Genomic DNA, 49610 nt, shown 5'->3' on the forward strand with positions numbered 1-49610 from the left:
AACTAAACTCACTTAATTGTTAAGCTGCCCTTCGTTGTTATCGGGAACGGGTTCTGTAACGATATAGGTCGATTCTACTTGGCGATCGCTTTTGGGAGTGGCGATAAATCTGCCTTCATCGACTAAATAAGTTAGAGTTTCGGCTCGCATACTATTACCCTGCTGCAAAACATAAACATTACCAGTCAGCACTAAACGCCGTTCGCGGGTAAAATATTGAGCTTGTGCGGCCGTTGCTTGAAGCTGTTTGACAGGATAGTCTATTTTGACATTACCCCTAGCAGTAATTACTCCCGTCTCAGAATTAGATTCTTGAACGTCAGAACGAAGGGTAATCGCCCCTCCTGTTGATGGATTCTGTGCTAATAAAACTCGCTCGGGGAAGTAAACGGCAACCGCGCTAACGACACTTACCGCAACAAATTTTATTATTTGGTTACGAAACGATAAAAAACTAGCAGACATAATTCTTAATCATAAGTCTTACCACGAAATAATGTGTTGGTTGCTTATCCCGACCGACTAGTTAGACGGCCACCTCGAACCATAAGTTGCACTCCCCACGAGTTTGGCTATCTCAGTTTACTTTCACAATCTGAGGAAATTGACAACCATCAGTCAGATCTAATTCTTGATGATTGTCTGACTGCGGTATGCTTGGGGATGTAGCAGTCAGTTCGTCATTGTCCTGGATGATTTTTTGCTTGACCTGTAGCTGCTGGAAAAACACCTCTACCTGTTCTGGTTCTATTTGCTGCAGCCTTTGAAGCAATTGGATGCTCTGCTGTAGTAATAGTTCCACATTTATCCCATGATAGGAGGGCTGGTAGTCTCGCAATCTTCTGACAGCTTCTCCCAACAACATTATCGCACCTCGCCAATTGTAGTTGCTGAGATGGTAACAGGCAACAGCAACCTGTAAGACTCCTTGATAGAATCTCTTATCTAATTCAGGAGCTTCTATCCAAATAGCTTCGAGAGTATCGTGACAGGCGTAAAATTGTTGTTGGTTAAACTCTTCTACACCTTGCCAAAATTCTGGAGAGGACATCTGCTATGATTTCATACTGTCGCGGACTTCTTTAATCATCTCCAGGTCAATTTCCTGTTGGTCGCCCGCAAATTCATTGTCGGGAGTGATAAACAACATACAATGGCATTCTTTTCTTTCCCGCATGGGAACGCAGGGACAGTTCCAAAAAGAATTTTTTACTTCGGCTTCCTTATCTTCATAATGACGACAAGGACATAGAGGTGCGCCTAATTCGTCTTTGTGTCTTGCCAGCCCTTCGACCACTACAGCAGTGACAGACAAGTCGCTACAAAAATAAGTATCGGTTCTCTTAGCATACTGTTCGGAAAACTTTTTCATCGCCAGTAAAGTTTTGTCGGGATTTTTGGCGGGAGATTTAGAAGTCATAAAAATTATCGAGATTTTAAAGTTAACGAGTTTTAGTTTATTTATTTGTATTGTAGAGCAATAAGCTGCCCGACTTTGGCAATATGATTGTATTATTACAATAACACTGCAAATATACTAATGCTAATCTTCATTTAATGTCTAATGGCTAAAATATTGGTTATATTCGAATTAAGTTGAGAGATTATTTTGACGATCTGGGCAAAATAATACCGACCAATAATACCAATGATGTTTTTATTAGGTGATTTTTCGTAAGGATATACAGAGTAGCAGAATCGAGAAAAACTATTAAAAAAGTTAGATGATTTAAAAAGTTAGATGATTTAATTTTTGTCCGCTCCGTAGAGTAAACCACCAAAACAGTTCTTTGAAATGTGACTCGCTCTAGCTTTGATAAAAATTATCAATGTAAAAATTGTTGATTTTATCAATGTAAAAATTGTTGATTTTTTACTAGGATATGACAATTGTCCAACTTCTTTAAATATTGCAAAATTTTTTAATAATTAATTGATGATGAACTTAACTGATAATAACGGCGATCGCGCAAATTTACCAAACGAAATTATTAAGATTTTGATCGTAGACGATCAAAAAATGATTCGCGAGGGTTTAAAAGCTCTAATCCATGCAGAAAAAAACTTAGAAATTGTTGATGTAGCCAGTAATGGAGAAGAAGCGATAAACAAAACCGAAACTCTCCAACCAGATGTCGTGCTTATGGATGTAGAAATGCCTGGCATGGACGGAATGGAGGCTACCAAAATAATTTGTCAAAGATTCCCCAATGTTAAAGTTTTAATTTTAAGTACCTACGACGATCGAGAATATGTCTCGCGCTCTCTTAGTTCGGGCGCGATGGGTTATTTGCTCAAGGGAACTCCAGCCAAAGAACTTACCGATGCGATCGAGGCGGTACATCGAGGTTACGCTCAGATTGGACCTGGAGTCTATCGTAATTTAGACATGTTACCTAAAAAGTCTAGCACAGCCGAAACTGCCACTCTATCTTCAGTAGCAGCGCGAACTCCAGAAAGCGAGCGTCCGACGACAACTCCTACTCAAAGTCAATTAGTTCCTACAGATAGCAAGAGCGATTCTGCTGCTCTTGCCAATCGTTTTGACTCAACTCCTTCACGGGAATTCGAGCAAACAGTTATGTTGCGACAGTCCCCCAAATGGTCGCGAGCCACAATCTGGGGAGTAATTGGAGTAACGGTATTTACTATCGTGTGGTCGGCTGTTGCCAAAATCGAACAGGTCGTTCCCGCCCAAGGACAAATTAAACCAATAGGCAAACTCAAAGAAATTCAGGTACCAACCAATGGGGTAGTAGAAGAAGTTGCCGTAGAAGAAGGAGAACGGGTGGCAAAAGGGGATTTATTATTGGTTTTAGACTCGACCACTTCTCAAGCTCAGTTAGATTCCTATAAACAAGTCCGCCAATCTCTCCAACAAGAAAACAAATTTTATCGCTCGATAGTGAAAGGAGAAATTCAGCCAGAGCGAATCGATGAGGTAGTTGCCAAACTCGATCTTCCTAGCGAAATTACCTCTCTAACTCGCAACCGCGCCGAACTACAGGCGGAAAATCAGTTGTTCCTCGCTCAGTTAGAAGGAGGTGGAGATAACCTTTCTCCGGAACAGCAAATTAGACTCAGAACTTCTCAAGCCGAAGTACGTTCCCGCGTTGCCGCAGCTCGATTAGAAGTAGAACAATTAGAAAGACAGTTAAATCAAAACCAACTACAACTAGCCGATAATCGGGAACAATTAGCTACTGCGAAACAGGTTCTAGCTGAAATCGAGCGTCGCAATCAAGAATCAATCGCTCAAGCCGAAGAAAGTTTACAAATCGAACGAGATACCCTGGCTTCGATCGAACCACTAGTAGAAGCAGGAGCTCTATCGAGAATTCAGCGAGACAGACAGCGGCAGGAAGTAAACGACCGGCGTGCTACCATGATGGAGCAACGAGCAGAAGGAACGATCGAACGCGATCGCCAGCAGCAAGAGGTAGTTACTCTCCAAGCCGAAATTCAACGCTTACTAGAAGAAGAACAGAGATTGCGACTAGATATCGCTCAAGCACGAGAAGAACTAACCAACACGACGACTCTCTCTGACAAAGACCTTTTAGACAGAATTGCTGAAAACCGCAAGCGACTTGCCGAAATTGACAGTCAGTTAAACAAAACGATCGTCGAGAATGATAAGCAAATTGCCGAACTCAATAGTCAAATTAGCGGTGCCCAGCAAACTTTAAAGTATCAAAGAATAGTTGCTCCCGTCGATGGAGAAATCTTCGATCTCAGAGCCTATCCCGGTTATGTACCTCCTGCGGGTCAAGCTGCAGAACCAGTATTACAAATCGTTCCCGAAGACGAACTAATAGCAGAAGTGTTTATCACTCCTGAAGACATTGGTTTCGTACAAGAGGGCATGGCGACGGATGTGCGGATTTCTGCTTTTCCCTATAGCGAGTATGGCGATGTTAAGGGAGAAGTAATGTTTATCAGTAGAGATGCTCTACCACCAGAACCTCCATACGACTTCTTTCGCTATACCGCTAAAATTAAGCTAGATCGACCATACCTCACGATCCGCGGCGAACAAACTCCGCTGCAGTCGGGAATGGGAGTTCAGGCAAATATTAGAGTTAGGGAAAATCGTACGGTCTTAAGTTTGTTTAGCGAAAAATTCTTTACCGGACTCGATAAGTTTAAAGAAGTTAAGTAAAATCGGCTTATTTTTCTCTATGGGTCGATCGAACCACAGTACTTTAATCAGGCTTTGGTCTTGGAGGATCGAGGGAGGCAGAAAGAACTACCAAGAATAAGCAACCAAAAAATAAATTTAAAATATCGATTTAGAATGAAACTAGGGGAAAAGTACGTCTATCTTCTCTCTGTTTGCAGAAAGCGCAAGCTTGGTTAGTCGATCGCGAAAAAGGCAGGTATGCACCTGCCAGTAATTTTAACTTTTAACTATTTGTAGGATTGCTATTAGAGCCGAAGCTTTAAATTGTGAGCGAGACTTTTTAAATTAACTTGCTGACTTTGGCGATCGCTCATATGCTGATTGCTAATTTCTCAGCTGTGTTGGTTTGAGCTCGATCGATAGTCGAGTGAAATAAGTCGGGCGAATCCGCGCCTTGGCTGGATGCAAAACTTCTGCATGACCGGTTTCCTTTAGCAGATTGGGTTGCCACCATTTGGCAAGAACTGTGTGAATAATTCACCCCAAAACAACGGTTTCCTCGATAAGACTTTGATTCAAAACGATTGATGTGTCGAGGATAGGGATAGGGGCGATTTTTTAGTCGGTGCTGTTGAATAATTTCAAATTCACCTATTTCTAAAGTTGATGGTTTGTCTTCTCCATCTAGACAAAAATAGTGCATGATTGACTTTCAAGCGATCGCATATTGTCACTAACAATAAAATACCAATAAATTAAACTGAAATAATTCTTAAAAGACGCTCGAATTGAATAGGTTTAGGTTTAGATCTTCGAACGCCTTAGATGAGTTTTAGTCTTTAATTTAGATGAGTTTTAGTCTTTAATATAGTCAACGCCCCGATAGGTTAGCTTATTTCGGTCGTGGTGATGGCGATGTTCTTCTTGGCAATAATGGACTTTCCAAGGTTTGCCGCGATACAAACCACCAACTTTACCTTCAGTAACATTCCAGTCGCTGGGTGATTTTTCGTAGTTTTTACCCCTAAATTGTAATTTCATAATTTCCTCCAATTGCTTATCACCTCAAATAGTTTTGAGGTATTCATTTCCTTTGAATACGATTGCTTGCTAATTAATATGCCAGACGAGATCGTCTCGCAGGCGATCGCTCTGGATATTTCCCTAATCAATAATAAACTATTTTTTCTGTATCTTATTTTACAGTTTGCTAATAAATTGGTAATTTAAACAAAAATTTATAATTTCAGTTGCTAGATCTTACCGCCTCGTCTATCTGTCGCAACAGTGCCTGCTCATCAGAGTTATTATCCAATACTACATCTGCTCGCTTGACTTTAACTGCTAGAGGAAGTTGGTTGTTAATGCGAGTTTGAGCTTGTGCGACAGTCAAACCATCGCGCTGTTGCAATCTAGAAATCTGAATCGCGCGATCGCAACACACTACCCAAATTTCAGTTACTAAATCGGTCAAATTAGCTTCAAATAACAAAGGTATTGCATAAACTAGGGTACGAGACTTTAACTGTTGGGACTGACTGTTAAAGCACTCTCTTACGTAGGGATGAATTTGGCTTTCCAACCAGCGTTTTTCTTCGGCATGATTAAAAATAATCTCACCCAAAGCAGAACGATTTAAGCTACCGTCGGGTAATCTCAGGCGATCGCCATATCGAGTAAAAATAGCTGTTAAAATTGGCGAACCTACTGCTACTGCCTCTCTGGCATACACGTCCGCATCTAGCACGGGAAATTGGTACTTAGCGGCTAAATAATTAGATACCGTAGTCTTGCCCGTTCCAATCCCGCCAGTCAAGCCAATGATTCTTCTTGACGGATTCTTCATCATCAATCTCAGTTAATTCCGATAAGCTAGGAGATAAAGTGCGATCCCTTTAACTACAATTGATGAATGATAAATTCTCTTGACTGTCCTAAGTGTAGCGGAAATTTAAAGACAGTTATCTATCGTGATATAGAAGTAGATCGTTGCGAACGATGTCATGGAATTTGGTTTGATTCTTTAGAAGCAGAAACTCTAGGAAAAATTACCGGTTCAGAGATAATAGATTTAGGAACTATCGAACCTAATGGCGAACTCTTAGAGCACAGTAACAGAGATATTCGTTGTCCTCGATGTCAACAACCAATGTTACAGATGATTGACATAGACAAATATCAAATTTGGTACGAAAAATGCCCTATCTGTCAAGGTATTTGGTTGGACGCAGGGGAGTTCAAACAATTCAAACGTAATTTTCAATCGCAAAATATTTGGAATTTAGTTAGGCGTAAGCTCGATAATTTATTAAACTTTTGGCGAAAATAGATTTTCTTACCAGCGGCGATCGCGCTAATCTAAAATCAGATCGCATCTTAAGCTAGGAAGGCAAAAGCCTTGAAAATTTCATCACTCTTTCTATTTCTTTTATACTTAAAGAGAGCGAGGCTCGCGCGGTGCGTGCTAACTTCGCTAATCACCTCAGGTATTGGAATAGCAAGAGTATTTGGGAGCTAAAAATTATGAGTTTTCCCGATTTAGTAACTTTTCTACGAGAGAGAACGGCACTAAGTAGTTTATCGTCAGAATTTTTAACAGAAATAGCACAACTTCTTGAAATAAAAACTATAGCTGCAAAGCATACTTTAATAACTGAAAATGAAGCACCAGATGGCTTATATATTCTTCAACAAGGACATTTAGAAAGTAACAGTCAAAGTTCCAACCGAAATCTAAGTTTTTTACCAGGGTCTGCGTTGAATTTATCTGCTTTATTATTCGACAAAGCTACCGAATATACGGTAAAGACATTGACCGAAAGCCAACTGTGGTTTGTAGAAGCCAGTAAATTTAAGAAACTAGTCACTCGCCACCCAGAAGTAACCCAAAACTTTTCTCAACAATTAGCCACAGAAGTTAAAGAATTATCCCAACAGCTAGTATTCGAGCAAGAGCGTCAGCAAATCTTAAGACCTTATTTAGTCAGTCGCGCTAAACGGGGAATTATCGGAAAAAGCCGTTATGCTGTCCGCTTGCGATCGCAAATCAAACAGACTTCTGCCAATCGAGATTCGGTATTGATCTTTGGCGAACCCGGATTAGAAAAGGATAATATTGCCGCACTGATTCATTTTGGTTCTAGCTATCGCCGCGAGCCAATTATTCAATTAGACTGCGGTAAAATTCAAGCCAGCGGTGCCGAACTATTTGGTAGAAGCGGTGGCAAACTAGGGCTGATTGAAGCAGTAGGAACGGGCACTTTGGTATTAAATAATATCGAAGAGTTACCACCAGAGTTGCTACCCGCGATCGTTAAATTAATTGAGACTAAAAGCTATACTCCCATTAATCGTTCTGCAAATAAAGATGAGGTAGTAAAACAATCTGATGCTCGCATAATTCTAATTTCAGAAAAAATCGTTCCGGAAATTAATTCCCAAGTAGATACCTTAATTAAAGTACCGCCTTTGCGAGTAAGAAAAGCCGACCTAGACGAACAAATTAAGTACTATATTAATTTATTGAGTAGAGAAAAATTACCGAAAAAACCGCTGGTAACACCGGAGGCGTTAAGAAAGCTGCAGGGGTATGATTTTCCTAATAATTTAAGAGAATTAGAAAACATCGTCGAACGTGCTATTACTCAGTTGCAAGGCTGCGAAGATATTACCGAAGAAATCGTCTGGCAGTCTCAAGCTAAGAAAAAACAATATCGTCTCAATCTATTAGATAAATATCCCAAACTACGCCATTTCTTGCGGAGCGATTGGTATCCAGACAGAATTAACTATGGGTTTACTGCCGCCTTTTTTGCTTTTATCGTTGCAGTTTTATTTCTCGCTCCCCAAAATCGACAGGAAAACTTTGCTCTGAATATATTTTGGGCTTGGTGGTGGCCTCTAGTTTTAATCGGATTTCCTTTTGTCGGTAGAATTTGGTGTGCCTTTTGTCCGTTTATGATCTACGGAGAAATCACCCAAAAGCTTTCTTTGTATCTATTCCCCCGTCAGCTAAAAAAATGGCCCCGACAAACTGCCGAAAAATGGGGAGGTTGGTTTTTATTTGGTTTGTTCGCCCTAATTTTACTCTGGGAAGAACTTTGGGATTTACCAAATACTGCCTATCTCTCAGCTTGGCTGCTACTAATAATTACTGCAGGAGCGATGATTTGTTCGGCAATTTTCGAACGCCGCTTGTGGTGTCGCTATTTATGTCCCATTGGCGGCATGAACGGCATGTTCGCCAAACTGTCGATGACCGAATTGAGAGCACAGCAAGGAACTTGTTCGGCAGAATGTACTACCTATCAATGTTATAAGGGTGGTCCGCAAAAAGGTGAGGGCATGGCGACGGGCGGCTGTCCCTTATATTCTCATCCCGCCCAGATGGAAGATAACCGAGACTGTGTTCTATGCATGACCTGCTTAAAAGCCTGTCCCCATCGTTCGGTAGAATTTAATCTGCGTCCCCCGGGGATCGAACTTTGGACGAGCCACAGACCCCGTAGTTATGAAGTCGCGCTGCTGTTTTTACTGCTGAACGTAGTCTTTTTACATCATTTGCCAGAAATAGAAAGCCGACTGAACTTGGATTTACATTTAACTCAATTTACCAGTCATGGAATTGTGGCGATCGCCGTATTATTTTTACCCGTTCTCCTACCTTTATTGGCTCACGGTTCGATGAAAGCGCTCGCGATGGCGAAGAATAATTTTAAAGCTCATCCTTTTATCCAACTTGCCTATGGTTATTTACCTCTAGTCTTGGCAGGTAATTTAGCTCACTATTTGCGCTTGGGTTTGAGTGAAGGGGGCAAAATTTTGCCAGTAACTATGGCTACTTTTGGCTTGAATGGGGGAAATTTACCTATTTTAGTAGCGCATCCGGCGGTGATTGCTTTTTTACAGGGAACCAGCCTGATTTTTGGCGCACTGTTATCAATTTTGCTAACTCAACAAATATCTCGTCAGCCCTTTAAGTTTTTATTTCCGCAGCATCTAGTAACTGTAGTGCTAGCAGTTGCTATGTGGCAAGTTGTCGTCGGATTTTGAGCTAACCCGCTCCACTGAAGTTTAGACTTAAAAAGAGCAACCGACGATCTAACCAAAGTAGAGTTCGCGCCAAGACCGAAGCTTGGTAAACTAATCGTCAAAACTAAATCGCAATCATATTATTTAGGAGTAAGACTTTTGCTAGACGAAAAAGCTAAAAAAACCATGTTACGCAAGATTCCTCACGGTCTTTACATCTGCGGCGTAAAAGACGGGGAAGAAATGAACGGGTTTACCGTCAGCTGGCTGATGCAATCTTCTTTCAAACCACCTCTAGTAGTCAATTGTGTTAAAAAAGGAACTGGTTCTCACGAGATGGTTAAAAATACTGGGGTATTTGCCATCAGTTTTCTCGACGAAGGACAAAAAGATATCGCTGCAGCCTTTTTCAAACCCAAAGCCCGCGTAGGCAATAAATTTGAAGATGTCGAATTTTACCAAGGCGAAGCAACAGGCTGTCCGATTATCAAAGATTCTTTAGGCTACATCGAATGTCGAGTTGTGGGTACGGTAGAAGAAGGCGACCATACCGTTTACGTAGCTGAAGTAATCGCTTCGGGCGTACACCGCGAAGGTAAGCAGCTGTTACTCGAAACCACTGGTTGGGAATACGGCGGCTAGTGTCAATAACCTGCTCTTGACGCAAAGCGTACAAGAGGGGGATGAAACTAATCAGAATTTCTGAGAATTGTACTACTACACTGAGCCTAGATAAAGTAAGCACTTCCGAATACTTCTCTCGTTCGGACACATTGCTAGACTACTGATTTAGTTGCTGTCAGACAGGACATATTTATCTAGGTGTAGGAAGAGACAAACATACTAATTCTATTAGGGGTTATACCCATGACAGACAAGATTAGAGTGCCAGTTTTATCACCATCGGGTGAACCGCTTATGCCCACAACCAGCGCGAGAGCGAGGAGATGGATAGCTGTGGGTAAAGCTAAACCTGTATGGAACGACCTCAAGATTTTCTGCGTACAGTTATTACAAGAGCCATCTGAAACTAAAACCCAGAAGATTGTGGCTTCGATCGACCCTGGAAAACTCTGGAGCGGATGTGCTTGTATTTCACAGAAAGCAGTTTTATTTACCGCTAACTTAATCTTGCCGTTCAAACGAGTAGTGGCTAGAAAGCAAGCGCAAAAGATTCTTCGTCGCGCTCGTCGTGGTCGAAGAATTAATCGCAATCTGCCGTTCGAGTTTCGCGCCCACAGGCAGAAGCGATTTGATAACCGCAGAGGGAGTAAACTACCTCCTTCGGTACGCTCGAACAAGCTTTTAGAACTCAGAATTATTAAAGAGCTAACTCGAATTTTTCCTGTTTCCGAGATAGTCTACGAGTATGTTAAAGCGGATGTAGATTTAACCTCTGGTAGAAAGAAAGCTCGTTCGGGTAAAGGTTTTTCGCCAGTTATGGTCGGTCAAAAGTATATGCTGCAATGGCTAGAAGAAATTGCACCTACTTACAAACTAGAAGGCTGGCACACTTCAATCATTCGCAAACAATTAGGACTGCCCAAAAATAAGGATAAAAGCTCTCAGGATGTCTCGGCACACGCTAACTGTGCTATTGCCGCAGCAGCCAGCAGATTTATGGAGTATAAGTCTTTCTATAGCGTCAAGAATCGAGGACATCATTGGGTGGGTTCGGTTGAGTTAACCAATTCCCCATTCAAAGTAATTTCTCGCCCCCAACTTTATAGAAGACAGCTTCACTTTGAGAACCTAAGCAAAGGCAGTATCCGCAAACGTAAAGTTGGAACAGTTCACGCTTCATCTTACGATAGAAGCAGAGAATCTTTGCCGTTGAATGTTGAACTAATTAATCGTGATATCAATTTGATAGACAATCTATTGGCATCTTGGTACCAACATGGCGTAATCTAGTTGTGTGGCACTTAGCGTAATTTAGTTGCTTTAGACAATATAATTAAAATAACTCAAATTCTTATTACTGCCAAAAAGTTCTAATGAGTCATACTTTCTTTTGAACTTAAATTGCCAGATTCTATCCATAAATTGCTGATAAAAAAAGCCAAAAGTTCTGGGTGTCGCCGGAGGCATTTATTACGGAAGGAGTATCATAAGCTTGCCGCGTCAATCTACCGCAAAGCAAGAGACCAAGGCGACAAGCTTATTACAACAAACTACGTTTTGTCAGAACTTTTTGCTCTGTTCATTAGTCCACTCAATATTCCTAGATATAAAGCCATTGCATTCATCGATAGCGTAAAAAATCGACCTATGTTGAAATCATTCATAATTAATATCAAAATGGATTTTGAAGCATGGCAATTGTTATCGCAGCGTCAAGATAAAAACTGGAGCTTAGTTGATTGCTCTGGTTTTGTCATCATGAATCATCGTCAAGTCACTGAAGCTTTGACAACCGATCGCCATTTTGAGCAGGCCGGGTTTGTCAGGCTATTAAAGAACTGACAATTATATTTGGTTTTAAGATGACGTTTTTTTAGTCTTGGTAGTTTTCTTTTTAGCAGTAGTTTTTCTTTTAGTAGTTTTGCGAGTTTTTTTGGTAGCGGATTTTTCGGCTAACAGTTCCAAAGCTTTTTCTAACGTAATACTTTCTACGGTTTCGCCTTCTGGTAGACCGGCGTTAATTTTGCCGTGTTTGACATAGTTACCGTAGGGTCCTTTGTAGACGTTTACTGGTTCTTTGTCCTCCGGATGTTCTCCCAATTCTCTGAGAGGCTTTTTAGTGCCGCCACGACGCGATCGCTTGGGCTGAGACAATAATTCCATCGCGCGATCGTAGCTTACCGTCAGCACGTCATCTTCAGCTTTTAACGAGCGATAGTCGCGTTTCTGCTTTTTCTCTTCTGAATCTTTATATTCATGAACTACATAAGGACCAAAACGACCGATACTTGCTTTTATTTTACCTCCCGTACCTGGATGTTCTCCCAACAAAAGGGGTAGAGATAACAAACCTACCGCCATATCTAAAGTTACATCTTCTTTTTTAACGTTTTTAGGAATAGACACTTGTTTGGGTTTGGGGCGATCGTCGGTTTTATCTCCTAGCTGGACGTAATCCCCATAGGGTCCTGTTTTGAGGTATATTGGTTCGCCAGTTTCGGGATGCAGTCCGACTTTTTCGGGTCCCGCCACTTTCTGACGTACCAGAGTCTCTACCTGTTCGGGATTGAGATCGGCTGGAGTCAAGTCAACGGGAATCGAAACTTTAAGCTCTTCTTCGCCATTAGTAATTTCAATGTAGGGTCCATAACGACCGATGCGAACTTGGGCATCTAAATTGTCTAGTGCGATCGTTTTTGCCGTAGCAGGATCGATTTGTTCGGTCTTGAGATCGATCTGATGGCGCAAACCCGTATCGCCTTGATAGAAACGCCGTAGATAGGGCAGCCATTCCGCTCCACCTCGGGCAATCTCATCGAGCGTTGCTTCCATTTTGGAAGTAAATTCCGTATCTACTAAATCGGGAAAGTGCTCTTCTAGCAGACTGGTAACGGCAAAGGCAGTAAAGGTAGGAATTAATGCCTTACCGCGCATCTGAACGTAACCGCGATCGATAATCGTTCCCATAACACTGGCGTAGGTACTGGGTCTGCCGATGCCTTCTTTTTCTAGAGTTTTGACTAGAGATGCTTCGGTGTACCTTGCTGGAGGTTGGGTTTCGTGTCCGATCGCCTCGATTTCTTTACAGTCTGGTTTGTCTCCTACTTTCAAAGGTGGTAAGGGTGATTCGCGATTTTCTAATGCCTCATCGGGATCGTCAGAACCTTCGACATAGGCGCGGAAAAACCCAGGAAAATCGATTAATTGACCGTTGGCACGAAATACCGCATTTTCCACTTCCAGATCGACGGCAATTTGTGTCAGTCTGGCATCTGCCATCTGACAGGCAATGGTGCGCTTCCAAATCAGATCGTAGAGTTTAAATTCGCGATCGCTCAAACCAGTTTCTTTGGGAGTGCGAAAGGTGTTACCCGCAGGACGAATTGCTTCGTGAGCTTCTTGTGCTCCTTTACTTTTAGTGCTGTACTGACGGGCTTTGGGACTGAGATAGTCTTTGCCGTACATTTGTTCGACACAACTCCGGGCTGCGGCGAGCGCCTGTTTAGACAGATGAACCGAATCCGTCCGCATATAGGTAATGTAGCCCTGTTCGTAGAGCTTTTGGGCGATCCGCATCGTTTCCCTAGCAGAGATGCCCAGCTTGCGGTTGGATTCCTGTTGCAGGGTTGAAGTAGTAAAGGGTGGAGAGGGGCGGCGCTTGGCGGCTTTTTCTTCGCGGTTGCTCACCGTCCAAGTTTTAGTAATCAGTCTGTCTTTAAGCTTTTTTGCTTCGCTTTCATCGAGCAAGACCACGTCTCTACCCTCGGCAATTTTACCCGTGTCGGGATCGAAGTCGCTACCCGTAGCTATTTTTTTGCCGTCGAGAGTAATTAATTTAGCCTCGAAAGGATCTTGCTGTTGTTCTAATAGTGCCTTTAAATCCCAATAGCCCCCAGACTGGAAAGCCCGACGTTCTCTTTCTCTCTCTACTAATAGGCGTACCGCTACCGATTGTACTCTCCCTGCCGACAAACCCTTAGAAATTTTTTTCCACAGCAGGGGCGAAACGGTGTATCCTACCAGGCGGTCTAAAATCCGGCGAGTTTCTTGAGCGTGAACTAAGTTCTCATCTACATCGCGACACTCTTGTAGAGCTCGTTCGATAGCGTCGCGGGTAATTTCGTGAAATACCATGCGCTTGACGGGAACTTTAGGCTTGAGTATTTCTAACAGATGCCAGCTAATGCTTTCGCCCTCGCGGTCTTCATCTGTAGCCAGAATTAGTTCGTCTGCGGCTTTGAGGGCAGTTTTTAATTCTTGAACTACTTTCTTTTTGGATTTGGGAACTACATAAATCGGTTGAAATTTATCTTCCACATTTACCCCTAAATTTTTCCATTCCTTGTCTTTATAAGCAGGGGGAATTTCATCCGCCGAAGGAGGTAAATCGCGAACGTGACCCATCGACGCTTCTACCTGATAGTTAGAAGGTAAATAGTTACGAATAGTTCGAGCTTTAGTAGGAGATTCGACAATAACCAGAGTTGACATAGAAAATCAAGCTAACGCAGTAAAATAACAGAGGTGAATTTTTTATAGAGGTTTATTTTCAAATTTAAATTTATCGTCTCTAAATAAAAATCGACAATCGCTTTTCAGCCCCAACTGGGGAGCGCGAGCAGGAGGTCTTTGACCAAGTTAGAGGAGACCCCGCCGTAAGAAGACGGGGTATCTCTAACCTCAGTTTAATTTCAACATAACCAATATCGCTTTAGAGTTTCTATTTTTTTTCGAATCGCAAGCAAATTTATTCCTTTCAGGAATTAAACTGCTTGCAAGTTACAATCCTTTGTAAAGCTTTTCGATCTTAATTGTCCAATCCTATCTATTTTTCTCTATCCCAACAATATGGATTTTTCTAGTAATATTGCTTCTCAGCTTAATGCCGGGGTAATTTTGCCTGAAGGCATCGTCACGATTACCCTAGTGATTATTTTAGTTGGCGATTTAATTTCGGGGCGCAGTTCCTATCGCTGGTTGCCCTATGCGGCGATCGCCGGATTACTGGCTTCAATCGTAGCTTTGGCTTTTCAGTGGGATACTCCCGAGCCGATCGCTTTTTTGGGTTCGTTTAGCGGGGATAATTTCAGTATCGTGTTTCGCGGCATAGTCGCTCTGTCTGCTGCTGTTACCATCCCCATGTCAATTCGCTATATTCAGCAGTCGGGAACTTCCCTAGCCGAATTTATCGGCATCCTGTTGTCGGCAACCATTGGCGGTATGTTTCTCTCGGGAGCTAACGAACTGACGATGGTGTTTATTTCTTTAGAAATGTTAAGTATCTCTTCTTACCTAATGACGGGATACATGAAACGGGATCCTCGTTCCAATGAAGCAGCGTTGAAGTACTTGTTAATTGGGGCTTCTAGTTCGGCAATTTTTCTCTACGGCATTTCCCTACTGTATGGACTATCTGGCGGTAAAACCAATCTCAATGCGATCGCGGCAGCAATTACCGATATTAGTGGCGGTCGCGCTTTGGGTTTGGCAATTGCTCTCGTATTTGTTATTGCCGGTATCGCCTTCAAAATTTCCGCCGTACCCTTTCACCAATGGACACCGGACGTTTATGAAGGTTCTCCTACCCCCGTGGTAGCATTTCTATCTGTCGGTTCGAAAGCCGCAGGCTTTGCTTTAGCAATTCGTTTGTTAGTTACCGCTTTTGCTGCGGTTACCGAACAGTGGCACTTTATCTTTACCGCCTTGGCAATACTTAGTCTGGTACTGGGTAACGTCGTCGCCCTAGCGCAAACCAGTATCAAACGAATGCTAGCTTATTCTTCCATCGCCCAAGCTGGATTTATCATGATCGGTTTAATTGCTGGTACGGATACTGGCTATTCGGCAATGGTATTTTATCTGCTGGTGTATCTATTCATGAACCTGGGTGCATTTACCTGTATCATTCTCTTTTCTCTCCGTACTGGTACCGACCAAATTAGTGAATACGCCGGTTTGTATCAAAAAGACCCCTTACTTACTCTCTGTTTGAGTATTTGCTTGCTCTCTTTAGGAGGAATTCCCCCCTTAGCTGGCTTCTTCGGTAAAATTTACCTGTTCTGGGCTGGTTGGCAAGCAGGACTGTATACTTTGGTGCTGTTGGGCTTAATTGCCAGCGTCGTCTCAATTTACTACTACATTCGCGTGGTCAAAATGATGGTAGTCAAAGAACCCCAGGAAATGTCCGAGTCGGTCAAAAATTATCCTGAGATTCGCTGGAATCTTCCGGGAATGCGACCTCTTCAGGTGGGTATAGTTCTTTCAACGGTCGTAACTTCACTAGCGGGAATTCTCTCCAATCCTTTATTTACCCTCGCCAGCGACTCGGTTACCAGCACCCCAATCTTACAGGCAGCGGTCGTCCAACAGGAATTATCCCAAGAGCAAATTACAGTTTCGACTACAGCGGTAGAACCATCTCAGACAAATTTAGTTAATTACGATCGCTCTGAATAAAACTCTACTCAGGCGATCGCTACTGGGGACGTTGTAAGTAAACGTCCCTTTTTTGTTGAAAATCAACTTCCCAGACGACTTTTTTAAGAAGCAACTGCCACATTAAGCATTTCTTCCGGACTGAGATGAGAGTAAGTTACCCGACCATCTTTAAACCAAATAATTCTCTCAGTCAAGCGAGCCACATCTGGTTCGTGAGTCACCATGACTACGGTAATTCCTGTACTGTGAAGTTCGCCAAAAATACTTAACACTTCTTTAGTAGTCTGAGAATCTAAGGCTCCAGTCGGTTCGTCAGCTAACAGCAATAAAGGTTGGTTAACAATCGCCCGAGCGATCGCCACCCGCTGCTGCTGTCCCCCAGAAAGCTGATTGGGACGATTATGAAGTCGATTACCCAAACCAACCTTAGTTAGAGCTTCAACAGCGCGATCGCGCCTTTCTTGATAGGGTACGCCAGCATATACCATAGGCAGCATGACATTTTCTAGGGCACTAACTTGAGGCAGCAGATGAAACTGCTGAAAGACAAAGCCGATTTTACGATTGCGAATCGTTGCTAGTTCTTCGTCTGAAAGCCCTGCCACTGCTACGTTATCTAAATAGTAATTGCCGCTAGTAGGGCGATCCAAACAACCGATAATGTTCATCACTGTAGACTTACCCGAACCAGAGGCACCCATAATCGAGCAGTATTCGCCTGGTGAGATAGTTAGGTTGACTTTGTCTAAAGCATGAACTGCAGTATTGCCGCTGCCATAGATTTTATCGATTTCTTCGAGACGGATCAGTGTCGAAGAAGATTTATTAGAATGGGTCGAAGTTTCCATAGTATGTTGCGATCGCACTGTTTAAAAATAATCGTTAAATAAATAGTTTTAGTTCTATTGTGGCAATTCTTTTTGCACAAAGAAAAAATCTTCTAATTATACGGTTGTCAACAGCAAGATATGCTTTGAGTTGTTTGTGGGTACGATGCTATATGCCTGTTGACCGTAAATCAGATTAGACAAAAATGAAAATAGCATACGTAACAACTTACGATTCTTCAAATATAAAGAATTGGTCGGGTTTAGGGTATTATATTCACTCAGCACTACGGAGTCATGATATTCAAACTGAAACTATTGATAATTTGATAGACAAAAACCATGTAACATTTGGGTTAAAGCAGAAATTATATTCAAAGATATTCTCTAAGCGGTATCTGAAAACTCGCGAACCGATGTTTTTGAAAGATTATGCCGCTCAAGTAGACTCTGCTCTAGCAAATATCAATTACGATGTCGTGTTTAGTCCTGGAACAATTCCGATCGCGTATTTACAAACTAATAAGCCTATAGTCTTTTGGGCAGATGCAACTTTTGCTGGTATGGTGAATTTTTATCCAGGCTATAGCAATTTATGTGCTGAAACCATTGCTAAAGGCAACAAAATGGAGCAGTTAGCTCTATCCAAATGTCGGCTTGCTATATATAGTTCGGAATGGGCGGCCAACACAGCCATAGAGAATTATGATGTCGATTCAAACAAAGTTAAAGTGGTACCGTTTGGCGCAAATATAAACTGCAAGCGAAATTTTCATGATATAAATTTGCTCGTAGAGAACAAGCAATTCGACATCTGCAAACTATTGTTTGTGGGAGTAGATTGGACTAGAAAAGGTGGAGATACTGCTCTTAGAGTTGCCGAGTTGCTAAACAAGCGGGGGATAAAAACCGAACTACACGTAGTTGGCTGTAAACCACAAGTCGAGTTTATACCTAGCTTTGTAAAATTACATGGGTTTGTTTCTAAGGCAACAGATAAAGGAAGGGAAATTTTAGACCGCTTATATTCTGAATCCCATTTTTTCATTTTACCTTCACGAGCAGAATGCTATGGAGTCGTATTTGCTGAGGCAAGTTCATTTGGTCTTCCATCTCTTGCTACAAAAGTAGGTGGTATTACCACAGCAGTGAAAGAGCGCAAAAATGGATATACTTTTTCGTTAGATGAAAGCCCTGAAAAATACTGCGTTTTTATTGAAGAGTTTATGTCATCAAAACAAAAATATGCCGAACTAGCTGCATCTTCATTTACTGAATACTCAAAAAATCTCAATTGGTCTTGCTCTGGTAAAAAAGTATATGAACTATTACAAGAATTTTGCCACTAAAAGAGAAATTGTGTAAATAGATAGGATAACTTCAAACTATTTTTTAGAGTTAACCATGGTAACGTTATAAATCGGCTAATCTATCTACTTCTTAAACCTGAAAAATAATAAAGCAGTAGGTAATTTTACCCTACCTACTTAACTTTTAAATATTGGATTAGAGTCATCTTAGCTCGACTTTATCCAATCAAGCAGCATAAATAGCAAGATCTCTCAAACGGTTGAATAAAGAACGAGGGACTTTTACGATGTCAGCAGGATTAGATGACATGGAAAAACTGCTAGCCCAGAGAAATCGACGCACCAGAGCTAAGGCATCAGAAAAAGTAGGCAGAGATTTGACATACCAACTTTTTTGTCTAGTAGTCCAAGTAAAATCGGTTTGTAAATGATGAGCTAAAAGAGTAACCAGAGAAAATAGCCCCAAAATAAGAGGAGTAGTGCGTGCAATGGCTAAATTTGACCATTGGCGTTGAGTTTCTAGACCCAAATGTCTTCTAGCTTCTTCAAAGGTTACTTCCATTTGCCAACGACGTGTAAACCATTCTAAGATTTGCTGGGGTTGATATTTGGAATTAGTACACAGCAAAGCCTGAGTCTTAAATTTGCCCAAAGGATCGCGGACTAAAATCCAGCGAATCGGAACAACAGGCAGTCCAGTATGATACCAAACAGCTAATCCTGTAGTAATTTCTACTTGACGCTCAGTTTCTCCATACCAACGCAAAAGCGTCATGCTTGTCCAGTGTGTACAGCAATTCTCATTTTAAGATTTCATGACATTGAAACCCAGTCCAGAATCGTTACAAGCAGAAGAATTGGGAATTAGTTCTCTATTCAACATAGAGAACTAAAACAAGAAGGGGCAATTAGCTTAAAGTAAAAGGCATTAACCTTCGCTGGAGTGGCAACATGGGTTTAGCAATAGGGATGCCTGAATTATTATCGATGCTAACCGACGAGTTAGATGAGCTGCCCGATGAAAGAAAACAGGGCAATAACACCAAATATAGGGTTGAAGAAGCGATAAAAAGTGCTTTTTCGGTCTTTTTCATGCAATCGAGGTCATTTTTAGACCATCAACGCTTGATGAAAACCCAGAAAGGGAGAGATAATGCGGCTAGTCTGTTTGGGATCGAGCGCATCCCCTGTGATAATCAGATTCGTACCCTGCTCGACCCGGTGCCAGCTTCAACGGTGTTTGGGGTCTTTCGCTCCGTCTATGACGGTTTGTCAAAAACGGGAAATCTCAAGCCCTATCAGTGCTTTGGTGGAGAATTTTTACTGACTCTCGATGGCACTGAATATTTCTCGTCCAAGAAGATTCACTGCTGTCACTGTTGCCATCAGACACATAAAAACGGCAGCACCACCTATTTTCACGCTGCTGTAACACCAGTATTAGTGGCTCCAGGACGACCACAGGTCATCAGTTTAGAACCTGAATTCATCACTCCCCAAGATGGTCACGACAAACAAGATTGTGAAAACGCTGCTGCCAAGCGTTGGATTGCTGCCCATGCCTGTGAGCCACAAGACCCGCCTGTAACTTTACTTGGGGATGACCTCTACTGTAACCAACCCATCTGTGAAAAGGCTTTGAACCATGGCTATCATTTTATCTTCGTCTGTAAGCGAAGCTCCCATCCAGAAGTTTATGACTGGGTGGATTACCTCGAACGAGTCGGTGAAGTGCAAACTCTGACCGAGATTGAGTTCCATGGACGAAAGCGTTTGTCTGATCACTATCGTTTTGTGAATAAAATTCCCCTCAGAGCCACCCAACCAGCCCTGGACGTAAACTGGTGTGAGGTGACGGTAACAGATACCAGCAACCAGAAAACTCTATACTACAATGCCTTTGCTACTTGCCATGAAATTCATGCCCAGAATGTGTCCGAGATTGTCACTGCTGCTCGTGCACGCTGGAAGGTAGAAAATGAAGGGAATAATATTCTCAAAACTAAGGTTTATCATCTCGAACATAATTTTGGTCACGGTCAAAACCACCAGGCAGAACTTCTATTTTGCCTTAATTTATTAGCCTATCTCTTCCACACCACTCTGGATTTAATCCACATCACTTATCGTGCCGTTCGCTCCATGTTGGTTACTCGCCAAACCTTCTTCAACGAGCTTCGGGCACTGACCAGATATTTATGGTTTGAGAGTTGGCAGACTTTGTTCGAGTTTATGCTGAGGGAGGGAAAAGCACCTGACGGGGTTAACTCTAGCTAAATTTCGCGACTGTTGAACCTGAACCAATTCGCGCCCCTTATAGCTCTACAAAGTAATAGCTGGTTGTTCCAAGTATTACTTGGCTTTTTCATGGCTCAAAACGAACTTGCTCAGGGATGATAGCTGCTCCGGAGCTTACTTTGACTCACAATCAATTAACTCTTCGACTTTGTTCGCGAAAAAGTTTCGCGAACAAGTTCCCAATTTTTATCTTTTACCCTCTATTTTCTTCCGTTCAGGTTTCAAAATGAGAATTGCTGGGAGCGATCGTTTCTGGTTTATCTAAATCTAAAATTACGCTACTAATACCTTTGTCTTTAAATGCTTGAGCTTTTTCAGGAGAACGAGTAGCAGCAATAACATTAATATTTTCATTGTCTGAAAGTTGGTTTACTACTTCACCACCAACTTTACCCGTAGCACCGAGAACTAGAATATTTGGTTTGTCAGTCATGATTATTAATTTTTGAGTTTAAAGATTACTAATTTTTCGTCCTCCTAGACGTTGTGTTTGTGCAGCAGGAAGAATTTGCAGAGATAGTATTGCCAAAGAACCAAGATTTTGACCAATAATCATATAACGAATAAAATCTGCCATTTTTTCTAGCATTCTGGCGTTGCGAAGCTGTCCTGAATCAATTGGCGTAAATCCAATTTCTTCAGCTAACTGCATTACTTTCTGACAAGCTGCTTTATTGTCCCCTGCTACAAAACAGGAAACATTAAGATCTTTAAGTGGAGAAGGAGCTAGTTCAAATACTTCTTGAGCAAAAGTGTTAAATGCTTTGACTATATGAGCTTGAGGAACTTCTGAAGCTAGCTTTTCTGCTAATGAATATTCAATCGGCTGATAATCAAAGTCTTCAGGAATGTCGTAATTATTACAATCGATAATAATTTTATCTGCCAAGACATCTAAGGAGGTCAAAACTTCGGCTGGATTTATACCGCGAATAGTGTAGAGTAAAATCTGACTGCCTGACACAAGTAACTAAAAGTACTGATATACGGTAACTGAAAAGAAAAGGGAGAGAATTCATGGTTAGCTAAAAATAGATGTTTTTAAGCTTTGTATTCCATGTCTACCTCTACCCCACTTTATAATCAACTGTTCAGATTGCTAAGTCAACATAGTAACTATCGCGATCTACGGCATTTAAAAGCCTTAGTGTGGATGATTATCGGTTTAATCCATAGCGGTAAAATCTGCTTGAGCGAATGGGAATGCTACATCCCCAGTCGTGCTAGAAAAGCCCAAAGTTTTGAAAGAAAGTGGCAAAGATTTGTCAGTAATCAGCGAATTCGAGTTAGAAGCTTGTATGTCCCGTTAGTTCTGGGAGCAATCAAAAACTGGCATTCTCAACGCCTTTATTTAGCACTAGACACAACTATGCTCTGGAATCGGTTTTGCATCATTCACCTTTCAATTGTTTGCGGTGGAAGGGCAAGACCATTCTTGTGGAAAGTATTAGAACACAAAAGTTCGACAGTCGCTTTTACCGAATACAAACTAATGTTGAGATTAGCCGCAAAATTACTATCTGATTATTCCAATATCATGCTCTTAGCTGACCGTGGTTTCGCTAATCATGAATTAGTCAATTGGCTGCAAGATAGTAAGTGGCATTACTGTCTGCGATTACCCTGCGATGTCATTCTACACGGAGTCAGAAAGCATCCAATTGAATTAAAGTATCTCTGTCCGCCAAAAGCTCAAGCAGTTCTGTGTCATGACGTTGGTTTATGGCTCGATGGTAAATACCGTTGCAACGTTGTCCTGGCAAACGTTAAAGGAGTCAAAGAGCCTTGGGCTATGATTACCGATGAAAATCCATCCTTACAGACTCTTTGGCAATACGGACTGCGTTTCCGTGTTGAAGAATTATTTTTAGATTCTCAATCAGGAGTATTTCAGTTGGAAGACTCGAAAATCCGCCATGCTAAAGCTTTAGAACGTCTATATTTAATTGTCGCACTGGCTCTTCTTTTTGCCACTTGTCATGGTATAACGCTTCAATTAAAAGGACTTAGAACTCAGGTAGACCCTCACTGGAAAAGAGGCCTAAGCTATCTCAAAATTGGTTGGCGATGGCTCAAGGGCGTTTTGCATAAAGGTCGCGATTTGTTCTTTCCTAGTGCTTTGTTATCTCAAGATGTTCAACCTTGTTTTGCTTCTCTAAAAGCTAAGAAACACCAATATGATGCTATCTGGTTCAGTCGTATTCAGGAAATCAAATGTTATTCCAATTGACTTTTCCTAAGATGTGTCAGGCAGTCAGGAGTAAAATTTCTCCAAAAGATGCAGCTGCATCTTTTGTTCCACCTCGTGTATTATTTTGAGCGAGTTTAGCTACGGCTTGGTCTTTTTCTATAGTACGCCCGCCAAAAAACACTTGATGTCCTTGTTCTGCCTACAATATACCTAGCGATCGCCTTTTCTACTCCAGCCTTAACTCGTGTTGAATTGGTAATATCCATTTCTATTGCCACTGCACGTCCTGGGGCGAGTGCTTCAAACTCCGCCATCTGTGACTGGTTTCGCAGAGTACCAGCGACATAACCACCCCGCTCTAAAATTTTCTCTGCCAAAGCACGACCTAAACCCGAAGAAACACCAGTAATCAAAACTTTCTTGTCTTTAATATTTGTCATGACTATAAAATATCCATCCTTTGTTTGTTTTAAATTGTGTAGAGAAATTACAGTTAGATTAAAAATTCGCCATTAAAATTGTCTTCTCAAATCTTGCTAATTATTGTCTTTTCTTGCCTTTTTAAGATGAGCGATCGCTTGTAAATTAGTTAGATAGTCAGGACTTACGCACTTCAGCACTCTAAACTTGATTTACCGTTACTGACTCGCTGCTCAAACAACGAAATTTCATTCAACTGCGTAAGTCCTGATAGTTACAAAATTGACAATCATGCTGCCTTTTGCATCCATTCAAGACACTTTGTTAATTCTTGCTGCATTTTTTGAGCATTTGCATGATAGCGTCTGCCATGTCCTGGTAACACCCATTCAAAATTATATTTAGTTAGTTTCGCCATCGATTTGGTTAACTCCGTCCACGAATACCAACAAGCACGACGAAAAGCGATTAGCTGATGATAATTATCAGACCACGCCAAATGGTCGCCAGTAAATAAGAACTTGTCGTCGTACAGTAAAACCGTATGTCCTTCAGTATGACCAGGAACAGTAATAATTAGCAGATCATCAGCTAACTGATAATTGTCCGTACCAGTTAAAACAATTTCCACATCTTTTGTATTCTGAGAAATCTCGTCCTGATGTAAAATGCGATCGCAACCAAAATGGGCATTAAATTTACGATGGTCAGCAACATCATCGCGATGGGTAAGATACATATATTTAATTCCTCCCATTTGTTCGATTTGTTTGACCAATGGGGGTGCGAAACGGGGAGAATCTACTAAGATATTTCCTTCAGGGCGTTGAATTAAGTAACTTGCAGCACCAAAGGAAGATTCAGAATGATAGCCACAATGATAGATATTCTCTGCTATTAAAAGCGGAAATCTTGATTGTACTGACTTGATTTCCTGGGGTTTCTCTACCGTCCCAATCGAAGCTGTCGGACAAGCCAGCAATGCTTCAAGTGCTTGAATGCGTTCTTCAGGATTACTGGGTTGATGGTAGACAGCAGATTTAGAGCCTTCTTGACGGTAAATATTGGGAGCCATCCAACGACAGGTATCGCAGTTGATACAAGAGCGATCGACATAAAAATCACCGTCAACATTTTGAGAGCGTCTTTGTTGTAAGTTAGCCATATTTGTCTATAAATTATCCTTATCGATAAATTACTTTGTTACTATCTTCGAGTTTTATTTTGTAGAGTTCATTTCACCTGAAAACTCGATTACATTACCGTTATTATCTTTAATGAAGCCCACTCTTACGCCAACATTGGGATAATCGGCTGCTTCTACAAATGTCGGTACGCCTTTTTGATTTAGTTCTGAAATAGCATCATCTACACTGTCCACTCGAAAACAAAAATGTCCGATACCAGTTGTGCGTAATGCCTCACCAAAGTCTTTAAAATCGGGCATTCCAACTCGCGCTTTAGTAGTTCCTACCACCTCAATGCGAAAGCCATTAACATCGAGATAGGCTAATTGTAAATCTGGTAATTCATCTACAGTCCATTCTTTTTCAATTGTTGCGTTCAGTTTATCTTGATACCACTGAAGCGTTTCTTGATAGTTAGTAACGCTAATCATTACGTGGTCTATCCGCATTGAATTAAGTCCTGTTCTAGTTTCTGTGTTTGGATTTGACATAATATTTTCCTAGTTGATTTTTATTCATTGACGGGACCCCAAATATTTTCGTGAACAATAACCCAATCGCCGTCGCGTTTTTCAAGCAGTAAAGTAGCGTGTGCGCGGGCATTAAATTCTGTCCCATCTGGTTTTTTGCCGTAATTATCCACATATAAAGCGACTGCTGCTGCATCTTCTGACTGAGGATATACTCGAATACTTTCTGTTACAGGAGTGAATGTCCAGTAATCGTAATCGCGAACAAATGCCGACCAGGTATCATGATGGTCTTCTACTCCCTGAAAGACTGTCTTAGACTCAGCATCGGTAAAGTCAAACCCTAATAGTTCGTCGCTTTGCAAATAGTATGGTGCAATAGATTCGCGGGTAAACTGAGATGCGTTATCTTTAGGACTCCAAGCCTCACCCCAATCATCGATAAATTCTCGAATTTCAGTTTCTACCTGAGTAGAGTCAAATGTATCTTGAGCAATCTGAATTATTTGGCGATCGCGAAGCGCACCCGAGAAGTAATCGCTACTATCAAAAGACTTTTGGGCTAAAATTGGACTACCAGATAGAATCAAAGCCGATATTCCTAAGGAAATAAAATATTTCATTTGAAACTCCTAAATAATTTTGCGGTTTAATTTTTGAGATGATTAGTTTAGTTAACCGACATCGCTATTGGGCATTGACAGGAACAGAAAAATGTTCGTGAATTAGCTGCCAGCTTCCGTCTTGTTGCTGCCAAATCATAGTCATGCGTCCATCAGCCTTTACGCTTCTACCATCTTGATAATCGAGTTCTACGCGACCCGTACTTGTTGTCCAAGCTACATCGCCACGACGAGTAACTTCTACGTCATCGTTAATTTTTAGATCGAGTCTCTTCAAGCCATCAAACACATTTTGTTGTACTCCTTCTTTAAATGAATTCCAACCTACATAACCAGCACGAGGTTGCCACGGAACAAAAAATACTAGATCGTCTTCATTGGCATAAAGTTCTTCTGCTGCCTGCCAGTTGATTTGTCCATTTTCAGTTGACCAAATAGCAGCAAAGCGTTCCACCAATGCTTGAAATTCTGGATCTGGTTGTACTTGCGCTGATGGCTTGTAGGGTTGGTCTAAAACAAATGGTGTTGAACCATCTGGTACTGCTGCTGAGGCGTGTTCGTGTAAAATTAGCCAGCGTCCATTAGGTTGTCTTCCCAGATATGAGTGACTCTAGGTTTTAGAGTACTTTTTCGACTATCAGCAAAATAGGTATCAACATCAGCCAGTGAAGTCGTGTAAACAAGATTGTCACTAAGGCGAAATACTTTTAACTCTCCACCATAACGAATGTCAGCCCGAACAATATTAGATTCAGCCCAAGTTTTATATACTTGTCCAAATTTTTGCCAACCTCGATAACCCTCTATAGGAGGTAGAGGATCGTAGTAAATAGCATCGGGATTTTCGGTGTAGAGAACTGCTACATCATCTAGTTCCGTGGGAGCGACATTGCCATTTTCATCCGACCAATAAGACCAAGAAGCGTAATAATAATCAATCAGTTTACGAAAGAAATCAAGTTCGCTACGACTATTATTGGTGGCTTGAGAATTCGGTGCGACATCTTCATTGACGGTATATTCAGCAGCTTCACTTTTCAGATTAAGAAAAGAGCAAGTTAATAATAAAAAAGCGATTGTGATTTGGCTAAGATTTTTTTTCGGGAACCAACAATAATTCTGATTCATTGTTTTTATTTGTTTGGTGTTATTTGATAGTTTGGGATTAAGCGATTTCAATAACTGCTTTACCAATCATTTCTCCGCTATCTTGTGCTTCGTGGGCTTCGGCTACCTCATTTAAAGCAAAACGACGGGAAATATTATGATGTAGCGCACTTGCTACTAAAGCTTCAGTAATGTCTTCAATGGCTTTTCGTTTCGCCTCTTCGGGCATGGTATAAACTAAAATTAAGCGAATTGTCGTGTTGATAAGCAACATAGAAAGAAACGGTAACTCTGGGCGATCGCTGGGATTGGCACTAGAGTAGGAAACAATTATCCCATTGGTTTTGAGTAAGGCGCTGGTAACGGGTAGATTCGCAGTAAAATTGACATCAATGACGCGATCGATACTCCGTTCTTTTCCTGTAATTTCTTGAATGCGCTGCACTACATCTTCAGTTTTATAGTTAATAATTTCATCTGCACCTGCGGTTTTAGCTACTTGAGCCTGCTGAGGACGACTAACAGTAGTAAATACTTTTGCTCCTCCCCACTTAGCTAGCGCGATCGCATAGTTACCTACTGCACCAGCACCACCTGTAACTAAGATTGTTTTTCCTTCAACTGAACCATCGGCAAAAACAGCACGATGAGCCGTCATTGCAGGAACGCCTAAGCAAGCACCTTCAACAAAACTAGTGTTGTCTGGCAAAGTTACCGCTTGCTGGCTAGGTACAACCACATATTCTGCTGCCGTTCCCAACGGTCTTTGCCGTTGTGCCTCATAGATCCAAACTCGTTCGCCAATCCGTTCGCGTTCAACACCATTTCCTACACTTTCAATGACTCCCGCACCATCCTGGTGAGGAACAATGCGCTCGAATACTTGAGGAATACCACCCCAACCACTACGAACTTTAGTATCAGAGGGATTTACCCCAGAAGCATACACCTTAATTCTTACCTCGTTGTTGCCTGGTTGAGGAAGAGGAATAGGCATTTTTCCATTTTTAATAACCTCTTGTGCTGCACCCTGCTTTTCGTACCAAGCAGTTTGCATGAGTTGTTCCTTGTCCATAAATGTCACCTCAGTCTGAATAAATTACTGCTGATATTTATTTACTCTGGTATTTCTCCACCAGTTAAGTGTTCATGAACGAATCGCCACTGACCATCAAGTCGTTTCCAAACATGAGTACCATATTGTTTGGCTTTGATTGTTCGTCCGTCTTTTCCCTTTCCGCCACCAACCCAGGAAAAGGTCGTTACCGCTAAATCCCCATCAATTGAAATTTCCCAATTATCTTCTAAATCGACGTTCCAATAACTAAAACTCTCCATCAACGGCTTCCAAGTATCGAGATATTCTTCCAGGCTATGTAGTACTACTACCTCATTTTGAAAATTATCGAAAACCAAGATTTCGTTTTTTCCCGTAGCAAATATTTCTTCAAAACCCTCACCCGTAAATGTCTTATCTTGAGGACTCCAGATGTTTATCCATTTTTCTGTCAATCGGCGAATTTCGGTTTCGTCTTTTGTTAACTGAGATTGTTTTGTTATATTCATATTTACATTGTGTTTAGTAATTTAATTTGCCCAAAAAACTGCTCTGTATATCGATCGCTTTATTGTAATGAAGAAGGAGCAGATAAATGTTCGTGAATCATCACCCATTTTCCCTCTCTCTTTTCCCAAATTCCCGTTTGTCTCTGTACCAGCTTTAATTCTTTTCCATCTTCAAGTAAAGCAACAAGATCGTGTAAAACCGTAGTCCAGACTAAATCGCCACGTCGAAATACATTTAAATCATCTCTCGCCCTTAGCGATAAAGAATTCATGCTTAATGTCTTTTTCATTTGAGCAAATGCGGTTTTCGGTTTTCATCTCAGAAACATTAGCAAAACTGTGCGGTGTAACTGCATCATAATGTAGTAGGACTTCATTAGCATAGAGTTGTTCTATTTCTGCCCAATCTGGTTCTCCTGCTTTGGTCGTCCAGGCTTGGCTATAATCATTGATTCTAGTTCTTAGAGATTCCAAATCCTCCGTCAGATTTTTCTCGATCTTAGACATATCGTGACCCTCTGTTTGAAAGACAATTTGCTAGAAAGTTAATTTTACAGTAGCTAGTCATTTAACATGAGCTAGCTTACGATTATTAACGTTACGATACGTAATTAATATAACGAAGACTAAAAGATTATGTCAACCTCTAAAATTAAAAACGCCAAAACTACTGCTAAATCTGGACGTGGGCGACCCCGATCGCCTGAAACTAGAGCCAAAATACTTAAAGCTGCCTATGAAATGCTGAATGAAGTCGGATTTATGGATTTAACTATTGAGGGCGTGGCAGAAAGAGCAGAAGTCGGCAAACCAACTATCTATCGACGATGGAAAAGTAAAACAGCACTAGCAATGGATGCTTTTTTAGAAATGGTAACTCCTGAGATTGCCTTTCCCGATACGGGTTCTGCTCAAGATGATTTTAAAGAACAAATGCAAAAGATAGTCAAACTGATGAATAGTCCTAGAGGAGAAGTACTCGCCAATGTAATTGGATGCGGACAAGCAGACCGTGAATTAATTGCGGTTTATCGAGAAAATTGGCTTTCTCCCAGACGTGAAGATGCTAAAAAGATATTTCAACGAGGAGTTGAAAGAGGAGAATTGAAAAAAGGTATAGATGCAGAAGTGGCGATCGATGCTTTATATAGTCCGCTTTTTTATCGCTTGTTACTCAAACATCAACCTTTGACCGATAAATTCGTAAATGAGTTGGTCGATGTGGTGATGAATGGACTTACCGCAAATAGTGAGCTAAATAACTGACATCGCGCCAACCACATTCAAACTGAAAAACAGTAACTCTACTCTTTACCGCATATGATGGCAATCACCCACGCAGCAATTGGCTTTGCCAGTGGAGAGGCTGTCACCTAAAGTGAATTCAGGTGCTTGTAAGCTCCGTCCCGGAGCGTAATCGCAGCAGTAGGAACTTCATTAAACTTAGGAACTGCCGAATCTTTACCTTTGGGACTAGCCATAATCGGTTCGCAGCTTCCCGACCTGGACACCACTACCAGTACTATCGGTAAAATCTTCTTTCCAATTAGCTCTGAGATAGAAGTCCTCATAGAAGTGTCACACATTACACTGTTAGCCACGGCAGCGATCGTCCTTCTTAGTTTACTGGAGGGAATGTTTTTGCTAGAACAAACTTTTGGCTTAATTGCCCTGCCATTAGGTCATCTCCTCCCCTGTTTCAGTGACACTTTTACCAAACAGAAAGTGCAGCTATTCTATCTCGAACCAGCTTGGGCAATTAGCGTTAGCAATCCGCGACGCAAACTGAAGACTGGTGGTGCTGATGAATTATGGGTTTTAGGTATTGCGATCGTACTCTTGTGTCTGGGAATTTATCTCGCTAATAGTGGGGGCATAACTCAGAAAGTCCCACAAAATCTCGGCTTGAGTGACGGCATTGTCAGGGTATACAACGAAAATGCCAGCATCAATAAAGTCTATGCTCAGATAAAGGTTTCTGGGCAAGCGATAAGCCTACGGCATGGCTTCACTACGCACTAGTTAGTACCGATGGTGGGTACGGAAGGTAGTGAGTTTATCGTTACCGATGGAGATGGTGTTTACAAGACTGGAGAGCAGATAATTACTAACAAAGTGACAACAACCGTTGGAGAAGCTGCTTGGAGAAGCTGCAAAGACTGAGGTTAGAAGTATTGCATTTAATGTTGCTAAACTTATAGGTAGTGTTGTCTAAAATAAAAGATTAACTATTTTATTTAGGCTAAAGAGCAAGCAAAAGTATGCAGATGTATTATCTGGCAATAGTCTCGCTATTGTTAACGATGCAAATGATGGGAATGGATCTTTTACAAATTAATTTTAGTCAATCTGTAGAGAATGAAATTCTTCAAGTTTTACATACTGAAGGCTTAGATGATAAGCGTGTTAGTAGTATTGAAGAAATAATCGAAGAAGCAGGAGGAGAAAAACTAAATCCAGTTTATAAATTATCAGCAGAAGAAATAATTCACGATAATTATGGATTTGCACGCACTTTCAAAGTTTATTTAAAACCAGGCATAGATGCAGAACGGGCAATCAAAATTTTGCAAAGTTCGCCTTTAGTAGAAAAGGTTAAACCTGTTGGTATTAATAAAACATTTAATTGTTAATAAATAGCTTGTAATTTTAAGCGTTGCTGAATTAAGGTATTCAAAATGTAAACAAAAACAGCAACGCCAAAGAAATTTGGATTAACAAGCAAGAGCTTGTTGAGCTGCTTGTAGTGATGCTGGGACGTTAATTAATCCCTCTCCATAAAAACGATCGCTTTTCCCACTACCAAGGGGCGTTGCTGTATCACGAATAATTCGATAAATTTCGTCAACCAATAGTTGCTTTCCACTTCGCAGAGCCACACTAACGATGAGTCCCGCTAAACCGGTTACAAAGGACGTTGCCATAGATGTTCCCTGTAAATACATATAACTATTGGGATCTGTCAATAAGTTTGTGTCAAAGAAAGTTAAAGTGGAAGCCGTCCTTCAAACTCGATGGCAAATCGATTTAAAGCAGCTTTCCAATCCCGTAAAGGTCTAGTCCATCTCTGAGATAAGTTATTAATCGCAAGATAAATAACTTTGAGCGCAGCTTCATCTGTTGGAAAAATCCGATGATTCTTCAACACTTTTCTAAGAGTCATATTCATCGACTCGATCGCATTAGTGGTGTAAATAATGCGACGGATTTCTGGAGGAAACTGGAAAAACGGAATCACGTGCTGCCAGTGAGCCAGCCAAGACCTACTAATTGGGGCATAAGTGGAGTCCCACTTGTCAGCAAAAGTTATTAGTGCCTGTTCGGCTTCAGCTTCAGTAGCGGCAGTGTACACTCGTTTGAGGTCAGCGGCAACAGCTTTACGGTGTTTGTAGGAGACATAGCGTAGGGAGTTCCTGACCATGTGTACCATACATAACTGTACGCGGGTTTGCGTAAATACCGTTTCAATCGCTTCGGCGAAGCCCGTCAGACCATCGATACAAGCAATAAAGATATCCTTGACTCCACGATTCTTTAACTCAGTTAACACCGACAGCCAGAATTTTGCCGTTTCTGTCTGGGTCATCCACAGCCCCAATAACTCCTTATCGCCTTCGATGTTGATTCCCAGAGCTAGATGGACGGCTTTGTTGATGACTCTTCCCTCCTGTCTGACTTTGACGACCAAAGCATCAAAAAAGATAATTGGATACACTGCCTCTAGGCTGCGATTTTGCCACTGGAGTCGCTCTTCATGAACCGCATTGGTTACTTGAGATACCAGGGCTGGCGATACTTCTACTCCATAAAGGTCTTGTAGTTGGGCTTGGATATCACGAGTGGTCATTCCTCTCGCATACAGGGCGAGAATCTTGTCATCGAAGCCTGTAAAACGAGTTTGTCCTTTTTTGACCATCTGAGGCTCGAATTGGCGATCGCGATCGCGAGGCACGGCAAGTTCCGCTTCGCCAAACTCCCCCTTAATGGTTTTACGGCTGTGTCCGTTGCGTCGATTTTGTCGCTCTTTTTTGCCCCGCTCTGCCTTCTGAGTCTCTAGATGTACGTCTATTTCAGCTTCTAAACAACGCTCTACGAGTTTTTTGGTCAGTTGTTTGAGGATTCCTCCTTCTCCAATAAGGTCTTCTGGTTTTTCATAGTCTTTGAGCAGTTCATCAATTAACTCTGGTCGAAAGGTCATAGTCTCATTCCTCACATTAATTCTATTTATTAGAGTGTGTTTTGACCTTTGACACAATTTATTTTACATACCCGTAAGCTGAGAAAATAATTTCCCACCACCTTTCAATTTGTTCGAATTTAGTGAAACGGTAATCTGTCCAACCTAACTCTTGTTTGCACTGTCGAAATCCATATTCAACCCAGGTTCTCAATCCATAAAGATTACCAAGACGTTGCTTAATTTGACTTCTTTTGTCAGTAAGATTAGTCATAACAAAGGATGTAGAATTCTCTGGCATGGTTTCGGGGTTAGTAGTTAATTCCCAGTAGGTTCTCCAACATCTGCGACCAAAAACAATTTCTCTAACATATCTGATTTCTGAATTTTGATTACTAAAAATTCTTTCAAATTCACACCATTTATTAGCTCTAACTTTTTGATTATGAGGCATCCAAACCCCGTGATTATTCCTAATTGCTAAGACCCAAGGCAATTTAGGTTTGTCTAATGTCTGTATGAAATAACTGCTTTCTCCATACAAACTGTCTGCTAATACTAATTCAATCTCAAACTCAAAATCTATTAGTTCTTCGATTATTTCGGCAGCTAATTCAATCTTGGTTTGATATTTATCCCCTGGTTTTAATGTTCCTTTCGGTTTAAAAACTTTCAACATTAAAGGAAAAGTAATATTGTCGTATATCCCATAGCTATTTACTGTAACTATCCCCTGGTCTATCTTGCCAATACTTCCTAAGTATTGCCGCGCTACGTAGTCGGTTTTTTTTCCTTTCTTTCTATCTCCTGTTTCATCAATGACTACTGTTATTTTCTTCCCTGATAATGCCGAAAGTGTTTTTGATAATCTTCGTTTTCGAATCTCAATTATTGACCAAGGGGACTTAGCTAAAAAATGATGTAGTGATTGCGCTGAATTAATACCTACTATTTTCGCTATTTCTGGGAGTGATTTTCTCTTAATTGGTGAGACAATTCCTAAATGTAAGTACTTAAAACACTCGTAACTTCTTACTTCAGGGAATAAGTCTTTGTAGCTGCTACAATATTCGTCAATCACCGATACTGTCGGTCGTGCATCTCTGGCTAAATGTTTGAGAATTTGTAACTCTACATCCATTGCACTATGTACTCTCTAGCAATTTTGTTTTTCTAGTCCTTTATTTTACTACTCGGAGAGTGACATAAGAGGGATATAAATAAAACATTAAGCGGTAAGACGATTCAACCTGGTTGACTGACAAAACTTATAAAACAGTATAAGAGTGAGTTTACACCCTGATTGACTGTCAATAATGGCGGCAGTCGCCATGTCCTGACGACCTTCGCTTATAGTTACACTCTAACTCTTCACCTAATGCCTTCTACACTCAATCCTCGGAGGAAAGTCTTTAAGTTTATCATATCCGAGTATTTGCAGAGCGATAACTCCTATCGGGGTTCGATTATTCTCCATGGACAATCAAAACAGAACAGGGAGCGTGATGCAGTATATAGTTACTAACACTGCCGAGAAATACTTCTTGAAGACTGCTGAGTCCCCTGCGTCCCATTACAATTAAATCGGCGTTCCAATCCTTTGCCCAATTTCTAATCAGAGCTCCAGGATGACCGACTTCGCATTGTGACTCGGTGGGAATACCTCGAACAGTTGCTTGTTCGACATAAGTTTGCAACCAGTCTTTACTCTCTTGGAGTTCCTGTTGTAATCTCTCTTGTTGAGCCTGAATGAAAGCACCAGAGAAATCTACTTCTGCTTCAATCTCGGGAAAGGAAGCAAAATGTTCCCCCATGTCCCAATCGATACTATGAAATAACATCAGCTTACTATTATTGTCATGAGCCAGTTTCAGTGCCTCTTTGAATATTGTTTCTGCCGATTCAGAACGAACGAGGGGGACTAAAATTTTCTTAAAAGCCATAATCTTGCCTGTAAATTTAGCTTTGATTGACAATTAGATTTCTAGAATCTTGTTGCTCTATTGCGACCGATTTTTTCCTAACTATCCCAGCAATATGAGGACTGACTAAGGGAATAGCTAGTTTAAACTCGTAGTAATTAACTGTCTCTAGCCTACTCTGTTCGAGAATCTTCCAGGTTTCGCGGTTTAGATGACAGTTATCAAACAAATTTTTCCAAATTGGATTAACTCTATTTTGAACTCTTCGCGTCCAAGTACCACATTCTCCTCCTACGTGTTCGATAAAGATAAAGTGACCTCCTGGTTTGAGAACGCGCTTAATTTCTTGAAGGCTAGCCTGTAAATCTGATACAGAACAGAGAACGTGGGTGCTGACTACGGTATCGATACTTTCATCTTCTACGGGTAAATCTTCTGCTATTCCTGAAAGCAATTTGATGTTAACTAGTCCTAGTTTCGATGCTTCTCGTTCTAAGTATGGGTGCATGAAGGGATTGGGTTCGATACCAATCCAATTAATGTCTTTGGGATAATAAGCAAGACTCGAACCCGCACCAGGACCAATTTCTAAAACTTGATACTTTAAATTGCCTAGCAATGCCTGTTTGAGTTCTCCTAAGCTCTGATACTCAGGACAATCAATTAGTTTGATTTTATCTGCATCAGCATCATTAGCTTTTTCCATGCCCCAGGCAAATAGACGTTTTTGTATTGTCGATAGATTCATAATTTATATTGATAATTTATAATTTTGCAGCTCTTGATTTGAGGCAACTTTCAAATGCTACTTTGTGCTTATTTTGGGAAACATATAACGTAGTTGAGTAAAGGACGGATCTCGCCAAACTTATCCATCACCGCATTGTAGAAGGCAGGCGCATAATACTCATCATTAATTGCATTAATTATTGCCTGTTGGGTTTTGTCATCTAAACTGGTGTTGGTAGCTACCTCTGCTGGAGAAGTTGAGGCTGTGCTGGACATTAAAGCTAAACAAACTCCTGCTGTTGACCAATGGTTTGAATGTAGTTTGTTACATTTGCTATTTTTATGTCTATGTCTCATTATTTTTACTCCAAAACTCTGAATTCCGAATTCTGAAATCACCTTATTCAAGTTGTGCTTCTATGACAGGTACGCCAAAAATTTTGTCGGTTAGCTTGACATACCAAGCTGCCGATTGAACTTGTATAATGTATCCCATAGCAATGATTAGAGCAATTTCCGAGCCTCGTTCCGAACCAAATACGGTAATGGCAATCGCTAGAGCAATAGAGAGATTCCGCATCACCGTACCGTACACCAGAGCGATCGCATCGCCTCGATTGAACAAAGCCTTACCAATGAGGGTACTTAAAACAAAATTGAAACCGTAGATAATTAACAGTGGGACGAAGAAAGATAAAACTGCCAAAGGATTGCTGACAATGGATTTAGCTTTTAGTGCCATTGCCACAAACACGATACCCAATACGCCAATGGTAGAAAAGACGGGAAACTTTTGTTTGAGATTTTTGTTATATTTACTCTCTCCTACCGTAGCAATCAGGACTTTTTTGGTCACAAATCCCAACAGCATCGGCAGAAAGACAATAATGACAATTTGTTTAAAGATATCTATTAAAGGAATTTCTACTACTGTCCCCATCAACAATTTAGCGTAAAGAGGAGTCGCCAAAGAACCCACAATCAAACCAATTACCGTCATCTTAATTGCAGCATTGAGATTACCCTTGGCAAAACCAGTCCAAGAAATGGTCATGCCACTTGTGGGTAGAAGGGAAGTGAGTAATAATCCCAATAAAACTAACGGGCGATCGCTAAAAAACAATTTGCCAATGCCAAAAGCGAAGAATGGTACGATCGCAAAGTTAATTATTTGAGTAATAGTTTGTAGTTTAAAATCTCCTCCTGCAAAGACTTTGGCAATCTGAAGGTTAATCATCATCGGATAAACCATCAAAAAAGTCAGGGGAACGATCGCTGCTTTGAGAAAACTCGCCTCAGCCAACGCACCAAAGATAATTCCTACAATCATAAAGGCGGGAACAGACCAAACTAAATTTTGTTTTAGGGCGGATAATATTTTCCACATGAGCTTAAATTCTTTTTCATTAGATAAGGTTGAAGCGGTATTTTCATTGAAGGCAGAGGACAGCGATCGCTCTTTGGTAAAAAACTATAGATTACTAACAATTTTTTGTACGATCTGTACTCCTGTAATTGCCTGCCAGCTAAATAATACTAAAAGTATTGCGTTGAGGGAGATATGACTATAACGAGCTAAGTCATTTCCCTTTTGCATGTATGGAACTAAAGAAGCAGAGGTAGCAATAAGTCCTACCATGCTCAAACCCACAAAGAGATGAGGTCCAATTATCAATTTGCCATTGTTAATGTAAGTCACTGCCATTCCGCCTAAAGCTCCTAATACCATCAAAGCCAATAAAATTGAACCAATTCGATGATGTCTGTCACTAAAATTTTGCTTCACCAGTTCTTGGCGGAGTTCTTTGGGAGCATTACGGGTACGGCGAATTTGCCATCCAAGATACAGAGCATATATGGCAGTGGCGAATAAGATCCACATCAAGACGGGGTGGAAAAATTGTGACCAAGTTTTAATTGTTTCAGGAATTTCAAAGTTCATCTTGTTTTCCTCTAATAATCGATCTGTCTGAATTATTTGTGCTGGCAAGTTCGAGCAAATGCCAGTAATTAGACCGATAATATTTAATTAATTTGAGGAAGTTATGAGCTTAAGCTTATTTTCCTTTGCAAGTAGCAAGTCCCAATTTTCGCCACTCCATCATGCCTCCTGTAATGTTATAAACTCTGGTAAATCCAGCTTTGATAAGTTGGTTATCAGCAATTGGGCTACGGTGGGCAGTTAAACAAATTAGGGCTACAGGTTCATCTTTAGATAACTCTTGAAACCACTGAGGTAAAACCCAACGACGCAGCCAAGAATTGCTCCCCATCGAAATGCGAGGCAGACTGAGGTTGATAGCATTTGGAGCATGAAACATCCTATATTCCACGCTACTGCAAACATCAATTAACCGTGGCGGGTTGAGTAGCTGGTTAAACTCTTCTGGTGATAGGTCAATAACTTGTGATTGAGAATCTGTAATAGATGTCATGTCATTAAAACTCTATTAAAAATAAATTAAAATTTTCTGCCTAACTACAGTTATGGAGGTGTCTGCGACGATGTTGATGGTTGTGTACACTAAGATGTTTGCGTTCTTTTACTTGAGGTTTAGATATTTCTCTAACTAAGGAATTTTCCAGGGAGGAAATAACAGCTAAATCTGGAGCGCTTTCCAAAGTTACGACTCCTTCAATTCCTTTGTTCTCTAAACGACGCATCAATCCCTTTCCTATTCCCCATTTTTATTCCTATTAATTGAAAGGTTAATTTACTTTCTGGTGGAACAATACTTAAAGGGTAAAGAGAGAGGAGGGAAAGACTTGCAAACTAGCTTCTTTCAACCTCTCTCTATTGTCTTGTTGCTTCGAGGTTTAATGCTAGAGCAACTTCGGAAAATCATGGGTGTTGGGAGCGTACATTTCTTGGATTCCTATGTTAGCGCGGTTGAGTAAATCTGCATTGGTTGGAATTGGTTTGCCACTACTGTCGAGTATGGATTGATTGAAATTAAACTCATTGAGATTAAAAGCCATAGTACCGATTCCTACCGCAGCAAACCAAATGCCAATAGTGGGCAAAGCTGCTAAGAGGAAATGTACCGAGCGGGAGTTACGGAAAGATAGGGAGGGAATAAGTAATCGACCCAGATAGCCGACATGACCAGCTAATAAGTTATAGGTCACTTCTTTCTGACCGAATTTATAGTCTTTATTAACAGATTCAACTTCTGTAGTTTCTCGAATCAAACTGGAAGTTACTAAAGAACCGTGCATTACACTTAATAATGCTCCTCCCAACACTCCAGCTACCCCTAGCATATGGAATGGGTGCATTAAGACGTTGTGATCGGCTTGTAGTGCCAGCATAAAGTTAAAAGTACTAGTGATTCCTAAAGGCATTCCCGCCGAAAAGCTACCTTGACCGATGGGATAAACCAACAAGACTGAAGTTACTGCTGCTGCTGGGGCAGAAAAAGCCACGGCAATCCAGGGACGCATTCCCAAGCGATAAGATAATTCCCACAGTCTTCCTAAATAAGCCCAAACGCCAATCAGAAAATGCAAGATAATTAGCTGATAAGGACCGCCATTATAGAGCCATTCTGCTACAGAATTAGCCGACCACAAAGGGTAAAAATGTAGACCAATAGCAGCAGAAGTAGGAACAACGGCAGCAGTAGCTATATTATTACCACCTAAAAGCGAGCCAATGACTGGTTCTCTGATGCCATCGAGATCGACAGAGGGAGCAGCCACAAAAGCGATCGCAAAAACGATAGTAGCAACTAGCAGAGTAGGAATCATCAGCATACTAAACCAGCCGAGATAGATGCGATTTTCAGTGCTGGTAATCCAGCGAGAAAACCTTTCCCAGATCGAGTCAAAATCTAATTCGGAACGACGTTGAATTATAGTAGTCATAATAGACACTCCTATTTAACATTGGTGTCAACATAGTGGTTGAAAAAGCTGGGCAAATCCCAGGCATTCGTGACGAACATAATGAAAAGAATTTTGAAAGAGTCCGAGCTTCCCTTAACCTTCTGTCCTCTGCCCTCTGCCTCCTGCCTTGCCCGAAGGGCGGTCAAAATATTTAAGCTGCTTCAGGAATAAAAGTTTCCGCAGCAAACTGAATTCTCAAGTAGTCTGTTTCCATCAAACCACAGAGTTCTTCGGTGTAAAGCGGAACTTCCTTAATCAGTAACGAATGAAAGTTCTCCTTAATTTCTTGCCGAGATTGCTGTTGAGTTTCTTTCCAATGAGCGAAGAAAGGATCGTTAACTTGTTCGGGAATAATGCGATTAGCAATAACTAAGTCAGTTGCCACGTTATATAAGCTTAGATAGGCATGAGCGCGTAAACATTCCTTAATTACCATTTTTTCGGGATTGGTAACTAATCGCACTGTTGTCTGAGAATTATCAGTGAGAACCCGCGCTAAGGCTTCAATCTGCTTGCTCAAAAGTGTTTCTTCCGTCAACACCGCGATTCAGTTGTCGACGGAGAAAAACATAATTACTAAACCCACCAGGGTTTTTCTCCTGTGCGGGGGTCGGTTTCCTTCCAGGGAGAAATGCGAATATAGTTTCCTTCAACATTTACATGAGTAAGCTGCAAAGGTAGTGGTGCAGGACCTCTGACTACTCTCCCTTCAGGATCGTAACGAGAACCATGACAGGGACATTGAAATTGTTCGTCGTTGGGATTCCAGGGAAAAGTACAGCCTAGATGGGTGCAGTTATCCACAATTCCCCAAGGATGCAGCGTACCATCTTCTTGGATAGTAAGATAGGTTGGTTCTCCCGCTAATCCCGCGATTAATGCTCGTGTTCCTAGGGGTTCTGCTAAAATTTGCCCAGCAGGAATAATATTCCCGTTAATATCCTTAGCAATAATCGAACCATCTTCACCCACTTCTTTCGGTGGGATAAAAAATTTACCCACGGGATAAAGGGCTGCACCAGCAGTAGCAGCAACGGTTGCACCAGTCAAAAAATTTAGTAACTGTCTGCGAGACATGGATGGACTTTCTAAGGGAAGACTTCCTTCCATGTATATCACCTCCTAAAATATTGTCATTTGTCATTTGTCATTTGTCTTTGGTTATTGGTAGATTTACTCAACCAATAAATCATCTGTGTTCATCCGTGTTTATCTGCGGACTCATATATAAATCTTGTAAGTTTACTACTTCTGCTAGTTTTGTTGGGGATTACGAGTATTGATGCCCAACAAGCCATAAAGCATACATGAACCAGCTAAAGCAGTAGTGGCTAGAACCACAGCAGCAATAGTTAAACCAATACCTAAAGCCGAACTACTATAAACTAGTAACCCGAAATAAGCTAAAGCAGTGGCTAAAAGAATACGAATGATGGGATCTACTGTTCCTAAATTATTAAACATGGTTATTTTCTCCTTAAATTAAATTATTTTGCTTTGCACCCTATCTAACTAACTTTGAGCGACCAATTCAGGCGAACCCAATCGTTCCATTGCTGCCTGCATTTTTTGGCTGGCATCGAGAGCAATTTCTTTGGCTTGGGGACTGTGTATGGTCAAAAACATCATTAAAGGATCGACTGCCGATACTTCAACTCTGCCATCTTCATGTTCTTGGACGACGACATTGCAAGGATAGAAAACTCCTGCTTTATCATCGGTTTGGAGCATATGGTAAGCAATCAACGGATGACAAGCACCGAGAATTTTATATTGGCGAAAATCTACATCGAGTTTATTTTTAAAAGCAGCTCGGACATCAATTTCGGTCAAAATGCCCATGCCCTCTTCTCTCAGGGCGTTGGTTACTTGTGCGATCGCTCCTTCAAAGGATGTATCTAAAACTTTACTGAAGTGATTCATTAAGATTATATGCCTCCTGAATTTTTCAACAGTTGAGGGGAAGTTTACAGTTCTTAATTATCAATATATAACCAACTGGTAATTTAGACAAGTAAGATTTGAAAATCTACCCCTTAATTTTTGTTAAATGTTGCAGTCATTGCTCAAGCCATTCTCAATTTCAATCTAGCCATGCTTAGAAGCTTAGAAAAGAAATCATGGTATTTAAGATAAATATCAAAGTCTTGCTAACTTAATAAAATTTGTAATAGGCGATCGCCTTGACTTGACAAATTATTAAAATTAGTTACTATAATATCATTATATAACTTATTGGTTGTATACTACTATAAATAAAGTTTAAAAAGTATAGATAGTTATTTAGCCTCTCATAGCTTGACTTTAGCTCGAATGAATGACTAATAACCAATAACAAATAACAGCAAGAGGAATAGATCGATGGCTAATGTTGTAGTAATTGGAGGAGGATTAGGTGGATTACCTACAGCCTATGAATTGAGGCATTATTTGCCTAAAGAACACACTGTAACTCTGATTTCTGACAAACCTCAATTTACTTTCATTCCAGGATTAATCAGAGTGGCATTAAACCTCAACCCACTCGAACATATTCAACTAGATTTAAGTCGGTTGGCACGTAAACAAGGAATTGAATGGGTATCGGGAAAAGTCACCAGGCTCGATCCTCAAACCAAGAAAATTACTGTAGAAGAGAACCAAATAATTAATTACGATTATTTGGCGATCGCCACAGGGGCTTCTTTAGCCTTTGAAGAAATACCAGGTCTAGGACCTCATGGGGGTTTTACTCAGTCTGTCTGTACTCCCGATCATGCCCTGCACGCGAGAGATGCTTGGTTAGAATTTCTAGAAAACCCGGGAAATATTGTGGTGGGGGCAATGCCAGGGGCTGGATGTTTTGGTCCTGCTTACGAATACATCTTGATGGCAGATTGGGAATTGCGTCGTCGGGCAATTAGAGACCAAGTATACATTACCTACCTTACTCCCGAACCCTATATCGGACATATGGGTGTCAGCAAGGTCAAAAATGCTCAAAAATTAACGTCAGAATTAATGGCAGAAAGGGGAATTCAAGCAATTGCTAATGCTCGAATTAGCCAGATAGATGCCGAGATAATAACCTTAGCTGATGGTCGTCAATTCCCTTTTAAATATTCGATGATCCTGCCGTCTTTCAGTGGAGTTAAATTTCTGCGAGAAGTACCTGGATTAACTAACGAGAAAGGATTTATCTCCGTACTTCCTTCTCAAAGACATCCAGACTTTCCCTCTATTTATGCCTTGGGGATAAGCGTAGATTTAAAACAACCAGAAAAAACTCTTGTTCCTATCGGCATACCTAAAAGTGGGGAAATGACTGAAGCTATGAGTGTAGCAGTGGCTCACAATATTGCGGTGGAATTAGGAGCAATTAGAGCACCTTTAACCAAACCTACCTTAGAAGCTCTATGCTTTGCCGAATACGGTAATACTGGTATTGCCTATATTGCTGCTCCCGTACTGCCCGATCCTATCAGTGGCAAACGGAGATATTCCTATGCCATCAAAGGACGCTGGGTGAACTGGGTTAAAGCAGCCTTTGAGGAATATTTTCTGCTCAAGATGCGCTGGGGATTGGGAATGCCTTGGTTTGAAAAATTAGGATTGAGGTTGTTATTTGGCTTATCAATGCTGAAATCTTTCCAACCATCGGAAGAAGATCGTCGAAAAATGACAGTCACAAATCAAGAGATGATTAAAAGTTGAAAATTTGCTGTTCAATTAGTTAAATAGCTAAATTCGAAGTGAAAAGGACTCTGGAACTCCATCAATTAGAAAAGCTGGCAGACCGTTTTAAAATCCTCAGCGAGGCGAGTCGTTTGCGAATTCTAAAAGCAATTTGTCGCGAGGAACGTAGTGTCAGTGAAATATGCGATTGCACTAAGCTGAATCAAGCAAATGTTTCCAAATACCTACAGTTGCTAAAAAGTGCAGGAGTTGTCGCTTATCGCCAAGTTGGTATCTGTCGTTATTATCGCATTATCGATCTAGATTTACTCGATTTATGTACTGAGGGCGATCGCCAGATCGAGCCAGAATCCTAAATTTATCTTGCTTCATAACTTCCTCAACTTATAACTCTACGGTTGGAAGTAAAGAATTTATTTGGAAGTAAAGAATTTATTATTAAACCCCTGAAACTCTATCGGAGGTATGACATGACCACTAAATTAGTAACCCACCCCCTCAAAACTGGTAAGCTAACAGCGATGAGCAATGTCACCAGCATTACCGTTACGGGTCATCAAGTATCGATTTTAGAAGACCAGCCAGAACCGGGGCAAAAAGATCGTTCTGCTGTCCACTTAACTTTTGATGTCGAACATCCCCAAAAACTACCCAGTCTTTTAGCTACTGCGGAGGAATTGGGTTTGATTATGGATCGAGATGATGCGGTAGAAATTAGCTTGTCTCTTTTGGCAATGGCACTGGAAGACAAAACTGCTGCTGAAATAGAAGCGGTTGAAGCCAGACTGTCAAACACGCTCGCAGAATTGCATAGAGAGACTTAACTTCTGCCAAAAATGTTGGCTTTTTGTCATTGGTGATTGATTTAAAACATTGAAATTTAAAACAGTGAATATGAAATATTTCAACCGAATTTTAATGGGATTCGTAGTTATGATTCTGTTTGTAATTGCGAATCCTACTCTTGCTAATGCTCAAACCGATCCCGTTCAGTTAGCGAAAGCGGTACAGGAAGTTGAAAATCTCGACGCGATGCGGATTGGGTTAGCTTCTACCTTAAAAGATTCAACCACCGAACCTACAGGAGAGACTTTTAAAGAAGTCTGTAAACCAGTAGGAATGAGAGCCAAACAGTTAAGTCAAGAAAATGGCTGGCAAGTCAAACAGATTGCTACTAAGTATCGCAATCCAGTCCACGCACCCGACAATTTACATGCTGTTATGGCATTAGCTAAGTTTCAAAACGATCCTGAATTAATGGGATTTTGGGATTCAGAAACTATCGATGGTCAACAAGGTACTCGTTACTATCGTCGCATTAAGGTTGAATCTAGCTGTCTTGCCTGTCATGGTCGTAAAAATGCTCGCCCTCAGTTTATCAAAAATAAATATCCTCAAGATTTAGCTTTTAATTTTAATGTCGGGGACTTACGGGGAATGTATTCGGTGTTTATTCCCTATCTCGAAACCGAATAATATGACAGTCATCGATCGTTAATTATACAAGGAAAGACAAAGGACAAAAATTAACTTATTAACTTATTTAAAAAGGTCAATTCTTAATGTGGTATCGAATTCGTCAATTTTTATCTAAGTCGATTTTAACTGGTGCAATAGTCCTAGTGGTGTTCATCGGCTTTAATAAGCTTACTACTCAACCAGCTTTAGCTTCAATTCGTCAGATGGAAGAAGCACCAGGACAGCTATTAATTCAATCGCGACATACTCTTCAAGACGACCGAGGTAATGCTTGGCAAGTAGTATTGTTTAAACGCACCAAAGCAGATGGTTCGAGTACGGTCCATCTGCGGTTAGTGGACTTTCCAGGGTTGGCAGATTTTGCTCATCCTAGACCATTAAAAATCACCACCGATCGGGGAGACTCATTTAAGGCTGAAGATGTGTTTGCCGAACAAGCCCCTGCTACTAATGTAGGTGAATTCGATCTGCAAAATATCCTCTCTCAGTTACCTTTAATCAAACTGAATCTCTCTTTGGCAATGAAAGACGATAACACTATTCAGCTATCAATTCCCTCAGAAGTAGTTTTGGAGTGGCAGAGTGTTGCTCCCCAAAGCTCATAGTTTCTAAAGTAATTTACTCAAATAATTTTCATTCTTGACTATAAAGGAGTTTGACAATGCATCGATTACTATCAATTATCTTTTTATTTGTAATTGCTGTAATGTTCTGGACACCTGCGGTTGCTGCCGAAACCTACACAGTAAAGATGGGTTCGGATACTGGTCAATTAAAATTTGTCCCCGAAACTTTAGAAATTAAATCGGGAGATACTGTCAAATGGGTAATCAATCAAGTTTCTCCCCATAACGTTGTCTTTGAAAGCGATAAGGTTCCTAACGGTGATAAAGCTCTAGCTGACAAGATTTCTCACAAAAAGCTGCTTTTTGCCAAGGGAGATTCCTATGAAACAACATTTTCCGATGCTCCTGCTGGAACTTATCCCTACCATTGCGAACCTCATCGAGGGGCAGGAATGGTCGGCAAAATCATTGTAAAAGATTAACTTTTAGATGGAGAAGCCAATGAAAATCAAGAAAAATCCTTATTTAGAACTAATAGAAATTCCCCCTGGATACCTCAATATTATGGGCTATGTCGATGAGTCAGAAGTTAATGGTCCTGGATGTCGCGCTGTAGTCTGGTTGCAGGGATGCTTGCGAGAATGTCATGGTTGTTTTAATCCCGATTCTTGGTCATTTGAAATCAATCAATTAATGGCAGTAGATACATTGGTTGAGAAAATTACTAGTAATCCCAACCATGAAGGCGTTACTTTTTCGGGAGGAGAACCTTTTTGGCAAGCTCTAGCTTTAGCGGATGTAGCTCGTCAAGTTAAAGCTAGTGGACTTAATGTGATGTCATTTACTGGATTTACTTTGGAGAAACTGCAATCTGAATATGCTCCTGCTGGTTCTCAGGATTTATTAGCTCAACTCGATATTTTAATTGATGGTGCTTATATTCAATCTTTAGCCATAAATTCTCCCGATTCTCCTGTTTCTTCCAGCAATCAGCGAGTTCATGTCTTTAATCCTACATTGCAAGACCGAATTACTTGGGCTAGCGACCAAACCGAAATTCATGTTTTTAAAGATGGTAGTCGTATTGTTACGGGTTATCTGGGTCAAATGTCTCTGTCTGATTAAATCGCAGTTTTTTTGAAAACATATACGTGACAACTTATGACCATTAAGTCCCTAAGACTTGTTAAACTTAATCAATCAGCTATTGAAGAATGTATTAACCGGTTGAGTTTTCATAGAATATGGGGGCGGTTGAGCTATAAAGCGCTCGAGGCGATCGCACGGTGTTTGCAAGTTTTCCAAGTTGAAGCCAATACGGAAATCTATCTACAGGGAAGTAAACCTTTCGACTCTAACCAATCGTCTTCTTAAGAGAACAGTATGCAGTGGATACTGTAGAAGTTAGGTTTGTGCAGCTTCAATCTATTTCTCAAATTATTCTCGATTCATTTAATTAAGCTCTAGTTTTTCAGAAACGGAAATTTGAACCTTGTGTTTCATCGAAATACTGCTCCATGAATCGAATACCTGTTTCCAAAGACTAGCAACTTCCCAAGCAGTATGTGCGTATTTTTGTCCAAGAACCGAATCTTTTTCGCATTGTGGAATTAAATCGAGTCCCAAAGTTTGATGTTCGGTGTCGGCTTCTTGGTGGACTAGCCAGTAGCCTTTGGGAGTTAAACCTATTTCGGCTAGTTTAGGATTAATCCTACTATAAAAGTCGATAGCTATTCCCTCGGTCATCAGGTTAAGCGTAATGATTTGATGGGCGATCGGTTCTCGTATTACCGAACGGATAAAATATGAACCAAGGGCGAGAGTTTCTAAAGTGGGTGCAACCTTAGTTGGTGCTTCTCTAGAAGATAAGAAACCAAACTCTCTCATCCAATTAGCTAGTTCTTTGGGGTGCTCTACTTCCTCTGCTGCGTGTTCGCCAAAGACATCTCAAAAACGAGGGTCATCACATTTGCCATAACGAATAGCTGTGGCTGCCGTAAAGTCGCAGGATAAATGATAAAGTTGCCGAATCCACTGAAAATCTTCGGAACTGGAAGCTAAGGCAACCATTCTATAAAAAGAACTATTTTTGAGCCAGTCTCGATACTCTTGTGCCATCTCCCAAAGCCATTCCATAGGCACAGTTTTACTGTTAGTAAGCATAGTAACCTCCTCCCAATGTTAAGTGGGAAAATACTATCTATAACTGAAGTACTCTGGATAAAATCGAATCAATTTGAATTTTTAAGGTTTTATCTTAACTAGTTAGCCTAGCCTGAAAATTTTGTTTGACTATTTCCTCGTCTAAGTTTTTAGTTCAGACGTACTTCTATTATAGTCAAAATTTCATGACAAAGGTTCGCAAGTAAGCGAAAACATTGATATTTAACCAATAATTATCTCTTTGGTGGTGGTGGCGTACAGAGGGATGGTCTAGCGATCGCTGTAGAATTAACTCAGCGTAGTTATAAATTAGAGATTACTGCTGTCTCCTTCACTTTAAAATGAAAGGTGAATTAAACTTTTTCTCGAATATCATCGCATTAAGGCAACTAATTGAAGATTAATCATTGATGAGAGCACCCTATAATCTTTCTCTGATGCTTTTAATCTTTATGATTGGGCAATCTGTGCTTGGCTTGGTTTTTCCCGACCAGTATCGCGATTTGGGGTATGTACGCGAGACCTGGTTTGGCAACGATTTAATAACCCTCGTGCTCGGTGTACCGTTGCTGGCTGTAAGTCTCCGGCTCGAGAGGCATAATTTTGTGCTCGGGAGACTTCTTTGGTTGGGCGTGCTCGGCTATGGTGTATACAACTATGCGTTCTACTTGTTTGGAGCAGCACTAAATGCATTCTTCCCCATATATCCCATATATATCGTGCTGTTTCTCCTATCGATCGTGACCCTGATGTTCGCGCTTTCGCGCACGGATATGGTTGAGGTAGCTAGGCGGTTCTCTGCTAAAACTCCCGTCAGAGCGATCGGTGGCTACCTGGTTTTCGTCGCGGTTGGGTTGACCCTCGTCTGGCTGATGATGTGGGGCGGACATATTTTTGGCGGTCAGTCGACCCCTGTAACTCCTGAAGCATTCAAGCTAGTTGCTGCTCTCGATCTGACCTTGATGGTTCCTGCACTGGCATCGGGGGAATTTTGTTATGGCATCGGCATCCTTGGGGATACTTCATTGCTGCGATCGCAGCAATTCAGGGATCGCTCTACTTAGTCGTACTAGCGGTGAACGGAGCACTTGCGATTGTCCGGGGTTCGGTTGAGGCACCGGGCGAGTTACCCGTATGGGGCACACTTACTATTGCCACTTCTGCATTCACGATTCTCTTAATGGCAAATTTACCTGGGCGATAGCGAGATAGCTAATTTTCGCCCCAGAGTTGCTGCCCGACAATGTCCGATAAATCCCATACACTCGACGATTGAAACATATATATAGAGCAACTAAAATTCGACAAACGCTAATCCGTTTACTACCTTCTGTTCGGTTATTCCAGGCTACTTATTAAATAATTAAATTAAGATGACAATAATACGAGATTGCGTTTATCTAAGCCAATTTTGTATTATTAATGTGCTCGATATTAAATTGACATGCCACACGAACAATTAAACTTATCAACCTCAAAACCAGTCTTATCGTGGGCAAACCACCAGCTTGACAAGCGAGAGATGCAAATGGCGCATAATGTCGCTTCTCTGCCTTTTGTCTTCAAGCATGTTGCCTTGATGCCTGACGTGCATTTAGGTAAAGGTGCGCTGGTAGGTTCGGTTATCGCCACTAAAGATGCTGTGATTCCGGCGGCGGTGGGAGTAGATATTGGTTGCGGCATGGCGGCAATTAAATTGCCGATGAAAAGCGATCGCCTCGATGGTAAGCTAAAAAAAGTCCGTCAAGCGATTGAAAAAGCAATTCCTGTAGGTACGTCTGCCAATAAAACCGTAGAAAAACAGGTGACTAACTGGCAGGATTGGCAGAATTTTTCTAACTTGCATCCAGGAGTAAAAGATTTAGAAAATAAAGCTTTAAAACAAATGGGTTCTTTAGGTGGCGGCAACCACTTTATCGAACTGTGTCTGGATACGGAAGATTATGTTTGGCTGATGTTGCATTCGGGTTCGCGCCACATCGGTAATAAACTAGCACAGTGTCATATCGAAACGGGGAAAAAGCTCGCCAAGTTAACCGATACTAAACTGCCAGACCCCGAGCTCGCCTATTTCGTTACTGGAACGCCAGAGTTTCAAGCCTATTGGCGTGACTTACAGTGGGCACAAGATTACGCCCGTTTCAATCGCGATGTAATGATGGCGCGTTTCAAACAAATTGTCGAACAGCAAGTAACTGGAGGCAAACCAGTTAAACCTCTGCTGTCGGTAAACTGCCATCATAATTATGCCGAACGAGAGATTCATTTTGGTGAAGAGGTTTACGTTACTCGTAAGGGTGCAGTAAGGGCAAGAGAAGAGGACTACGGAATTATTCCTGGTTCGATGGGTGCCAAGTCATATATCGTTAAAGGTAAGGGCAACCACGATAGTTACTGTAGTTGCAGTCACGGTGCGGGACGCTTGATGTCTCGCAATCAAGCCAAAAGACAATTTACCATTGAAGATGCGATCGCTCAAACACAAGGAGTAGAATGTCGTAAAGATAACGGAATTATCGATGAAATTCCTGGTGCTTATAAACCAATCGAACAGGTAATGAAACAGCAGCAGGATTTAGTCGAAGTCGTAGCAACTATTAAGCAGGTAGTTTGCGTTAAGGGTTAGTATTTCTCTTGCACGTCTATTGCAAAACCTAGATAGCGATCGCCACAGGACATTGTAATTGTATATTTATTATATTGGTCAAATAAAGCGATCGCCTCTTTATTTTAGAGCCAACTATTAACGGTACTTAAACAATTTAAACAGACAAAATAAGATAGAATACCTTTGCT

Annotated in this window: 59 protein-coding genes and 3 pseudogenes (1 of these 62 only partly in view); 24 read left to right on the forward strand and 38 right to left on the reverse strand. The window is 41.1% G+C overall.

Features of this window, described 5'->3' with window-relative positions; translation table 11 throughout:
* From lptB to ACLFKQ_RS01530, 4 genes are all read right to left on the reverse strand, one after another.
* Window positions 1-12 carry the 5' end (the start) of an LPS export ABC transporter ATP-binding protein gene (gene lptB / locus ACLFKQ_RS01515; protein WP_448998157.1) on the reverse strand. Its footprint begins 717 nt before the window's first position, so only the first 12 of its 729 coding nucleotides appear in the window; the start codon lies at window positions 10-12; its stop codon lies off the left edge, out of view.
* Window positions 13-465: an LptA/OstA family protein gene (locus ACLFKQ_RS01520; protein ID WP_448998158.1), complete on the reverse strand. Its 453-nt coding sequence runs from the start codon at window positions 463-465 to the stop codon at window positions 13-15.
* A gap of 112 nt (window positions 466-577) precedes the next feature.
* Entirely contained in the window at window positions 578-1051 is a 474-nt protein-coding gene (locus ACLFKQ_RS01525) for a DUF309 domain-containing protein (protein ID WP_448998159.1), read from the reverse strand.
* A gap of 3 nt (window positions 1052-1054) precedes the next feature.
* Window positions 1055-1420 (reverse strand): ferredoxin-thioredoxin reductase catalytic domain-containing protein, encoded by a 366-nt coding sequence (locus ACLFKQ_RS01530; protein ID WP_448998160.1) that lies wholly within the window; start codon window positions 1418-1420, stop codon window positions 1055-1057.
* 516 nt (window positions 1421-1936) lie between these two features.
* Here ACLFKQ_RS01530 and ACLFKQ_RS01535 point away from each other — a divergent pair.
* Complete coding sequence (locus tag ACLFKQ_RS01535; protein ID WP_448998161.1) at window positions 1937-4162, forward strand: response regulator; 2226 nt, start codon at window positions 1937-1939, stop codon at window positions 4160-4162.
* Between the two features lie 816 nt (window positions 4163-4978).
* Here ACLFKQ_RS01535 and ACLFKQ_RS01540 read toward each other — a convergent pair.
* Window positions 4979-5164 carry a DUF4278 domain-containing protein gene (locus ACLFKQ_RS01540; protein WP_448998162.1) on the reverse strand — a complete coding sequence of 62 codons (186 nt, stop codon included), beginning with the start codon at window positions 5162-5164 and terminating at the stop codon, window positions 4979-4981.
* A 205-nt stretch (window positions 5165-5369) separates the two neighbouring features.
* Window positions 5370-5969: a dephospho-CoA kinase gene (gene coaE / locus ACLFKQ_RS01545; protein ID WP_448998163.1), complete on the reverse strand. Its 600-nt coding sequence runs from the start codon at window positions 5967-5969 to the stop codon at window positions 5370-5372.
* A 66-nt stretch (window positions 5970-6035) separates the two neighbouring features.
* On the opposite strand from coaE, the gene ACLFKQ_RS01550 reads away from it, so the two are divergent.
* From ACLFKQ_RS01550 to ACLFKQ_RS01570, 5 genes are all read left to right on the forward strand, one after another.
* Entirely contained in the window at window positions 6036-6452 is a 417-nt protein-coding gene (locus ACLFKQ_RS01550) for a zf-TFIIB domain-containing protein (protein WP_448998164.1), read from the forward strand.
* A 194-nt stretch (window positions 6453-6646) separates the two neighbouring features.
* Entirely contained in the window at window positions 6647-9175 is a 2529-nt protein-coding gene (locus ACLFKQ_RS01555; protein WP_448998165.1) for a sigma 54-interacting transcriptional regulator, read from the forward strand.
* Window positions 9176-9313: 138 nt separating this feature from the next.
* A complete protein-coding gene (locus tag ACLFKQ_RS01560; RefSeq protein WP_448998166.1) occupies window positions 9314-9796 on the forward strand; it encodes a flavin reductase family protein in 483 nt (160 codons plus the stop codon).
* A 225-nt stretch (window positions 9797-10021) separates the two neighbouring features.
* Complete coding sequence (locus ACLFKQ_RS01565; RefSeq protein WP_448998167.1) at window positions 10022-11068, forward strand: RRXRR domain-containing protein; 1047 nt, start codon at window positions 10022-10024, stop codon at window positions 11066-11068.
* Between the two features lie 111 nt (window positions 11069-11179).
* Complete coding sequence (locus ACLFKQ_RS01570) at window positions 11180-11620, forward strand: type II toxin-antitoxin system VapC family toxin (RefSeq protein WP_448998168.1); 441 nt, start codon at window positions 11180-11182, stop codon at window positions 11618-11620.
* Window positions 11621-11635: 15 nt separating this feature from the next.
* On the opposite strand, the gene topA is transcribed toward ACLFKQ_RS01570, so the two are convergent.
* Complete coding sequence (gene topA / locus ACLFKQ_RS01575; RefSeq protein WP_448998169.1) at window positions 11636-14269, reverse strand: type I DNA topoisomerase; 2634 nt, start codon at window positions 14267-14269, stop codon at window positions 11636-11638.
* 357 nt (window positions 14270-14626) lie between these two features.
* Between topA and ACLFKQ_RS01580 the strand changes: the two genes are divergently transcribed.
* The gene (locus ACLFKQ_RS01580) at window positions 14627-16234 is read left to right on the forward strand and encodes an NAD(P)H-quinone oxidoreductase subunit N (RefSeq protein ID WP_448998170.1); all 1608 of its coding nucleotides are present in this window, start codon (window positions 14627-14629) and stop codon (window positions 16232-16234) included.
* Window positions 16235-16317: 83 nt separating this feature from the next.
* Here the strand turns inward: ACLFKQ_RS01580 and ACLFKQ_RS01585 are convergent, their stop codons facing one another.
* On the reverse strand, window positions 16318-17064 hold the full coding sequence (locus tag ACLFKQ_RS01585; protein ID WP_448998171.1) for an ABC transporter ATP-binding protein: 747 nt from the start codon (window positions 17062-17064) through the stop codon (window positions 16318-16320).
* A gap of 185 nt (window positions 17065-17249) precedes the next feature.
* Here ACLFKQ_RS01585 and ACLFKQ_RS01590 point away from each other — a divergent pair, with 185 nt between their 5' ends.
* Window positions 17250-18392 (forward strand): glycosyltransferase family 4 protein, encoded by a 1143-nt coding sequence (locus ACLFKQ_RS01590; protein WP_448998172.1) that lies wholly within the window; start codon window positions 17250-17252, stop codon window positions 18390-18392.
* A 187-nt stretch (window positions 18393-18579) separates the two neighbouring features.
* Here ACLFKQ_RS01590 and ACLFKQ_RS01595 read toward each other — a convergent pair whose 3' ends face one another.
* Window positions 18580-19128 (reverse strand): hypothetical protein, encoded by a 549-nt coding sequence (locus ACLFKQ_RS01595; protein WP_448998173.1) that lies wholly within the window; start codon window positions 19126-19128, stop codon window positions 18580-18582.
* A 176-nt stretch (window positions 19129-19304) separates the two neighbouring features.
* Between ACLFKQ_RS01595 and ACLFKQ_RS01600 the strand changes: the two genes are divergently transcribed.
* Window positions 19305-20630 carry an ISNCY family transposase gene (locus ACLFKQ_RS01600; RefSeq protein ID WP_448998174.1) on the forward strand — a complete coding sequence of 442 codons (1326 nt, stop codon included), beginning with the start codon at window positions 19305-19307 and terminating at the stop codon, window positions 20628-20630.
* Between the two features lie 235 nt (window positions 20631-20865).
* Here ACLFKQ_RS01600 and ACLFKQ_RS01605 read toward each other — a convergent pair whose 3' ends face one another.
* Window positions 20866-21084 (reverse strand): SDR family oxidoreductase, encoded by a 219-nt coding sequence (locus ACLFKQ_RS01605; protein WP_448998175.1) that lies wholly within the window; start codon window positions 21082-21084, stop codon window positions 20866-20868.
* A gap of 18 nt (window positions 21085-21102) precedes the next feature.
* Window positions 21103-21615: an NADPH-dependent F420 reductase gene (locus ACLFKQ_RS01610; protein ID WP_448998176.1), complete on the reverse strand. Its 513-nt coding sequence runs from the start codon at window positions 21613-21615 to the stop codon at window positions 21103-21105.
* A 93-nt stretch (window positions 21616-21708) separates the two neighbouring features.
* On the opposite strand from ACLFKQ_RS01610, the gene ACLFKQ_RS01615 reads away from it, so the two are divergent.
* Window positions 21709-22881 carry a transposase gene (locus ACLFKQ_RS01615; RefSeq protein ID WP_448998177.1) on the forward strand — a complete coding sequence of 391 codons (1173 nt, stop codon included), beginning with the start codon at window positions 21709-21711 and terminating at the stop codon, window positions 22879-22881.
* Between the two features lie 95 nt (window positions 22882-22976).
* Here ACLFKQ_RS01615 and ACLFKQ_RS01620 read toward each other — a convergent pair whose 3' ends face one another.
* The 10 genes from ACLFKQ_RS01620 to ACLFKQ_RS01665 form a co-directional block, all read right to left on the reverse strand.
* The gene (locus ACLFKQ_RS01620) at window positions 22977-23282 is read right to left on the reverse strand and encodes an SDR family NAD(P)-dependent oxidoreductase (protein ID WP_448998178.1); all 306 of its coding nucleotides are present in this window, start codon (window positions 23280-23282) and stop codon (window positions 22977-22979) included.
* 269 nt (window positions 23283-23551) lie between these two features.
* Window positions 23552-24427 carry an MBL fold metallo-hydrolase gene (locus ACLFKQ_RS01625; RefSeq protein ID WP_448998179.1) on the reverse strand — a complete coding sequence of 292 codons (876 nt, stop codon included), beginning with the start codon at window positions 24425-24427 and terminating at the stop codon, window positions 23552-23554.
* A gap of 54 nt (window positions 24428-24481) precedes the next feature.
* A complete protein-coding gene (locus ACLFKQ_RS01630) occupies window positions 24482-24940 on the reverse strand; it encodes a VOC family protein (RefSeq protein WP_448998180.1) in 459 nt (152 codons plus the stop codon).
* A gap of 20 nt (window positions 24941-24960) precedes the next feature.
* Window positions 24961-25542 carry a YybH family protein gene (locus ACLFKQ_RS01635; RefSeq protein ID WP_448998181.1) on the reverse strand — a complete coding sequence of 194 codons (582 nt, stop codon included), beginning with the start codon at window positions 25540-25542 and terminating at the stop codon, window positions 24961-24963.
* Window positions 25543-25606: 64 nt separating this feature from the next.
* A complete protein-coding gene (locus tag ACLFKQ_RS01640) occupies window positions 25607-25996 on the reverse strand; it encodes a YybH family protein (RefSeq protein ID WP_448999430.1) in 390 nt (129 codons plus the stop codon).
* Window positions 25997-26109: 113 nt separating this feature from the next.
* Window positions 26110-26670, reverse strand: a complete 561-nt coding sequence (locus ACLFKQ_RS01645; RefSeq protein WP_448998182.1) for a hypothetical protein — start codon at window positions 26668-26670, stop codon at window positions 26110-26112.
* A 37-nt stretch (window positions 26671-26707) separates the two neighbouring features.
* Window positions 26708-27724, reverse strand: coding sequence for an NADPH:quinone reductase (locus ACLFKQ_RS01650; protein ID WP_448998183.1), 1017 nt, complete (start codon window positions 27722-27724; stop codon window positions 26708-26710).
* Between the two features lie 41 nt (window positions 27725-27765).
* Window positions 27766-28215, reverse strand: coding sequence for a YybH family protein (locus ACLFKQ_RS01655; RefSeq protein WP_448998184.1), 450 nt, complete (start codon window positions 28213-28215; stop codon window positions 27766-27768).
* Window positions 28216-28274: 59 nt separating this feature from the next.
* Window positions 28275-28487: a nuclear transport factor 2 family protein gene (locus ACLFKQ_RS01660; RefSeq protein ID WP_448998185.1), complete on the reverse strand. Its 213-nt coding sequence runs from the start codon at window positions 28485-28487 to the stop codon at window positions 28275-28277.
* Window positions 28456-28722, reverse strand: coding sequence for a hypothetical protein (locus ACLFKQ_RS01665; protein ID WP_448998186.1), 267 nt, complete (start codon window positions 28720-28722; stop codon window positions 28456-28458). The genes ACLFKQ_RS01660 and ACLFKQ_RS01665 overlap by 32 nt, the downstream gene beginning before the upstream one ends.
* A 129-nt stretch (window positions 28723-28851) precedes the next feature.
* Here ACLFKQ_RS01665 and ACLFKQ_RS01670 point away from each other — a divergent pair, with 129 nt between their 5' ends.
* The 4 genes from ACLFKQ_RS01670 to ACLFKQ_RS01685 all read left to right on the forward strand — a co-directional run bounded on the left by ACLFKQ_RS01670 (window position 28852) and on the right by ACLFKQ_RS01685 (window position 30848).
* The gene (locus ACLFKQ_RS01670; RefSeq protein ID WP_448998187.1) at window positions 28852-29481 is read left to right on the forward strand and encodes a TetR/AcrR family transcriptional regulator; all 630 of its coding nucleotides are present in this window, start codon (window positions 28852-28854) and stop codon (window positions 29479-29481) included.
* A gap of 201 nt (window positions 29482-29682) precedes the next feature.
* On the forward strand, window positions 29683-30237 hold the full coding sequence (locus ACLFKQ_RS01675; RefSeq protein ID WP_448998188.1) for a metal-dependent hydrolase: 555 nt from the start codon (window positions 29683-29685) through the stop codon (window positions 30235-30237).
* A 9-nt stretch (window positions 30238-30246) separates the two neighbouring features.
* Window positions 30247-30378: a hypothetical protein gene (locus tag ACLFKQ_RS01680; RefSeq protein WP_448998189.1), complete on the forward strand. Its 132-nt coding sequence runs from the start codon at window positions 30247-30249 to the stop codon at window positions 30376-30378.
* A gap of 98 nt (window positions 30379-30476) precedes the next feature.
* Window positions 30477-30848, forward strand: coding sequence for a hypothetical protein (locus tag ACLFKQ_RS01685; RefSeq protein ID WP_448998190.1), 372 nt, complete (start codon window positions 30477-30479; stop codon window positions 30846-30848).
* An 81-nt stretch (window positions 30849-30929) separates the two neighbouring features.
* Here the strand turns inward: ACLFKQ_RS01685 and ACLFKQ_RS01690 are convergent, their stop codons facing one another.
* From ACLFKQ_RS01690 to ACLFKQ_RS01760, 15 genes and pseudogenes are all read right to left on the reverse strand, one after another.
* The gene (locus tag ACLFKQ_RS01690; RefSeq protein ID WP_448999431.1) at window positions 30930-31160 is read right to left on the reverse strand and encodes a S8 family serine peptidase; all 231 of its coding nucleotides are present in this window, start codon (window positions 31158-31160) and stop codon (window positions 30930-30932) included.
* Between the two features lie 41 nt (window positions 31161-31201).
* Window positions 31202-32413, reverse strand: a complete 1212-nt coding sequence (locus ACLFKQ_RS01695) for an IS256 family transposase (protein ID WP_448998010.1) — start codon at window positions 32411-32413, stop codon at window positions 31202-31204.
* A 73-nt stretch (window positions 32414-32486) separates the two neighbouring features.
* Window positions 32487-33533: pseudogene (locus tag ACLFKQ_RS01700) on the reverse strand (IS701 family transposase); the annotation flags it as partial.
* Window positions 33534-33858: 325 nt separating this feature from the next.
* Entirely contained in the window at window positions 33859-34335 is a 477-nt protein-coding gene (locus tag ACLFKQ_RS01705; RefSeq protein WP_448998191.1) for a universal stress protein, read from the reverse strand.
* A gap of 16 nt (window positions 34336-34351) precedes the next feature.
* Window positions 34352-35062, reverse strand: a complete 711-nt coding sequence (locus ACLFKQ_RS01710; RefSeq protein WP_448998192.1) for a class I SAM-dependent methyltransferase — start codon at window positions 35060-35062, stop codon at window positions 34352-34354.
* A 68-nt stretch (window positions 35063-35130) separates the two neighbouring features.
* Complete coding sequence (locus tag ACLFKQ_RS01715) at window positions 35131-35319, reverse strand: hypothetical protein (RefSeq protein WP_448998193.1); 189 nt, start codon at window positions 35317-35319, stop codon at window positions 35131-35133.
* A 124-nt stretch (window positions 35320-35443) separates the two neighbouring features.
* Window positions 35444-36430 carry an arsenic resistance protein gene (locus ACLFKQ_RS01720; RefSeq protein ID WP_448998194.1) on the reverse strand — a complete coding sequence of 329 codons (987 nt, stop codon included), beginning with the start codon at window positions 36428-36430 and terminating at the stop codon, window positions 35444-35446.
* An 84-nt stretch (window positions 36431-36514) separates the two neighbouring features.
* Window positions 36515-36985 (reverse strand): DUF4079 domain-containing protein, encoded by a 471-nt coding sequence (locus ACLFKQ_RS01725; RefSeq protein WP_448998195.1) that lies wholly within the window; start codon window positions 36983-36985, stop codon window positions 36515-36517.
* Window positions 36986-37100: 115 nt separating this feature from the next.
* Window positions 37101-37478, reverse strand: a complete 378-nt coding sequence (locus ACLFKQ_RS01730) for a rhodanese-like domain-containing protein (RefSeq protein ID WP_448998196.1) — start codon at window positions 37476-37478, stop codon at window positions 37101-37103.
* A gap of 40 nt (window positions 37479-37518) precedes the next feature.
* Complete coding sequence (locus ACLFKQ_RS01735) at window positions 37519-37707, reverse strand: hypothetical protein (RefSeq protein ID WP_448998197.1); 189 nt, start codon at window positions 37705-37707, stop codon at window positions 37519-37521.
* A 159-nt stretch (window positions 37708-37866) separates the two neighbouring features.
* On the reverse strand, window positions 37867-38910 hold the full coding sequence (locus tag ACLFKQ_RS01740) for a Photosystem Q(B) protein 1 (protein WP_448998198.1): 1044 nt from the start codon (window positions 38908-38910) through the stop codon (window positions 37867-37869).
* 214 nt (window positions 38911-39124) lie between these two features.
* Window positions 39125-39445 (reverse strand): annotated as a pseudogene (locus tag ACLFKQ_RS01745) (ArsA-related P-loop ATPase); the annotation flags it as partial.
* Window positions 39446-39507: 62 nt separating this feature from the next.
* Window positions 39508-40041 (reverse strand): cytochrome b6-f complex iron-sulfur subunit, encoded by a 534-nt coding sequence (petC, locus tag ACLFKQ_RS01750; protein ID WP_448998199.1) that lies wholly within the window; start codon window positions 40039-40041, stop codon window positions 39508-39510.
* A 144-nt stretch (window positions 40042-40185) separates the two neighbouring features.
* Window positions 40186-40395: a YgaP family membrane protein gene (locus ACLFKQ_RS01755; RefSeq protein WP_448998200.1), complete on the reverse strand. Its 210-nt coding sequence runs from the start codon at window positions 40393-40395 to the stop codon at window positions 40186-40188.
* Between the two features lie 48 nt (window positions 40396-40443).
* Window positions 40444-40854: a DUF302 domain-containing protein gene (locus tag ACLFKQ_RS01760; RefSeq protein WP_448998201.1), complete on the reverse strand. Its 411-nt coding sequence runs from the start codon at window positions 40852-40854 to the stop codon at window positions 40444-40446.
* Between the two features lie 438 nt (window positions 40855-41292).
* Here ACLFKQ_RS01760 and ACLFKQ_RS01765 point away from each other — a divergent pair, with 438 nt between their 5' ends.
* From ACLFKQ_RS01765 to ACLFKQ_RS01795, 7 genes are all read left to right on the forward strand, one after another.
* Window positions 41293-42624: an NAD(P)/FAD-dependent oxidoreductase gene (locus ACLFKQ_RS01765; protein WP_448998202.1), complete on the forward strand. Its 1332-nt coding sequence runs from the start codon at window positions 41293-41295 to the stop codon at window positions 42622-42624.
* A 38-nt stretch (window positions 42625-42662) separates the two neighbouring features.
* Window positions 42663-42962, forward strand: coding sequence for an ArsR/SmtB family transcription factor (locus tag ACLFKQ_RS01770; protein ID WP_448998203.1), 300 nt, complete (start codon window positions 42663-42665; stop codon window positions 42960-42962).
* 114 nt (window positions 42963-43076) lie between these two features.
* Window positions 43077-43430, forward strand: a complete 354-nt coding sequence (locus tag ACLFKQ_RS01775) for a hypothetical protein (protein WP_448998204.1) — start codon at window positions 43077-43079, stop codon at window positions 43428-43430.
* Between the two features lie 109 nt (window positions 43431-43539).
* Window positions 43540-44082, forward strand: coding sequence for a Tll0287-like domain-containing protein (locus tag ACLFKQ_RS01780; protein WP_448999432.1), 543 nt, complete (start codon window positions 43540-43542; stop codon window positions 44080-44082).
* A gap of 86 nt (window positions 44083-44168) precedes the next feature.
* Window positions 44169-44690 (forward strand): DUF3122 domain-containing protein, encoded by a 522-nt coding sequence (locus ACLFKQ_RS01785; RefSeq protein ID WP_448998205.1) that lies wholly within the window; start codon window positions 44169-44171, stop codon window positions 44688-44690.
* A 56-nt stretch (window positions 44691-44746) separates the two neighbouring features.
* Complete coding sequence (petE, locus tag ACLFKQ_RS01790) at window positions 44747-45133, forward strand: plastocyanin (RefSeq protein ID WP_448998206.1); 387 nt, start codon at window positions 44747-44749, stop codon at window positions 45131-45133.
* A 19-nt stretch (window positions 45134-45152) separates the two neighbouring features.
* Complete coding sequence (locus ACLFKQ_RS01795; protein WP_448998207.1) at window positions 45153-45776, forward strand: 4Fe-4S single cluster domain-containing protein; 624 nt, start codon at window positions 45153-45155, stop codon at window positions 45774-45776.
* Window positions 45777-46103: 327 nt separating this feature from the next.
* Here the strand turns inward: ACLFKQ_RS01795 and ACLFKQ_RS01800 are convergent.
* Window positions 46104-46562, reverse strand: a pseudogene (locus ACLFKQ_RS01800) (iron-containing redox enzyme family protein); the annotation flags it as partial.
* Window positions 46563-46598: 36 nt separating this feature from the next.
* A complete protein-coding gene (locus ACLFKQ_RS01805; protein WP_448998208.1) occupies window positions 46599-46814 on the reverse strand; it encodes a hypothetical protein in 216 nt (71 codons plus the stop codon).
* A 719-nt stretch (window positions 46815-47533) separates the two neighbouring features.
* On the opposite strand from ACLFKQ_RS01805, the gene ACLFKQ_RS01810 reads away from it, so the two are divergent.
* The 3 genes from ACLFKQ_RS01810 to ACLFKQ_RS01820 all read left to right on the forward strand — a co-directional run bounded on the left by ACLFKQ_RS01810 (window position 47534) and on the right by ACLFKQ_RS01820 (window position 49440).
* Window positions 47534-47878, forward strand: a complete 345-nt coding sequence (locus ACLFKQ_RS01810) for a hypothetical protein (protein WP_448998209.1) — start codon at window positions 47534-47536, stop codon at window positions 47876-47878.
* An 11-nt stretch (window positions 47879-47889) separates the two neighbouring features.
* A complete protein-coding gene (locus tag ACLFKQ_RS01815; protein ID WP_448998210.1) occupies window positions 47890-48018 on the forward strand; it encodes a hypothetical protein in 129 nt (42 codons plus the stop codon).
* A gap of 240 nt (window positions 48019-48258) precedes the next feature.
* Complete coding sequence (locus ACLFKQ_RS01820) at window positions 48259-49440, forward strand: RtcB family protein (protein ID WP_448998211.1); 1182 nt, start codon at window positions 48259-48261, stop codon at window positions 49438-49440.
* The last annotated feature ends 170 nt before the right edge of the window (window positions 49441-49610 follow it).

Source organism: Myxosarcina sp. GI1(2024) (assembly GCF_053543375.1).

Excerpts from the sequence above, each read along its gene's own strand:
- ACLFKQ_RS01680 (WP_448998189.1), top strand. The coding sequence starts at position 30,247 with ATGGTGGGTACGGAAGGTAGTGAGTTTATCGTTACCGATGGAGATGGT.
- ACLFKQ_RS01530 (WP_448998160.1), bottom strand. The coding sequence starts at position 1,420 with ATGACTTCTAAATCTCCCGCCAAAAATCCCGACAAAACTTTACTGGCG.
- ACLFKQ_RS01615 (WP_448998177.1), top strand. The coding sequence starts at position 21,709 with ATGTCTACCTCTACCCCACTTTATAATCAACTGTTCAGATTGCTAAGT.
- ACLFKQ_RS01725 (WP_448998195.1), bottom strand. The coding sequence starts at position 36,985 with ATGAACTTTGAAATTCCTGAAACAATTAAAACTTGGTCACAATTTTTC.
- ACLFKQ_RS01630 (WP_448998180.1), bottom strand. The coding sequence starts at position 24,940 with ATGTCAAATCCAAACACAGAAACTAGAACAGGACTTAATTCAATGCGG.
- coaE (WP_448998163.1), bottom strand. The coding sequence starts at position 5,969 with ATGAAGAATCCGTCAAGAAGAATCATTGGCTTGACTGGCGGGATTGGA.
- ACLFKQ_RS01795 (WP_448998207.1), top strand. The coding sequence starts at position 45,153 with ATGAAAATCAAGAAAAATCCTTATTTAGAACTAATAGAAATTCCCCCT.
- ACLFKQ_RS01710 (WP_448998192.1), bottom strand. The coding sequence starts at position 35,062 with ATGAATCTATCGACAATACAAAAACGTCTATTTGCCTGGGGCATGGAA.
- ACLFKQ_RS01590 (WP_448998172.1), top strand. The coding sequence starts at position 17,250 with ATGAAAATAGCATACGTAACAACTTACGATTCTTCAAATATAAAGAAT.
- ACLFKQ_RS01555 (WP_448998165.1), top strand. The coding sequence starts at position 6,647 with ATGAGTTTTCCCGATTTAGTAACTTTTCTACGAGAGAGAACGGCACTA.
- ACLFKQ_RS01720 (WP_448998194.1), bottom strand. The coding sequence starts at position 36,430 with ATGTGGAAAATATTATCCGCCCTAAAACAAAATTTAGTTTGGTCTGTT.
- ACLFKQ_RS01785 (WP_448998205.1), top strand. The coding sequence starts at position 44,169 with ATGTGGTATCGAATTCGTCAATTTTTATCTAAGTCGATTTTAACTGGT.
- ACLFKQ_RS01775 (WP_448998204.1), top strand. The coding sequence starts at position 43,077 with ATGACCACTAAATTAGTAACCCACCCCCTCAAAACTGGTAAGCTAACA.
- ACLFKQ_RS01625 (WP_448998179.1), bottom strand. The coding sequence starts at position 24,427 with ATGGCTAACTTACAACAAAGACGCTCTCAAAATGTTGACGGTGATTTT.
- ACLFKQ_RS01600 (WP_448998174.1), top strand. The coding sequence starts at position 19,305 with ATGGGTTTAGCAATAGGGATGCCTGAATTATTATCGATGCTAACCGAC.
- ACLFKQ_RS01620 (WP_448998178.1), bottom strand. The coding sequence starts at position 23,282 with ATGACAAATATTAAAGACAAGAAAGTTTTGATTACTGGTGTTTCTTCG.
- ACLFKQ_RS01525 (WP_448998159.1), bottom strand. The coding sequence starts at position 1,051 with ATGTCCTCTCCAGAATTTTGGCAAGGTGTAGAAGAGTTTAACCAACAA.
- topA (WP_448998169.1), bottom strand. The coding sequence starts at position 14,269 with ATGTCAACTCTGGTTATTGTCGAATCTCCTACTAAAGCTCGAACTATT.
- ACLFKQ_RS01755 (WP_448998200.1), bottom strand. The coding sequence starts at position 40,395 with ATGTTTAATAATTTAGGAACAGTAGATCCCATCATTCGTATTCTTTTA.
- ACLFKQ_RS01705 (WP_448998191.1), bottom strand. The coding sequence starts at position 34,335 with ATGGCTTTTAAGAAAATTTTAGTCCCCCTCGTTCGTTCTGAATCGGCA.
- ACLFKQ_RS01660 (WP_448998185.1), bottom strand. The coding sequence starts at position 28,487 with ATGAATTCTTTATCGCTAAGGGCGAGAGATGATTTAAATGTATTTCGA.
- ACLFKQ_RS01650 (WP_448998183.1), bottom strand. The coding sequence starts at position 27,724 with ATGGACAAGGAACAACTCATGCAAACTGCTTGGTACGAAAAGCAGGGT.
- ACLFKQ_RS01535 (WP_448998161.1), top strand. The coding sequence starts at position 1,937 with ATGATGAACTTAACTGATAATAACGGCGATCGCGCAAATTTACCAAAC.
- ACLFKQ_RS01520 (WP_448998158.1), bottom strand. The coding sequence starts at position 465 with ATGTCTGCTAGTTTTTTATCGTTTCGTAACCAAATAATAAAATTTGTT.
- ACLFKQ_RS01765 (WP_448998202.1), top strand. The coding sequence starts at position 41,293 with ATGGCTAATGTTGTAGTAATTGGAGGAGGATTAGGTGGATTACCTACA.
- ACLFKQ_RS01550 (WP_448998164.1), top strand. The coding sequence starts at position 6,036 with ATGATAAATTCTCTTGACTGTCCTAAGTGTAGCGGAAATTTAAAGACA.
- ACLFKQ_RS01635 (WP_448998181.1), bottom strand. The coding sequence starts at position 25,542 with ATGAAATATTTTATTTCCTTAGGAATATCGGCTTTGATTCTATCTGGT.
- petE (WP_448998206.1), top strand. The coding sequence starts at position 44,747 with ATGCATCGATTACTATCAATTATCTTTTTATTTGTAATTGCTGTAATG.
- ACLFKQ_RS01715 (WP_448998193.1), bottom strand. The coding sequence starts at position 35,319 with ATGTCCAGCACAGCCTCAACTTCTCCAGCAGAGGTAGCTACCAACACC.
- ACLFKQ_RS01585 (WP_448998171.1), bottom strand. The coding sequence starts at position 17,064 with ATGGAAACTTCGACCCATTCTAATAAATCTTCTTCGACACTGATCCGT.
- ACLFKQ_RS01740 (WP_448998198.1), bottom strand. The coding sequence starts at position 38,910 with ATGACTACTATAATTCAACGTCGTTCCGAATTAGATTTTGACTCGATC.
- ACLFKQ_RS01605 (WP_448998175.1), bottom strand. The coding sequence starts at position 21,084 with ATGACTGACAAACCAAATATTCTAGTTCTCGGTGCTACGGGTAAAGTT.
- ACLFKQ_RS01805 (WP_448998208.1), bottom strand. The coding sequence starts at position 46,814 with ATGCTTACTAACAGTAAAACTGTGCCTATGGAATGGCTTTGGGAGATG.
- ACLFKQ_RS01695 (WP_448998010.1), bottom strand. The coding sequence starts at position 32,413 with ATGACCTTTCGACCAGAGTTAATTGATGAACTGCTCAAAGACTATGAA.
- ACLFKQ_RS01540 (WP_448998162.1), bottom strand. The coding sequence starts at position 5,164 with ATGAAATTACAATTTAGGGGTAAAAACTACGAAAAATCACCCAGCGAC.
- ACLFKQ_RS01820 (WP_448998211.1), top strand. The coding sequence starts at position 48,259 with ATGCCACACGAACAATTAAACTTATCAACCTCAAAACCAGTCTTATCG.
- ACLFKQ_RS01565 (WP_448998167.1), top strand. The coding sequence starts at position 10,022 with ATGACAGACAAGATTAGAGTGCCAGTTTTATCACCATCGGGTGAACCG.
- ACLFKQ_RS01730 (WP_448998196.1), bottom strand. The coding sequence starts at position 37,478 with ATGACATCTATTACAGATTCTCAATCACAAGTTATTGACCTATCACCA.
- ACLFKQ_RS01665 (WP_448998186.1), bottom strand. The coding sequence starts at position 28,722 with ATGTCTAAGATCGAGAAAAATCTGACGGAGGATTTGGAATCTCTAAGA.
- ACLFKQ_RS01645 (WP_448998182.1), bottom strand. The coding sequence starts at position 26,670 with ATGAATCAGAATTATTGTTGGTTCCCGAAAAAAAATCTTAGCCAAATC.
- ACLFKQ_RS01655 (WP_448998184.1), bottom strand. The coding sequence starts at position 28,215 with ATGAATATAACAAAACAATCTCAGTTAACAAAAGACGAAACCGAAATT.
- ACLFKQ_RS01780 (WP_448999432.1), top strand. The coding sequence starts at position 43,540 with ATGATTCTGTTTGTAATTGCGAATCCTACTCTTGCTAATGCTCAAACC.
- ACLFKQ_RS01670 (WP_448998187.1), top strand. The coding sequence starts at position 28,852 with ATGTCAACCTCTAAAATTAAAAACGCCAAAACTACTGCTAAATCTGGA.
- ACLFKQ_RS01580 (WP_448998170.1), top strand. The coding sequence starts at position 14,627 with ATGGATTTTTCTAGTAATATTGCTTCTCAGCTTAATGCCGGGGTAATT.
- petC (WP_448998199.1), bottom strand. The coding sequence starts at position 40,041 with ATGGAAGGAAGTCTTCCCTTAGAAAGTCCATCCATGTCTCGCAGACAG.
- ACLFKQ_RS01685 (WP_448998190.1), top strand. The coding sequence starts at position 30,477 with ATGCAGATGTATTATCTGGCAATAGTCTCGCTATTGTTAACGATGCAA.
- ACLFKQ_RS01760 (WP_448998201.1), bottom strand. The coding sequence starts at position 40,854 with ATGAATCACTTCAGTAAAGTTTTAGATACATCCTTTGAAGGAGCGATC.
- ACLFKQ_RS01735 (WP_448998197.1), bottom strand. The coding sequence starts at position 37,707 with ATGCGTCGTTTAGAGAACAAAGGAATTGAAGGAGTCGTAACTTTGGAA.
- ACLFKQ_RS01690 (WP_448999431.1), bottom strand. The coding sequence starts at position 31,160 with ATGTATTTACAGGGAACATCTATGGCAACGTCCTTTGTAACCGGTTTA.
- ACLFKQ_RS01595 (WP_448998173.1), bottom strand. The coding sequence starts at position 19,128 with ATGACGCTTTTGCGTTGGTATGGAGAAACTGAGCGTCAAGTAGAAATT.